This window comes from Stenotrophomonas sp. ZAC14A_NAIMI4_1, assembly GCF_003086915.1.
Classification (GTDB): domain Bacteria; phylum Pseudomonadota; class Gammaproteobacteria; order Xanthomonadales; family Xanthomonadaceae; genus Stenotrophomonas.
The window spans coordinates 2,443,332-2,501,002 of record NZ_CP026002.1 but is presented as its reverse complement, the minus strand read 5'-3'; the positions used below and the strand labels follow the sequence as shown (position 1 = coordinate 2,501,002).

At 67.8% G+C, this 57,671-nt stretch carries 46 protein-coding genes, 1 pseudogene and 1 riboswitch (1 of these 48 only partly in view); of the genes and pseudogenes, 31 read left to right on the top strand and 16 right to left on the bottom strand.

Annotation, left to right across the window (positions count from 1 at the left end):
• The 3 genes from glyS to C1926_RS11355 all read left to right on the top strand — a co-directional run.
• Positions 1-1,170, top strand: the 3' portion of a protein-coding gene (gene glyS / locus C1926_RS11365) for a glycine--tRNA ligase subunit beta (RefSeq protein ID WP_108759263.1). Its footprint begins 906 nt before the window's first position; only the last 1,170 of its 2,076 coding nucleotides appear in the window; the start codon falls outside the window, past its left edge; it ends in the stop codon at positions 1,168-1,170.
• 213 nt (positions 1,171-1,383) lie between these two features.
• Positions 1,384-3,180: an autotransporter assembly complex family protein gene (locus C1926_RS11360; protein ID WP_108759262.1), complete on the top strand. Its 1,797-nt coding sequence runs from the start codon at positions 1,384-1,386 to the stop codon at positions 3,178-3,180.
• Entirely contained in the window at positions 3,177-7,046 is a 3,870-nt protein-coding gene (locus C1926_RS11355; protein ID WP_108759261.1) for a translocation/assembly module TamB domain-containing protein, read from the top strand. The genes C1926_RS11360 and C1926_RS11355 overlap by 4 nt, the downstream gene beginning before the upstream one ends.
• A gap of 18 nt (positions 7,047-7,064) precedes the next feature.
• On the opposite strand, the gene C1926_RS21805 is transcribed toward C1926_RS11355, so the two are convergent.
• Genes C1926_RS21805 through C1926_RS11340 form a run of 3 tightly spaced genes read right to left on the bottom strand, consistent with a single transcriptional unit; the run spans position 7,065 to position 11,466 of the window.
• The gene (locus C1926_RS21805) at positions 7,065-8,384 is read right to left on the bottom strand and encodes a hypothetical protein (protein WP_254057254.1); all 1,320 of its coding nucleotides are present in this window, start codon (positions 8,382-8,384) and stop codon (positions 7,065-7,067) included.
• Positions 8,381-9,781, bottom strand: a complete 1,401-nt coding sequence (locus tag C1926_RS11345; protein ID WP_108759260.1) for a hypothetical protein — start codon at positions 9,779-9,781, stop codon at positions 8,381-8,383. The genes C1926_RS21805 and C1926_RS11345 overlap by 4 nt, the downstream gene beginning before the upstream one ends.
• Positions 9,778-11,466, bottom strand: a complete 1,689-nt coding sequence (locus C1926_RS11340; protein WP_108759259.1) for a molecular chaperone HscC — start codon at positions 11,464-11,466, stop codon at positions 9,778-9,780. The genes C1926_RS11345 and C1926_RS11340 overlap by 4 nt, the downstream gene beginning before the upstream one ends.
• A 145-nt stretch (positions 11,467-11,611) precedes the next feature.
• Between C1926_RS11340 and C1926_RS11335 the strand changes: the two genes are divergently transcribed.
• The 4 genes from C1926_RS11335 (at position 11,612) to C1926_RS11320 (ending at position 18,987) form a co-directional block, all read left to right on the top strand.
• Positions 11,612-13,759, top strand: coding sequence for a S46 family peptidase (locus tag C1926_RS11335; protein WP_108759258.1), 2,148 nt, complete (start codon positions 11,612-11,614; stop codon positions 13,757-13,759).
• A 135-nt stretch (positions 13,760-13,894) separates the two neighbouring features.
• A complete protein-coding gene (locus C1926_RS11330; protein WP_108759257.1) occupies positions 13,895-17,341 on the top strand; it encodes a PAS domain-containing hybrid sensor histidine kinase/response regulator in 3,447 nt (1,148 codons plus the stop codon).
• 165 nt (positions 17,342-17,506) lie between these two features.
• Positions 17,507-17,675: riboswitch (yybP-ykoY riboswitch) on the top strand.
• Positions 17,676-17,685: 10 nt separating this feature from the next.
• On the top strand, positions 17,686-18,261 hold the full coding sequence (locus C1926_RS11325) for a manganese efflux pump MntP family protein (RefSeq protein WP_079224342.1): 576 nt from the start codon (positions 17,686-17,688) through the stop codon (positions 18,259-18,261).
• A 270-nt stretch (positions 18,262-18,531) separates the two neighbouring features.
• A complete protein-coding gene (locus C1926_RS11320) occupies positions 18,532-18,987 on the top strand; it encodes a transposase (protein WP_108759256.1) in 456 nt (151 codons plus the stop codon).
• A gap of 259 nt (positions 18,988-19,246) precedes the next feature.
• On the opposite strand, the gene C1926_RS11315 is transcribed toward C1926_RS11320, so the two are convergent.
• Both C1926_RS11315 and acs read right to left on the bottom strand, forming a co-directional pair.
• Positions 19,247-19,912, bottom strand: coding sequence for a response regulator transcription factor (locus C1926_RS11315; protein WP_108759255.1), 666 nt, complete (start codon positions 19,910-19,912; stop codon positions 19,247-19,249).
• Between the two features lie 81 nt (positions 19,913-19,993).
• Positions 19,994-21,937, bottom strand: coding sequence for an acetate--CoA ligase (gene acs / locus C1926_RS11310; RefSeq protein WP_108759254.1), 1,944 nt, complete (start codon positions 21,935-21,937; stop codon positions 19,994-19,996).
• A gap of 244 nt (positions 21,938-22,181) precedes the next feature.
• Here acs and C1926_RS11305 point away from each other — a divergent pair, with 244 nt between their 5' ends.
• From C1926_RS11305 to xth, 4 genes are all read left to right on the top strand, one after another.
• The gene (locus C1926_RS11305) at positions 22,182-23,609 is read left to right on the top strand and encodes a DcaP family trimeric outer membrane transporter (protein WP_079224338.1); all 1,428 of its coding nucleotides are present in this window, start codon (positions 22,182-22,184) and stop codon (positions 23,607-23,609) included.
• A 111-nt stretch (positions 23,610-23,720) separates the two neighbouring features.
• A complete protein-coding gene (locus C1926_RS11300) occupies positions 23,721-25,376 on the top strand; it encodes an MFS transporter (protein WP_108759253.1) in 1,656 nt (551 codons plus the stop codon).
• A 237-nt stretch (positions 25,377-25,613) separates the two neighbouring features.
• On the top strand, positions 25,614-27,023 hold the full coding sequence (locus C1926_RS11295; protein ID WP_108759252.1) for a coniferyl aldehyde dehydrogenase: 1,410 nt from the start codon (positions 25,614-25,616) through the stop codon (positions 27,021-27,023).
• Positions 27,024-27,157: 134 nt separating this feature from the next.
• Positions 27,158-27,925 carry an exodeoxyribonuclease III gene (xth, locus tag C1926_RS11290; RefSeq protein ID WP_108759251.1) on the top strand — a complete coding sequence of 256 codons (768 nt, stop codon included), beginning with the start codon at positions 27,158-27,160 and terminating at the stop codon, positions 27,923-27,925.
• 79 nt (positions 27,926-28,004) lie between these two features.
• On the opposite strand, the gene C1926_RS11285 is transcribed toward xth, so the two are convergent.
• Positions 28,005-28,256: a GlsB/YeaQ/YmgE family stress response membrane protein gene (locus C1926_RS11285; protein ID WP_079224325.1), complete on the bottom strand. Its 252-nt coding sequence runs from the start codon at positions 28,254-28,256 to the stop codon at positions 28,005-28,007.
• A gap of 90 nt (positions 28,257-28,346) precedes the next feature.
• Here C1926_RS11285 and C1926_RS11280 point away from each other — a divergent pair, with 90 nt between their 5' ends.
• From C1926_RS11280 to C1926_RS11240, 9 genes are all read left to right on the top strand, one after another.
• Positions 28,347-28,946, top strand: coding sequence for a 4'-phosphopantetheinyl transferase superfamily protein (locus tag C1926_RS11280; RefSeq protein ID WP_108759250.1), 600 nt, complete (start codon positions 28,347-28,349; stop codon positions 28,944-28,946).
• 39 nt (positions 28,947-28,985) lie between these two features.
• Positions 28,986-29,624, top strand: a complete 639-nt coding sequence (gene rsmG, locus C1926_RS11275) for a 16S rRNA (guanine(527)-N(7))-methyltransferase RsmG (RefSeq protein WP_108759249.1) — start codon at positions 28,986-28,988, stop codon at positions 29,622-29,624.
• A 112-nt stretch (positions 29,625-29,736) separates the two neighbouring features.
• Complete coding sequence (locus C1926_RS11270) at positions 29,737-30,534, top strand: ParA family protein (protein WP_079224320.1); 798 nt, start codon at positions 29,737-29,739, stop codon at positions 30,532-30,534.
• Complete coding sequence (locus tag C1926_RS11265) at positions 30,534-31,454, top strand: ParB/RepB/Spo0J family partition protein (protein WP_079224318.1); 921 nt, start codon at positions 30,534-30,536, stop codon at positions 31,452-31,454. The genes C1926_RS11270 and C1926_RS11265 overlap by 1 nt, the downstream gene beginning before the upstream one ends.
• Positions 31,455-31,538: 84 nt before the next feature.
• On the top strand, positions 31,539-32,264 hold the full coding sequence (locus C1926_RS11260) for a suppressor of fused domain protein (RefSeq protein WP_108759248.1): 726 nt from the start codon (positions 31,539-31,541) through the stop codon (positions 32,262-32,264).
• A 45-nt stretch (positions 32,265-32,309) separates the two neighbouring features.
• The gene (locus C1926_RS11255) at positions 32,310-33,275 is read left to right on the top strand and encodes an NAD-dependent epimerase/dehydratase family protein (RefSeq protein ID WP_108759247.1); all 966 of its coding nucleotides are present in this window, start codon (positions 32,310-32,312) and stop codon (positions 33,273-33,275) included.
• Positions 33,276-33,365: 90 nt separating this feature from the next.
• Positions 33,366-34,088, top strand: coding sequence for a glycosyltransferase family 2 protein (locus C1926_RS11250; protein ID WP_108759246.1), 723 nt, complete (start codon positions 33,366-33,368; stop codon positions 34,086-34,088).
• Positions 34,088-34,435, top strand: a complete 348-nt coding sequence (locus C1926_RS11245; RefSeq protein WP_174214093.1) for a lipid-A-disaccharide synthase N-terminal domain-containing protein — start codon at positions 34,088-34,090, stop codon at positions 34,433-34,435. Before C1926_RS11250 ends, C1926_RS11245 begins: the two co-directional genes overlap by 1 nt.
• Before the next feature lie 357 nt (positions 34,436-34,792).
• The gene (locus C1926_RS11240) at positions 34,793-36,562 is read left to right on the top strand and encodes a DUF885 family protein (RefSeq protein ID WP_108759245.1); all 1,770 of its coding nucleotides are present in this window, start codon (positions 34,793-34,795) and stop codon (positions 36,560-36,562) included.
• 95 nt (positions 36,563-36,657) lie between these two features.
• Here the strand turns inward: C1926_RS11240 and C1926_RS11235 are convergent, their stop codons facing one another.
• From C1926_RS11235 to C1926_RS21490, 5 genes and pseudogenes are all read right to left on the bottom strand, one after another.
• Entirely contained in the window at positions 36,658-39,855 is a 3,198-nt protein-coding gene (locus C1926_RS11235; protein WP_108759244.1) for a CusA/CzcA family heavy metal efflux RND transporter, read from the bottom strand.
• A gap of 10 nt (positions 39,856-39,865) precedes the next feature.
• Positions 39,866-41,071, bottom strand: coding sequence for an efflux RND transporter periplasmic adaptor subunit (locus C1926_RS11230; protein ID WP_108759243.1), 1,206 nt, complete (start codon positions 41,069-41,071; stop codon positions 39,866-39,868).
• Positions 41,068-42,321, bottom strand: a complete 1,254-nt coding sequence (locus tag C1926_RS11225) for a TolC family protein (protein ID WP_108759242.1) — start codon at positions 42,319-42,321, stop codon at positions 41,068-41,070. The genes C1926_RS11230 and C1926_RS11225 overlap by 4 nt, the downstream gene beginning before the upstream one ends.
• A gap of 56 nt (positions 42,322-42,377) precedes the next feature.
• The gene (locus tag C1926_RS11220) at positions 42,378-42,713 is read right to left on the bottom strand and encodes a hypothetical protein (RefSeq protein WP_006402574.1); all 336 of its coding nucleotides are present in this window, start codon (positions 42,711-42,713) and stop codon (positions 42,378-42,380) included.
• 182 nt (positions 42,714-42,895) lie between these two features.
• A pseudogene (locus C1926_RS21490) lies at positions 42,896-42,973 on the bottom strand (RidA family protein); the annotation flags it as partial.
• Positions 42,974-43,114: 141 nt separating this feature from the next.
• On the opposite strand from C1926_RS21490, the gene C1926_RS11215 reads away from it, so the two are divergent.
• On the top strand, positions 43,115-43,735 hold the full coding sequence (locus C1926_RS11215; protein WP_159095089.1) for a hypothetical protein: 621 nt from the start codon (positions 43,115-43,117) through the stop codon (positions 43,733-43,735).
• A gap of 74 nt (positions 43,736-43,809) precedes the next feature.
• On the opposite strand, the gene C1926_RS11210 is transcribed toward C1926_RS11215, so the two are convergent.
• A complete protein-coding gene (locus C1926_RS11210) occupies positions 43,810-44,199 on the bottom strand; it encodes a RidA family protein (RefSeq protein ID WP_049396045.1) in 390 nt (129 codons plus the stop codon).
• Between the two features lie 108 nt (positions 44,200-44,307).
• On the opposite strand from C1926_RS11210, the gene C1926_RS11205 reads away from it, so the two are divergent.
• Both C1926_RS11205 and dnaQ read left to right on the top strand, forming a co-directional pair.
• Positions 44,308-45,201: a LysR family transcriptional regulator gene (locus C1926_RS11205; protein ID WP_108759240.1), complete on the top strand. Its 894-nt coding sequence runs from the start codon at positions 44,308-44,310 to the stop codon at positions 45,199-45,201.
• Between the two features lie 55 nt (positions 45,202-45,256).
• The gene (gene dnaQ / locus C1926_RS11200; RefSeq protein WP_079224295.1) at positions 45,257-45,766 is read left to right on the top strand and encodes a DNA polymerase III subunit epsilon; all 510 of its coding nucleotides are present in this window, start codon (positions 45,257-45,259) and stop codon (positions 45,764-45,766) included.
• A gap of 20 nt (positions 45,767-45,786) precedes the next feature.
• Here dnaQ and C1926_RS11195 read toward each other — a convergent pair whose 3' ends face one another.
• Positions 45,787-46,635, bottom strand: a complete 849-nt coding sequence (locus C1926_RS11195; protein ID WP_159095088.1) for a hypothetical protein — start codon at positions 46,633-46,635, stop codon at positions 45,787-45,789.
• 166 nt (positions 46,636-46,801) lie between these two features.
• Positions 46,802-48,040, bottom strand: coding sequence for a glycosyltransferase (locus tag C1926_RS11190; RefSeq protein WP_108759238.1), 1,239 nt, complete (start codon positions 48,038-48,040; stop codon positions 46,802-46,804).
• A gap of 283 nt (positions 48,041-48,323) precedes the next feature.
• Here C1926_RS11190 and rpmB point away from each other — a divergent pair, with 283 nt between their 5' ends.
• From rpmB to C1926_RS11150, 8 genes are all read left to right on the top strand, one after another.
• The gene (gene rpmB / locus C1926_RS11185; protein ID WP_005411638.1) at positions 48,324-48,560 is read left to right on the top strand and encodes a 50S ribosomal protein L28; all 237 of its coding nucleotides are present in this window, start codon (positions 48,324-48,326) and stop codon (positions 48,558-48,560) included.
• A 10-nt stretch (positions 48,561-48,570) separates the two neighbouring features.
• Positions 48,571-48,738, top strand: a complete 168-nt coding sequence (rpmG, locus tag C1926_RS11180; RefSeq protein WP_170272460.1) for a 50S ribosomal protein L33 — start codon at positions 48,571-48,573, stop codon at positions 48,736-48,738.
• A gap of 178 nt (positions 48,739-48,916) precedes the next feature.
• Positions 48,917-50,335: a cardiolipin synthase gene (gene cls / locus C1926_RS11175; protein WP_108759237.1), complete on the top strand. Its 1,419-nt coding sequence runs from the start codon at positions 48,917-48,919 to the stop codon at positions 50,333-50,335.
• Between the two features lie 45 nt (positions 50,336-50,380).
• Complete coding sequence (locus C1926_RS11170; RefSeq protein ID WP_108759236.1) at positions 50,381-51,802, top strand: FAD/NAD(P)-binding protein; 1,422 nt, start codon at positions 50,381-50,383, stop codon at positions 51,800-51,802.
• 9 nt (positions 51,803-51,811) lie between these two features.
• The gene (gene uvrD, locus C1926_RS11165) at positions 51,812-54,004 is read left to right on the top strand and encodes a DNA helicase II (RefSeq protein ID WP_079224270.1); all 2,193 of its coding nucleotides are present in this window, start codon (positions 51,812-51,814) and stop codon (positions 54,002-54,004) included.
• Positions 54,005-54,127: 123 nt separating this feature from the next.
• A complete protein-coding gene (locus tag C1926_RS11160) occupies positions 54,128-54,454 on the top strand; it encodes a low molecular weight protein tyrosine phosphatase family protein (RefSeq protein WP_053498324.1) in 327 nt (108 codons plus the stop codon).
• Positions 54,455-54,566: 112 nt separating this feature from the next.
• Positions 54,567-55,121, top strand: a complete 555-nt coding sequence (locus C1926_RS11155) for a hypothetical protein (RefSeq protein WP_108759235.1) — start codon at positions 54,567-54,569, stop codon at positions 55,119-55,121.
• Between the two features lie 12 nt (positions 55,122-55,133).
• The gene (locus C1926_RS11150; RefSeq protein WP_108759234.1) at positions 55,134-55,679 is read left to right on the top strand and encodes an SUKH-4 family immunity protein; all 546 of its coding nucleotides are present in this window, start codon (positions 55,134-55,136) and stop codon (positions 55,677-55,679) included.
• A gap of 67 nt (positions 55,680-55,746) precedes the next feature.
• Here the strand turns inward: C1926_RS11150 and C1926_RS21670 are convergent, their stop codons facing one another.
• Positions 55,747-55,893: a hypothetical protein gene (locus C1926_RS21670; RefSeq protein ID WP_174208708.1), complete on the bottom strand. Its 147-nt coding sequence runs from the start codon at positions 55,891-55,893 to the stop codon at positions 55,747-55,749.
• 75 nt (positions 55,894-55,968) lie between these two features.
• Complete coding sequence (gene rtcR / locus C1926_RS11145; RefSeq protein WP_108759233.1) at positions 55,969-57,564, bottom strand: RNA repair transcriptional activator RtcR; 1,596 nt, start codon at positions 57,562-57,564, stop codon at positions 55,969-55,971.
• Positions 57,565-57,671: the final 107 nt, after the last annotated feature.

Sequence of the window (57,671 nt, the reverse complement as noted above, 5' to 3'; positions counted from 1 at the left end):
TTCATCGGCATCGCCAACATCGAATCGAAGGACGTGGCCGAAGTGGCCAAGGGCTACGAGCGCGTGATCCGCCCGCGCTTCGCCGATGCCAAGTTCTTCTTCGACGAAGACCTGAAGCAGGGCCTGGAGTCGATGGGCGAGGGCCTGAAGACGGTGACCTACCAGGCCAAGCTGGGCAGCGTGGCCGACAAGGTGGCGCGCGTGTCGGCGCTGGCCGAAGTGATCGCGGCGCAGGTTGGTGCCGACCCGGTGCTGGCCAAGCGTGCCGCCCAGCTGGCCAAGAACGACCTGCAGTCGCGCATGGTCAACGAGTTCCCGGAACTGCAGGGCATCGCCGGCCGCCACTACGCCGTGGCCGGTGGCGAATCGCCGGAGGTGGCGCTGGCCATCGACGAGGCCTACCAGCCGCGCTTCGGTGGCGATGACATCGCCCTGTCGGTGCTGGGCAAGGTGCTGGCGATTGCTGAACGCGTCGATACGCTGGCCGGCGGTTTTGCCGCGGGCCTGAAGCCGACCGGCAACAAGGACCCGTTCGCCCTGCGCCGCAACGCGCTGGGCCTGGCCCGCACGATCATCGAAAGCGGCTTCGAGCTGGACCTGCGCGCGCTGCTGGCCAGCGCCAACGCCGGCCTGGCCGTGCGCAACGTGCAGGCCGACGTGGCTGAGCTGTACGACTTCATCCTCGACCGCCTGAAGGGCTACTACAGCGACAAGGGCGTGCCGGCCACGCACTTCAACGCGGTGGCCGAGCTGAAGCCGGCCTCGCTGTATGACTTCGACCGCCGCCTTGACGCAATCGGCACCTTCGCGGCGTTGCCGGAAGCCGAGGCGCTGGCCGCGGCCAACAAGCGCATCCGCAACATCCTGCGCAAGGCCGAGGGCGACATTCCGGGCCAGATCGACGCATCGCTGCTGCAGGAAGACGCCGAGCGCGCGCTGGCCGAAGCGGTCACCGCAGCCATCGACGACACCGGCGCCAGCCTGCACCAGAAGGACTACGTGGCCGTGCTGGCGCGCCTGGCCCGCCTGCGCCCGCAGGTCGATGCCTTCTTCGATGGCGTGATGGTCAATGCCGAAGACCCGGCCCTGCGTGGCAACCGCCTGGCGCTGCTGACGATGCTGGGCGAGCGCCTGGGCAAGGTGGCGGCGATCGAGCACCTGTCGAGCTGATCGGGATGACCCATCCATGCATGGCATGGATGGGTGGGTAGCGCCGGGCCATGCCCGGCGGCTTCTTGCGGGACCGCGCTGCGCGCTCGCCGGGCATGGCCCGGCGCTACCCATATCGTGCAGATGAGGCGCATAAAGACGCGCATTTTGACTGCCACTTAACAACCGATCCCCATTCGTGCGCTGCATTTCGCATCGTCACGCGCGGTCGGTATGCTGTGCCGCATGCAGCCAAAGAAATACGCCCTCCCGCTGATGGTCCTGACCCTGGCCACCACGTCCGTGGCCCATGCGCGCGGCACCATCGACAAGGTGGACATCAAGGGATTGGACAAGGGCGACGACGCGGCGATCATCGAGAACATCCAGGAATCGCTGACGCTGTACGACACCATCGGCAAGGAACAGGGCGAGTCGCGGCTGGAATACCTGCTGTCGCAGGCCGAGCGGCAGACCCGCGAGGCGCTGGAGCCGTTTGGCTACTACAACCCGGTGATCACCGTGGAAGCGCCCCGCCAGGACGAGCGCGTGCAGGTGCATATCCGGGTGGAGAAGGGCGAGCCGGTGCGCGTGCGCCGCGAGCACATCGACATCACCGGCCCTGCCATGTACGACCAGTACCTGCAGGATGACCTGGCCGCATTCAAGCCGCGCAAGGGCCAGCGCTTCGAACACACCCAGTACGAAGCCAGCAAGATCACCATCACCCGGCGCCTGGCCGAGCGCGGCTACTTCGATGCCGACTACACCCAGCGCCAGGTGCAGGTCACCCGCGCGGAAAACGCTGCCGACATCGACCTGACCTGGGACAGCGGCCGCCGCTACAACATGGGCCCGGTGACGTTCGAGCAGGACTACTTCGTCGACAAGCTGTTCGACCCGCTGGTGTACTGGGAACAGGGCAGCTACTTCCACGAAGGCAAGCTGGACCGCCTGCGCGAGTCGCTGACCAAGCTCGATTACTTCAGCGTGATCGACATCCAGCCGCGGCCCGACCAGGCCGATGAGAACGGCGAAGTGCCGGTGGACGTGAAGCTGACCCGGGCCAAGCGCACCATCTACACCTCGGGCCTGAGCTACGGCAGCGAGAGTGGCGCGGGTGTGCGTGGCGGCATCGAGCGGCGCTACGTGAACAGCCGCGGCCACAAAATGAACACCCAGCTGGACTATGCGCAGAAGCGCAAGAGCCTGACCAGCACCTACCGCGTGCCGGCGTTCAAGTGGCTCGATGGCTGGTACGGGTTCACCGCCAGTGCCTACGACGAGCAGACCGACTACATCGACCTGCGCAACTTCAAGCTGATCGCCAGCCGCAGCGGGCAGATCAACGAGAACTGGACCGCCATCGCCTCGATGAACGCCCTGCGCGAACGCTGGCGCTACGCCTCGGGCACCGAGTTCACCAATGCGGTCTACAACACTTCGACCCTGGTGTACCCGCAGCTGGTCGCCGACTACGTCAACGTCGACGATCCGCTGTTCCCGCGCAGCGGCATCAGCGGCACCGCCACCCTGCGCGGCGGCATCGAGGGCGCCGGTTCGGATACCAGCTTCGTGCAGGCCAACGCGGTGCTGCGCTGGTACATCCCGGTGGGCCAGAGCGATCGCCTGATCCTGCGCGGCGAAGGCGGTACGACATGGACCAGTGACCTGGTGGCGATGCCGCCGAGCCTGCGCTACTTCGCCGGTGGCGACCGCAGCATCCGCGGCTATGCCTTCCGTGAAGTGGGCCCGCGCACGCCGGCCCCGGACAAGTACGCGCTCGGCGCGAAGAACCTGGTGGTCGGCTCGGCCGAGTACGAGCATTACTTCAAGGGTGGCCCATGGGGTGCGGCGGTGTTCGTCGACACCGGCAGCGCGTTCGACAACACCATCGACCTGCATACCGGCGTGGGCTTCGGCGTGCGCTGGAAATCGCCGGTGGGGCCGGTGCGCGTGGACATCGCGCACGGCCTGAACAACCCTGATTCGCAGTTCCAGCTGTACCTGAACATCGGAGCGGACCTGTGAGCGCGCAGACCCCGGACACCCGCACTCCGCCGCCGCCGCGCGTGCGTTTCTACCGCCGCCGCCGTTTCTGGGCATGGTCGGGCGTGGGCGTGATCGGCCTGGTGCTGCTGGCGCTGCTGGCCGTGTACTGGCTGCTGCAGACCGTGGCCGGCCGCGATGTGCTGCTGGCCCAGGTGGTGGCGCGCCTGCCGGTGGGCGCCAGCTTCACCTGGGACAAAGCGGACGGCCCGGTGGCCGGGCCGCTGACCCTGTACAACGTCGATTTCCGCTACGACGACATCCACTTCCACACCGAACGCGCGCACCTGGAGCCGGACCTGCGCCCGCTGCTGGGCCGCAAGCTGCAGCTGGACAAGCTGGAACTGACCAACGCCACGCTCAACCTGGCCAAGAGCGATGAGCCGTTCAAGCTGCCGTCGTGGCCCGATTCGCTGCCGCAGATCGAGATGCCGCTGGCGATCCAGGCCGATGTCATCGCCATCGATGGGTTCCGCATCAGCCAGGCCAACGAACCGGTGATCGACATCAGCCGCGTGCGCGGCGGCATCGAGATCGCCAACGGTGAATTCCAGGCCCGGCAGCTGGTCGTGGCCAGCGACATGGGCGATTTCACCGCGCAGGGCCGCTACATCCCGGCCAAGGATTACGACACCGACGTGACCGTGACGGCCGTGCTGCCGGCACCGCGTGGACGCACCGCCGCGACCCTGGGCCTGGTCGCGCGTGGCGACCTGGCGCACATGGAAGTGGCCGTGGCCGGCCGTGCACCGCAGCCGCTGAAGGCGATGCTGGTGTTCGACGGCCGTACCGACCCGACCTGGAATGCCACGGTCCGCAGCGACGAGCTGGACCTGGCGCTGCTGTCGCCGGCGCTGGCGACCTCGGGCATCGCGCCGCTGGCACTGGATTTCACCGCCTCAGGCAAGGGTGGCAACGCCAACCTGCAGGGCCGGGTGAAGCAGGGCGAGCAGGAACTGGAGCTGGCACCGTCGGTGGTTTCGCTGCAGGACCAGGTGCTGAAGGTCTCGCCGTTGGTGGTGAAGGGCCTGGGCGGCGAAGCACGCCTGCAAGGCACCGCTGATTTCAGCCAGGAAGACCAGCAGAAACTCAACTTCTCGGTGATCGCGCAGAACCTGACCTGGGTGCCGGCGCCGGACCCGAACACCGCCGGCAGCGCACCGGTGCCGGTGACGCTGAAGGAAGCGCGCTTCGGCCTGGCCGGCACGCTGCAGGCCTGGGCTGCGATCGGCCGTGCCGACGTGCAGCGCGAGGAACAGAAGGCACAGCTGCGCTTCGACGTGCGTGGCAACGACAAGGCCGCACAGATCCACCAGCTGCAGGCGCAGACCCCGGGCGGGCAGCTGCAGGTGGAAGGCCAGGTGGCCTGGTCGCCGCAGCTGGACTGGGATGCCAAGGCGACGCTGAAGGACTTCGACCCGGGCTATTTCGTGCCGGGCTGGAATGGGCGGCTGTCTGGCAATCTTGCCTCCAAGGGCCAGCAGCTGCCGCCGCCGGCCAATGCACCGGCCGGTACCACCGGCACGCTGCAGGCGACGGTGGACCTGCCGTCGCTGAAGGGCACGCTGCGCCAGCGCAACGTCGATGCGCAGGGCAAGTTCGCCCTGCAGGGCGAACAGGGTCAGGGCGAGCTGAAGCTGACCGTAGGCAGCAGCCGGGTGACCGCGTCGGGCAAGGTGGGTGATCGCCTGGACATCGATGCACGCTTCGAGCCGCTGCAGCTGAGCGATCTGCTGCCCGGCGCCGATGGCGGCCTGCGCGGCCAGGTGCAGGTGAAGGGCCCGCGCGATGCGCCGGATATCACCGCCGACCTGGTCGGCAACAACCTCAACTGGGATGGCTACGGCGCCGAAAGCCTGAGCATCAAGGGCCACCTGCCGTGGCGTGGCGACAGCGGCACGCTGGCCGTGCAGGGCCAGCAGGTCAACGCAGGCATGCTGCTGGAGCGCTTGAACGTGGATGCGCAGGGCAGTGTTTCCAACCTGCGCCTGGCCGCACAGACGCGCAACGAGATGGGCGCGATCGACCTGCAGGGCAGCGTGCGCCAGCAGGGCACGCAGTGGCGCGGGGAACTGGCCGCGCTGCGCATCGCACCGATGAAGGGCGATGCGTGGTCGCTGCGGGCGCCGGCGACCTTCGCCATCAACGGCGGCACCTACACGCTGTCCGAAGCCTGCCTGGCCACCACCGGCGGTGGCGCGCTGTGCGCGCAGGCCAACTGGCCGCGCGAGGGCGTGGTGGTGCGCAGTGATGCGCTGCCGCTGTCGCTGGTGCAGCCGTGGCTGCCGCCGCAGTCCGGCCGCCGCATCTACCTGCGTGGCGATGTCAGCCTGGACGCGCAGATCCGCCCGCGCGCCAATGCGTGGGAAGGCCACGTGGAAGTGCGCTCGAAGGAAGGCGGCGTGCGCCTGGGCGAGCTGCGCAACGCCGGTACCGCTGGCACCGACAGCACCCGAGGCGAACTGGTGCGCTACGACCAGTTCTCGCTGAAGCTGGACATGACCCCGGCCAGCATCAAGGGCTATCTGGGCATGGGCTTCCAGGGCAACGGCTTCGTCGATGCGAGGATGCAGACCGGCTGGGAGGCCAGCGCGCCGTTGAACGGCGAGCTCTACCTCAACATGTCGCGGCTGTACTGGCTGGAGCTGTTCTCGCCGGACATCGTGCGCCCCACCGGCCTGATCGAAGGCCACGTGAGCCTGCGCGGCACGCGCGGCCAGCCTTCGCTGGGCGGCGATGCCACGCTGAGCAACTTCAAGGGCGAGTTCCCGGCGCTGGGCCTGACCTTCGACCAGGGCAAGGGCAGCTTCGTGGCCCAGCCCGATGGCTCGGCCAAGATCACCGCGCAGGCCAACTCGGGCCAGGGCACGCTGTACGTCGACGGTGGCCTGTCCTGGTTCGGCGATGCACAGCCACTGCAGCTGAAGATCCATGGCGAGAACGTGCTGGTGTCCAACACCAGCGAACTGCGCATCGTCGCCAACCCCGATCTCGACTTCACCCTGGCCAAGGCGGCGATGGAGCTGCGCGGCACCGTCAACGTGCCCGAGGCCGATATCGACCTGGAGCGCCTGGACCGTGGCACCTCGGTGTCCGAGGACGTGGTGGTGCTGGACCCGGCCGACCCGGAGGAGTCGCGTACCTCGCCGCTGGACATGGACCTGACGGTAAGCCTGGGCGACAAGGTGAAGATGACCGGCTTCGGCCTGAAGGGCGGGCTGACCGGCAAGATGCAGGTGTGGGCCAAGCCCGGCCGCGAGATGACCGCCAATGGCGGGCTTGAGGTGAGCGGCCGCTACAAGGCCTATGGCCAGGACCTGACCATCACCCGCGGCAACCTCAACTGGAACTACAACGCCGTCTCCGATCCGCGCATCAACATCCGCGCCGAACGCCGCATCGGTGATGTCACCGCCGGCATCGACGTGACCGGGCGCGCGCAGCAGCCGCGCGCGGACGTGTGGTCGGACCCGGCGATGTCGCAGTCCGAAGCGCTGGCCTACCTGGTGCTGGGCCGCAGCCTGACCAACGCCAGTACCGACCAGACCCAGCAGGTCACCGCGGCCTCGGCGGCGCTGTCGGCCGGCAGCGGCCTGCTGGCCTCGCAGCTGGGCGCCAAGCTGGGCCTGGACGATGCCGGCGTGAGCCAGTCGCGCGCGCTGGGCGGTTCGGTGATCGGCTTCGGCAAGTACATCTCGCCCAAGCTGTACGTCGGCTACGGCGTGTCGATGGTGGGCGCCGGTTCGGTGCTGACCCTGAAGTACCTGCTGCGCCGCGGCTTCGACGTGGAAGTGGAATCGAGCACGGTGGAAAACCGCGGCTCGCTGAACTGGCGCCGCGAGAAATGACCCCGTCGCCGGCTGCGATCAACGGTTGAACCAGCGCAGCTGGTCGCGGTGGGCGTGCAGGTCCTTGGCCCAGTAGACCAGGGCCACCACCAGCGCGGGCACGATCAGCAGGATGGCGATCATCATGCCTGCGCCGCCGGCCTCCTCCCCGGCCGGCACACAGCGCTTCACGAAGCGCTGGCGGGCCATGCGCAGCACCACGGCGCTGGCCACCAGCAGCACGAGCAGCGCGGTGAAGGGAACCTCGGTGGTGCTGCGCAGTGCGAGGTGGAACGCACCCATCACCGCGGCGACCGCCAGCGGAATGGCCAGAATGCGCAGCCCCGGCAGGACGGTTGCAGCGTGCTCCGGCAGGGACTGCCAGCGCACGATCGCACGCAGCACCATGGAGCTGAGCCACAGCACCGGGGCCAACAGCACCGCAACCGCGATGAGCAGCGCCGCGCGCTGGCCTCCGTCCAGCAGGCCATCGGACGAGGCGGGCAGCGGCCAGCTGGCGACCACGCCCCAGGTGCAGAGCAGCCCCAGGGCCAGTGCCACCAGCGACGTGCGCAGGCCGCCGGCCTGCCAATGGATGGCGTCGCCCTCGCGCCCGAAGCGTGACCAGAACGCCACCTGCCCGGCATCCAGGCCCGGTGGCAGGCGCAGGTCGTGCCAGTAGCCCAGCGCCGCCAGCAGGTTGATCGCCTGGTGCGCGCGCGACGGCTGCAGGGTGCTCAGCAGGTTGCGCCACGCCGGGCGCGGCTCGCGCAGGCTGGGCAGCACATCGCTGCCGGGCACCAGCAGGGTGTCGCTGATGCCTGAGTAGCGGACCGCCAGCGCACCCGCACCGGCCGGTGACAGCAGCCAGCGCTGTTCGCAGCGGCGTGCCACGGCATCCAGCCAGTGCATGTCCCAGCCCCGTACCGGGTCATCCCAGCCGAAGCATTCACCGAGCAGGTCGAAGCGCGTGCGTGGCAGGGCGGGTTCGTTGTTCACCAGGTGCTGCAGCACGGCCTGGCCAATGAGACGCTTGCCGTGCAGCGACCACAGCTCCGGTTGCTGCTGCAGGGTCTGCCGCAGGAGCGCGTCATCGCCCTGTGCGGCCACCTCGACCAGCTGCGCGGCAACGGCATCGTGGTCCACCTCGTGCGTCGACGCCTGCGACGCGCTTTCCCTGGGTGGTGCCACATCGCCGGCCAGCTGCGCCAACGCGGCCTGGTAGGCCTCGTGCAGCTGCTGGAACGCCACCGGATCATCTTCGGGCCGGGTGACCCGCAGCTGCCTGGCATAGGCGCGCTTGATGGCGCGCTCGTCAGCGTCGGCGCCCAGCCCCAGCCGTTGCATCCAATCACTCATGCCCACTGGCCCCGCACATTGCGCCAGCCATCCCACAGCCAGAGCACGAGCGTGGCGACCAGGGCCAGTTCGGCCACCACCACCATCATGAACGTCAGTTTCAGCAGCGGCAGCGCGGCCAGCAGCAGCCAGCCGTTGAAATGCACTTCCAGGCGGCTGCGCTTCCAGAAGCGCACCAGGGCCAGCACCAGCGCCGACCACGCCAGTGCCGTGCCGGCCATGCGCAGATCCATGACGTGGATCAGCACCACGGCCATCACCGCCAGCAGCGGAATCAGCAGCAGGCGCGGGTAGCGCCCACGCGAAGCGGCAGGTTCATCGCCGCTCTGCCAGCGCAGCAGCGTGTGCAGGGGCGGTGCCAGCCCGCCCAACACCGTCAGCGCGAGCAGCGCCCACAGTGCAAGCTCGGCGAAACGCTGCATGGGCCATGCGTCGGGCTCGCTGCTCTTCAGCACGCCATACCCCAGGATCAGCGCCGACAGGGCGAGGCCACTGGCGATGCCGCGCAGCAGGCCCTGCAGGCCGCGCACCACGCTCATGCGGTCGCGCTGGCCGATGCGCAGCCAGAAGTCGACCTGCTGCGCGCGCAACGGTGCGGGTGCATCGGTGGCATCGTCGATGCACAGCACGTCCAGCGTGCGATTGAGGTCGCGCCCCCGCATCGGCGGCAGCGACGTCAGCAGGGCCTGCCAGGGCTTCCAGGGGCGTGACAACCAGGCCAGGTGGTCGCGCGCGCCGGTGACGGTGGAGGGCAGCCCGTTCTGCCGCAGCAGCTCGGCCAGTCGCCCATGGTTGCGCGGCTGCACCACCCAGCTGCGATGCATCTGCAGGCGGTGCGCGTGCAGCGCATAGGGGTCGATGCCGCTGTGCAGATCATTCCAGCCGAAGGTCTCGACAAGCACTTCGCTGATGCCCATCGACAGCGGCGGGACGTGGTTGCACAGCTGGGCCAGCACCACCTCGCCGATCGCAGGCTTGCTGTACAGCGACCACAGTTCGGGCTGCTGCGCCAGCCAGTCGCGCAGCGGGCCAGGCTCCAGCTGCAAGGCCCGGGTCAGGATGCCGTGCGCGCTGGCGGCGACGTCCACGGTCTGCGGGGGCGGGGCCGGGGCATCGGCGAACGCCCTGTCCGCAGGCGCGGGTGCAGTCGCAGGCGCAGATTCGGGCGCGGGTTCGGGGCCGCTGGCTACGTGGGCGCTGGCGGCGCTTGCTGCTTCCAACGGCACCGGCCGCTGCTGCACCCATGCAAGCGCGGCCTGGTAGGCCTCATGCAGCTGCTGGAACGCGGCCGGGTCATCGTCGGGGCGGGTCACCCGCAGGCGCTGCGCGTAGGCGCGCTTGATCGTGCGCTCGTCGGCGTCCTCGTCCAGCGCCAGCACCTCCAGGCCCCAGCTCATGCATCGCGCTCCAGCATGTCCAGCGCCTGGGACAGCTCGCGGCGCTGCTGCTCGATGTGGTGCAGATCCTGGCCGTCCAGGGCATGGCGGAACTGCATCAGCCAGCCCTGCAGCGTGTCGCGGTGGTGGATGAATTCCTCGTACAGGCGCTCGGCGCGGGCCACCACGGCCAGGTTCTGCTGGGTGTCACGCGGGTGGATCTTCAGGCCCTGCAGGGCGGCCAGGCGCTGCTGGATCTCGGTGGTCGACATCAGGCCCGGGTTCTGCTCCAGGATCAGCTCATGGCGCAGGCCGCTGGCGTCCTCGGTGACTTCCACCTGCAGCAGGCCGTTGATGTCGTAGGTGAAGCGGGTGGTGACCCCGCGTTCCTCCAGCGGCCCGCGATGGGTGAGCGGCACGCGCAGCTCGCCCAGCTTGATGTTGCGGTCCACGGTCGGGCTTTCGCCCTGGTAGATGTCGATCACCACTTCGCGCTGCTGCTCCTGGATGGGGAAGAAGCGATCCTCGCGGCTGACCGGCACCACGCTGTTGCGCTGGATGATCGGGTGGAAATAGCCACCGCGCGACTGCCCATCGGCGGTGCGGCGCGACACCTGGGTACCCAGCGTGTAGGGGCAGACATCGGTCAGCACCACTTCGCGCAGGGCCTCGTCGCGACCCTTCAGGCCGGCGGCGAAGGTGGCACCCAGGGCGATGGCATGGTCGGGGTGGATATGGCGCAGCGGCAGCCGGCCGAACATGCGGGTGACCAGGCGGCTGACCATCGGCATGCGTACCGCGCCGCCCACCAGCACGATGTCGTCCAGTGCGTCCGGCTGCAGCCGCGCATCGCGGATGGCGCGCTCGATCGGGCCGCGCATGCGCTGCAGCAGGGGATCGCACAGCCGGGCAAATGCCGCCTCGTCCAGCGACCAGTGCAGCTGGCGCTCGCCCAGCGCCAGTTCCAGCGTGCTGCTGCCGCTGTGGCTCAGTTCGCGCTTGAACAGTTCCAGATGCCGCAGCAGCTGCGCCTTCTCGCTGGCGGCCAACGTGGCCAGGTCCAGCCGCTGGTCGGCCAGCAGGGCGTCCAGCAGCACGCGCGAGAAATCCTCGCCGCCCAGGAAATTGTCACCGGCACTGGCATGGACTTCGACCACCCCGTCGAACAGCTCCAGGATCGAGACATCGAAGGTGCCGCCGCCCAGGTCCAGCACCAGCACGCGGCCTTCGCCCTCGCGCTGCTGCAGGCCATAGGCCAGCGCTGCTGCCGTGGGCTCGTTGATCAGGCGCTCGACGCGGATGCCGGCCAGTTCGCCGGCGCTGCGCGTTGCCTTGCGCTGCGCATCGGAGAAGTACGCCGGCACGCTGATCACCGCCTCTTCCACCTTCTGCCCGAGCGCAGCCTCGGCGTCGGCCAGCAGCGAGCGCAGCACCAGGGCCGACAGTTCCTCGGGCCGGAAGCTGCGGTCGCCCAGGCGGGTCTGCCGGTCGGTCCCCATCCAGCGCTTGAAGTTCGCCACGCTGTGCGCCGGATGGCTGACCAGGCGGTCGCGCGCCGGTTGCCCGACCAGCACCGCGCCATCGGCCAGGCTGACCACCGAGGGCGTCAGCAGCTCGCCGTGTGCATTGGGGAACAGCCGCCCGCCACCTGCCTCGTAGATGCCCACCAGCGAATGGGTGGTGCCCAGGTCGATACCGACGATCATGCTGCTTCCCTGACTGCATGTGATGGAGCGCCGATTGTAGGCTGGTCGAGCGGCCGATGAACGCGCCGCCCCCAACCATCGGCCGTTGCCCCATCCGCCCCCAGCGGCTATGGTCCCGGGCTGTTCTGTACTGCCGGAAATGCCGATGCCTGCCCGTAAAACCCTTCCTGCCGCCCTGGCCCTGGGCCTGACCCTCGCTGCAGGCGCCCACGCCGATGAAGGCATGTGGATGCCGACCCAGCTGCCGGAGCTGGCCAAGCCGCTGCAGGCGGCCGGTTTCAAGGGCAACCCGGCCGAGCTGGCCAACGTCACCGCGCCGCCGCTGAGCGCGGTGGTGCGTGCCGGCGGTGGCACCGCCTCGTTCGTTTCCGCCGATGGCCTGCTGCTGACCAACCACCACGTGGCGATGGGCGTGATCCAGTACAACAGCTCGCCCGAGCACGACCTCATCAACGGCGGCTTCATCGCCCAGGGCCGCGCCGACGAGCGCCCGGCCAACCCGGACTTCCGCGTGCTGGTCACCGTCGGCTTCGACAAGGTGACCGACCAGGTGCTGGCCCAGGCCCGCGGCAAGACCGGCCGTGCCTACTTCGACGCCGTCGACGCGGCCAGCAAGCAGATCGTGGCCGAGTGCGAGAAGGACGGCAGCGTGCGCTGCTCGGTGGCCAACATGTACTACGGCACCGATTTCTACCGCATCGCCCAGCTGGAACTGAGCGACGTGCGCCTGGTGTACGCACCGCCGCGCGCCATCGGCAACTACGGCGATGAGATCGACAACTTCATGTGGCCGCGCCACACCGGCGATTTCACCCTGCTGCGCGCCTACGTCGGCAAGGACGGCAAGCCGGCCGCCTACAGCAAGGACAACGTGCCCTACCAGGCGCCGGCGCACCTGCAGATGTCGGTGGAAGGCCCGAAGGAAGGCGACTACGCGATGCTGGCCGGTTACCCGGGCATCACCTACCGCCACCGCACCGCGGCCGAATTCGCCGGCCAGATCGACACCGTGCTGCCGCGCCGCGTCTCGGTGTTCCAGCAGATGATCGACACCATCGAGGCGGCCAGCGCCAATGATGCGCAGGCACGCACCCGCTACGCCTCGCAGCTGCAGTCGCTGAAGAACAACCGCAAGCGCGCCGCCGGCGAGCTGGAAGGCCTGCTGCGCAGCGATGCCAAGGCCCAGCGCGCTGCCGACGAAACCGCCATGCTGGCCGCCACCGACCGCCGGTACCAGGCCGACATCAAGGCGCTGCTGGCCAACCTGTCGCAGGGCGCGGCGGTGGGCGAGCGTGACCTGCTGCTGGACCAGATGGCCGCGCAGACCCAGCTGCTGCGCTCGGCCCTGCTGCTGGAACGCCTGCGCATCGAATCGGCCAAGCCGGACGCGCAGCGCGAAACCGGCTACCAGCAGCGCGACCAGGCGATGATCGAGGGCGTGCTCAAGCAGGTGCAGCGCCGCTACGCACCGGAGGTCGAGAAGGCCCTGCTGACCCGCCTGCTGACCCGCTACCAGCAGTTGCCGGATGCGCAGCGCGTGGCCGAGTTCGACGCCGCCTTCGGCCGCACCCCGGCCGAGCTGGCCAAGGCCCTGGATGGCCTGTACGCCGGCACCCAGCTGGGTGACGAGGCCCAGCGCCTTTCGCGCTTCGCCGCCGCCCGCGAAGGCAAGGCCCTGGCCGCCGATCCGCTGGTGGCCGTGGCCGGCCCGCTGGTGGCCGCGCAGCTGCGCATCGAGAACGAGAGCAAGACCCGCGAAGGCGAGCAGCTGCGCCTGCGCCCGGCCTACATGCAGGCGCTGTTCGCCTGGCGTGCCAAGCAGGGCCGCGCGGTGTACCCGGATGCCAACCGCACCCTGCGCATCAGCTACGGCAAGGTGGAGGCGCTGCATCCGCGTGACGGCGTGACCTATTCGCCGGTGACCACTGTGGCCGGCATCGTCGAAAAGAACACCAACGCCTACCCGTTCGATGCACCGAAGCCGCTGCTGGCCGCCATCGCCAAGGGCGATTTCGGCAGCACCGCCGACCCGGCGCTGAAGACCCAGACGGTCAACTTCCTGACCAACCTGGACACCACCGGCGGCAACTCCGGCTCGCCGGTGCTCAACGCCAAGGGTGAGCTGATCGGCCTGAACTTCGACAGCAACTGGGAATCGGTCAGCGCCAGCTGGTGGTTCGACCCGCGCTTCAAGCGGGCCGTGCACGTGGACATGCGCTATCTGCGCTGGCTGCTGGCCAAGGTCTACCCGGCGCCCGAGCTGCTGAAGGAAATGGGCGTGCCGGCCCAGTAAGAAGCCGGCCACGACCAACGGTCGTGGCCCGCACCGCGTAAGCCCCCACCTTGGTGGGGGTGGTTGCCCCCAACGAGCCCGTACACCCGGCCATGCCTGGCCTACACTGCGGGTTCCTCTGACGGAAACGCGCGCGTGGTCTCCAGCTGGATCCTGCTGCTGGTCTCGGTTGCCTATGCCGCGCTGCTGTTCGGCGTGGCGTGGTGGGGCGACCGCCGGCCGATGTACCCCGACCGTCCGTGGCTGCGGCCGGTCGTCTACAGCCTGGCGCTGGCCGTGTACTGCTCGTCGTGGACCTTCTACGGCGCGGTCGGTACCGCGGTGCGCCACGGCGTGGGCTACCTGCCCATCTACATCGGCCCGCTGCTGATGCTGCTGTTCGGCTGGCGCATCATCGAGCGCCTGGCGCTGGTGGCGCGCAGCCAGAACGTGGTGTCCATCGCCGATTTCATCTCCTCGCGCTTCGGCCGCTCGCGGCGGCTGGCCGCGCTGGTGGCGATCATTGCCCTGATCGGCATCGTTCCGTACCTGGCCCTGCAGTACAAAGCAGTGGCGATGAGCCTGCAGGTGCTGACCGGCAACGCCGGCCCGACCGGCTACTTCACTGATCCGGCGCTGTACGTGGCCCTGCTGATGGCCCTGTTCGCGACCCTGTTCGGTACCCGCCAGGTCGATGCCACCGAGCACCACCACGGCATGATGCTGGCCATCGCCTTCGAATCGGTCATCAAGCTGCTGGCGATGCTCGCGGTGGGCGTGTTCGCCTACCTGTGGCTGAGCAACCGCACCGATGCGGTGGTGCAGTCGGTGCATACGCTGTTCACCGGCCTGCCGCCGGTGGGCTTCATCTCGCAGACGCTGCTCAGCTTCCTGGCCATCATCTGCCTGCCACGCCAGTTCCACGTGGCCGTGGTCGAGTGTGGCGATGTGCGCGACGTACGCCGCGCGCGCTGGATGTTCGGCAGCTACCTGGTGCTGATTTCGGCGATGGTGCTGCCGATCGCCACCGCCGGCGTCACCCTGTTCGGCACCGGCGGCACGGTCGCGGACGATTCGATGGTGCTGGCCCTGCCGCTGGCCGAAGGCCGCAACGCGCTGGCGCTGATCGCCTACGTCGGTGGTTTCTCGGCGGCGACCGGCATGGTCATCGTGGCCTCCATCGCGCTGGCCACCATGGTCAGCAACGACCTGGTGATGCCGGTGCTGCTGCGCCGCAGTGGCGACCACCAGGAGGCGGCAGACATGGCCTCGCGCGTGCTGTGGATCCGCCGACTGGCAATTCTTTTCCTGGCTTTGATGGCCTACAGCTACTACCGCGGCAGCAGCAATGACAGCAGCCTGGCCTCGTATGGGCTGATGGCTTTCGCCGCCGTGGCGCAGTTCGCGCCGGGCCTGATTGGTGGCCTGTACTGGCGCGGCGCCAGCCGTCGCGGCGTTGAGGCCGGCATGGTGCTGGGCTTTGCCACCTGGATGTACACCCTGCTGCTGCCCGCGATGACCATGGCCGGCTGGGTGGATGCGACCTGGGTGCAGCACGGTCCGTTCGGCGTGGAATGGCTGCGCCCGCAGCAGCTGTTCGGCATGACCGGCTGGGACCCGCTGACCCACGGCACGTTCTGGTCGCTGCTGGTCAACGCGGCCACGATGATGCTGGTGTCCGCGCGCTGGCGCCCGGGCGTGGACGAGCGCCTGCGCGCCGCGCCCTTCCTCGACCCCTACGCCGAACGCCCCTCGGTGGCGGGCGGCTGGCCCGGCCACGTGCACGTGGGCGACCTGCTGGCCCTGGCTTCGCGCGTGGTGGGTGAGCGCCACGCGCGGCGTTCGTTCTTCGAACAGGCACAGTCGCTGGGCCGCGAGCTGCAGTCCTCGGCACCGGCCGACCGGCCTTGGGTGCAGTTCACCGAGCGCCTGCTGGCCGCGTCGATCGGCGCCGCCTCCGCGCGCCTGCTGCTGACCAGCCTGCTGCGTGGCTCGGGCATGGACCTGGGCGAAGTGGTGGCGGTGCTGGACGAAGCGGGGCAGGAGCTGCGCTTCAACCGCGAAATCCTGTCCACCACACTGGAAAACATCAGCGCCGGCGTCAGCGTGGTCGACCCGGACATGCGCCTGACGGCGTGGAACCGGCGCTACCAGGACATGTTCGGCTACCCCGACGGCATGCTCTACGTGGGCCGGCCGGTGGCTGACCTGATCCGCTACAACGCCGAACGCGGCGAGCTCGGCGAAGGCGACATCGAAGTGCAGATCAACCGCCGCATCGGTTACATGCGCGCCGGTTCACCGCACGTTTTCGAACGCACGCGCAGCGATGGCAAGGTGATCGAGATGCGCGGCCAGGCGCTGCCCGGCGGCGGTTACGTGACCAGCTACAACGACATCACCGACTACAAGCACGCGGAAAAAGCACTGCTGGAAGCCAACGAAACGCTGGAACAGCGCGTGGCCGAGCGCTCGCACGAAGCCGAGGTCGCGCAGCAGTCGAAGACCCGCTTCCTCGCGGCGATCAGCCATGACGTGCTGCAGCCGCTGAATGCCGCGCGCCTGTTCGCGTCGGCATTGCGTGACAGCGACCACGTGAGCGACGAGCAGAAGCACCTGGCCGAACGCGTGGATGCTTCGCTGCGCGCGGCCGAAGAACTGCTGGATGGCCTGCTGGACGTGTCGCGGCTGGATGCCGGCGGCCTGCATCCGGTCATAGGCGAGTTCGATGTGAGTGCGCTGATGCGCGAACTGGCCGCGCAGTACACGCCGGTGGCGGCCGGTCGTGGCCTGCGCCTGGACCTGTTCGCCCGTACCACCTGGGTTCGCAGCGACCGCCGCCTGCTGCGCCGCGTGCTGCAGAACTTCCTTGCCAACGCACTGCGCTACACGCGCCAGGGCCGCATCGTGCTGGCCGTGCGCCAGCGTGGCGACGAAGTGGAACTGCAGGTGTGGGATACCGGCCCGGGCATCCCCGAGCACCACATGCGGCAGATCTTCGAGGAGTTCCACCGCTACCAGCAACCCTTCGATTGGGGCGAGCAGGGGCTGGGCCTGGGCCTGTCGATCTGCCAGCGCATCTCGCGCCTGCTCGATCACCGACTGAACGCGCGCAGCCGGGTCGGCAGTGGTTCGATGTTCTCGATCATCCTGCCGCGCGTGGCGCCGTTGCCGGGCTACAGCGAGCCGCTGCTGCCCGCCCAGGCCGCCGCACCGCCGGTGCGCAGCGACTCGCTGGCCGGGCTGCGCGTGCTGTGCGTGGACAACGACGAGGAGATCCTCGATGGCATGCGCGCGCTGCTGGGCCGCTGGCAGGTGCAGGTGATCACCGCATCAACCGTGGACCAGGCGCTGGAGAAGGTGGCCGGGCAACCGCAGGTGATGCTGGTGGACTACCACCTGCATGACCGCATGGATGGCCTGGACGCGCTGGTGGCGCTGCGCGAAGCGGCCGGCTACCCGTTGCCGGGCGCGCTGCTGACCGCCGATGGCCGCGATGAGCTGAAGCGGATGGCACGCGAGCGCGGCTACCGCGTGCTGACCAAGCCGATCAAGCCGGCCTCGCTGCGCGCCTTCCTGGGCGCGCTGCGCGACGCGAGGTAAACGCCGGGCTACCCAACCCCTTGTAGAGCCGAGCCCATGCTCGGCTGGATCGCGCCGTGCGCCCGCAATTTCCACGGCAATATAGCCTTCGCTATACAAACCAGCCCTGCCTGCGCGTTTACCCGCAAATGCGCCACGCGCGGATCGCGGTGCTAAGCTTCGCGTCCCCTTGGGGAGTAGCCGGATTCCTTCGCAGGAATCGTCCACGTCAACATACTCGGCCAGTGCGCCGTGGCGTGGACAACCATGATGGTTGGCGAGACCAGCGGCCCGCGCGCGCAACGACAGGTTGGGCGCGAGCGCGAGCCGTGCGTCCGTCTTTGCCCGACCTTCAGCAGCCGCCAATGTCTCCTGTTTCGATCCTCCTGATCGGTTTCGCCATGTCCACCGATGCCTTCGCTGCCGCGATCGGCAAGGGTGCTGCCATGCGCAAGCCGGTGTTCCGCGATGCACTCCGCGCCGGCATCATCTTCGGCGTCATCGAGGCGATCACGCCCATCATCGGCTGGCTGCTCGGCCGCGCCGCCCTGCAGTACGTCGAAGCGTTCGACCATTGGATCGCCTTCGGCCTGCTGGTCGCGCTGGGCGTGCACATGATCATCAACGGCGTGCGCCCGGACAGCGGCGAAGAGGACGAGGATCCCTCCCAGCACCACGGTTTCTGGAAGCTGGCGCTGACCGGTTTCGCCACCAGCATCGATGCCATGGCCGTGGGTATCGGCCTGGCGTTCATGGACGTGCATATCGGCGTGATGGCTGCGGTCATCGGCCTGTGCACGCTGACCATGGTCACCGCCGGCATCATGCTGGGCCGCGTGCTGGGCGGCATGGTCGGCAAGCGCGCCGAGATCATCGGCGGCGTGATCCTGGTGATCATCGGTTCGACGATCCTGTACGAACACCTGCACGGCGTGGCGTAACACGCAGAACTGTAGAGCCGAGCCTGCGCTCGGCTCACGCGCGCAGCGCGGTTCTCAGGCGAAACGCAGCCGAGCATGGGCTCGGCTCTACAAGTCCAGGTGCTGCGGGAGTCCTGTAGAGCCGAGCCTGCGCTCGGCTCATGCGCGCAGCGCGGTTCTCAGGCGAAAGGCAGCCGAGCATGGGCTCGGCTCTACAACGGGGAAATGGCCTACATGTCTCGCCGTGGTGCACTGATGGAGAGCCTGTCGGTCGCAATATAGTATTCGGGCATGTCCAGCCCAGCACTCCGTAATGGCCGCTGGTCGCAGACCGGCAATGTCTACGCGATCACCACGGTGACACACGCGCGTCGACGCTGGTTTGACGATGAAGCCAACGTCGACCTTCTGATCGAGGCGCTCCGTACGGTGGAGCGGACGGGACGGACGTGTTCCCTGGCCTGGGTGATCATGCCGGATCATCTTCACTGGCTGATCGAACTGCGACGCGGAACGCTCGCCGGCTGCTTGCAGATCCTCAAGTCCAGAAGCGGGCGGGCCATCGCCAGGCGCGTTGATGCCGATGCACCGATCTGGCAACCGGGGTACTACGATCACGGCCTGCGCAGCGATGAATGCCTGCGCACGCAGGCGATGTACATTGCGGCCAATCCGGTTCGTGCCGGGCTGGCTACGCATCTTGGCGAGTATCCCTACGCCTGGAGCAGATGGCCCTTGCAGGATTAGCGCGGTCTTCGGCGAACAGCAGCCGAGCATGGGCTCGGCTCCACAAATTCAGGTGCCGCGAAGACCTGTAGAGCCGAGCCTGCGCTCGGCTCACGCGCGTAGCGCGGTCCTTGGCGAACAGCAGCCGAGCATGGGCTCGGCTCTACAAAGGCAGGTACCGGGGAGTCCTGTAGAGCCGAGCCTACGCTCGGCTCACGCGCGTAGCGCGGCCTTCGGCGAACAGCAGCCGAGCATGGGCTCGGCTCTACAAACGGGAGTGTCAGTCTTCATCCGGCGGCAGCACGATGGCGTCGTCGTCGATCGCCAGCTTGCCGGCCATCAGCACGGCCTGGGTGCGGTTGGTCACGCCGAGCTTGCGCAGGATGGCGGTGACGTGGGCCTTGATCGTGGCTTCGGAGACGTTGAGGTCGTAGGCGATCTGTTTGTTCAAGCGGCCGGCGCCGAGCATCTGCAGCACGCGGAACTGCTGCGGGGTGAGCTCGCGCAGGCGCTGGCCGACTTCGCGCTCCTCGCTGCCGGTGGGCGGCACGTTGTGCGCTTCCGGCGGCGCCCAGGTTTCACCATCGAGGATGGTGCCCAGTGCATGCCCGATCGTGTCCGAGTCGGCCGACTTCGGAATGAAGCCCAGCGCGCCGTGGTCGAGCGCGCGGCGCATCACCGTGGCTTCTTCGCGCGCGGACACCACCACCACCGGCAGGTGCGGGTGCAGCGAGCGCATGTGCACCAGCGCGTTGAATCCCTGCGCGCCGGGCATGTTGAGGTCCATCAGGACCAGGTCGGCGTCGTTGTGCTGGTCGGCCAGGGCGTACAGCGCTTCCACGCTGTCGGCCTCGAACAGCTGCACGCCCGGGATGACCCGCTGCACGGCCCCTCGCAGGGCTTCACGGAACAACGGGTGGTCATCGGCAATCAGGAGGGTGGTCATGGTCGGGGGGGAACCGTGGGGAAAGCTGCATGGGGTCAGAACCCTTTCCTGGCGGAAAGGGTTCTGACCCCGGGTGATGCATCAGCGGACCTTGCGTTCGTCCACCAGCGACGCCACCACCGACGGATCGGCCAGGGTCGAGGTGTCGCCGAGCTGGTCCGGCGCGTTCTCGGCGATCTTGCGCAGGATGCGGCGCATGATCTTGCCCGAGCGGGTCTTGGGCAGGCCCGGCGCCCACTGCAGGTGGTCCGGCGTGGCGATGGGGCCGATCTCCTTGCGTACCCACGCCACCAGCTCCTTGTGCAGCTCGTCGCTGGGGGTTTCGTCGGCCACCAGGGTCACGTAGGCATAGATGCCCTGGCCCTTGACGTCGTGCGGGAAGCCCACGACGGCGGCTTCGGCCACCTTCGGGTGCGAAACCAGCGCGCTCTCCACTTCGGCGGTGCCGATGCGGTGGCCGGACACGTTGATCACATCGTCCACGCGGCCGGTGATCCAGTAGTAGCCATCTTCATCGCGGCGGCAACCGTCGCCCGTGAAGTAGCTGCCCGGGTAGGTGCGGAAATAGGTGTCGATGAAGCGCTGGTGGTCGCCGTAGACCGTACGCATCTGGCCCGGCCAGGAATCACGGATGATCAGGTTGCCCTCGGTCGGGCCGTCCTGGATCTCGCCATCGGCATTGACCAGCGCCGGCTGCACGCCGAAGAAGGGCAGGGTGGCCGAACCCGGCTTGAGGTCCATCGCGCCGGCCAGCGGCGAGATCAGGATGCCGCCGGTCTCGGTCTGCCACCAGGTATCGACGATCGGGCAGCGGCTGTCGCCGACCACCTCGTAGTACCAGCGCCAGGCTTCGGGATTGATCGGCTCGCCGACGCTGCCGAGCAGGCGCAGCGAGGCGCGCGACGTCTTCTTCACCGGCTCCTCGCCTTCGCGCATCAGTGCACGGATGGCGGTCGGCGCGGTGTAGAAGATGGTCACCTGGTGCTTGTCGATGACATTCCAGAAACGCGAGGTGTCCGGGTAGTTCGGCACGCCTTCGAACATCAGCGAGGTCGCGCCGTTGGCCAGCGGGCCGTACACGATGTAGCTGTGGCCGGTGACCCAGCCGACATCGGCGGTGCACCAGTAGATGTCGTCCTCGCGCAGGTCGAACACCGCTTCATGGGTGTAGGCCGCGTACAGCAGGTACCCACCGGTGGTGTGCAGCACGCCCTTCGGCTTGCCGGTGGAACCGGAGGTGTAGAGGATGAACAACGGGTCTTCCGCGTTCATGCGTTCCGGCTCGCAGGTGGACGGCTGGCTGTCCACCACGTCGTGGAACCAGCGGTCGCGCGGGGCCTGCATGTCCACCGCGCCGCCGGTGTGGCGCACCACCAGCACGGTTTCGACGGTATTGGTGCCTGGCAGCTTCAGCGCGGCATCGACGTTGGCCTTCAGCGGAATCCTGCGGCCTCCGCGCAGGCCCTCGTCGGCGGTGATGATCAGCTTGCTCTGGCAATCGCTGACACGGTCGGCGATCGAGTTCGGCGCGAAGCCACCGAACACCACCGAATGGATGGCACCAATGCGCGCGCAGGCGAGCATGGCCACGGCGGCGTCGACGATCATCGGCAGGTAGATGGTGACCCGGTCACCCTTCTTGACGCCCAGGTTGCGCAGCGCGTTGCCGAGGCGGCAGGTGCGCTCGTACAGCTCGCGATAGGTCACGTGCTGGGCCGGCGCGTCCGGGCCGTCCGGTTCGAACAGCAGGGCGGTCTTGTCGCCGCGCTTCTCGAGCTGGCGGTCCAGGCAGTTCACGCTGGCGTTGAGCTCGCCGTCCTCGAACCACTTGATGCGGAAGTCGGCCAGGTCGTAGCTGACGTTCCTGATCGTGGTCGGCTTGCGCATCCAGTCCAGCCGCTCGGCGGCCTTGCCCCAGAACGCATCCGGGTCGGTCACCGAAGCCTGGTACTGCTGCTGGTAAGACGTCTTGTCGATGCGTGCCTTGGCGGCGAACTGCGGATCGACGGGGTAGATATCAGCCATGGCACCCTCACTTGCACGTTGACTTTGTATGTGCGGTCGCAGCATCGCAGCGACCCTCCGCCACCAGTTTGCCCCATCCACCCCCGGTCGCGTCACCACGGCGCTTAGACCATGGTCGAAAGGCGGCGCTCTGCAGGCCCGGGTTCGACCAATGGCGAATACCGCTATACATAAACGCCCCGCAGTCTCGGCTCGACCGTGCCCCACGCGCGGCATCACCTTGCCACTTGGGAGAGAGGGCAACATGAGCCACCGTACGTTGAAAGCCGTGCGCAAACCTTTGGCGGCCTGCTTGCTGGTCGCCCTGGTCGCACCGGGCATGGCGTTTGCAGAGACCGCCAAAGAGAAAGCACTGGAAGCACGCGTCGCCGAACTGGAACGCCAGGTCCAGGCGCTGCTGTCCTCGCAGCAGCAACAGCAGACCCAGATCGTCCAGACCCAGCAGGCCGTGACCGATGTCCGCGCCGTGCAGGCCGAGCAGAAGCCGGTCGCACAGGTGCCGGCCGGCAAGCAGCCGATCCAGGTCACCACCATCACCCCGGGCGCCGCGCCGGGCACCACGGTCAAGATCGGCGGCTTCATCAAGGCCGATTTCCTGGCCACCCAGACCAGCGATGGCCAGCTGGCCGACGATGCCACCGGCCGCGCGCTGTACCTGCCGGGCCAGACCCCGGTGGCCGGCGCCGGCGGCTCGGGCAAGCGCTCGGACGTGGACTACAACGCCCACGCCAAGTTCTCGCGCTTCAACATCGGCATCGACAACGTCAGCGAGTCGGGCAACAAGTCCGGCGCGATGTTCGAGATGGACTTCTTCGGCAATTCGCTGGGCAACCAGACCGCCACCAACACCTACGGCGTGACCCTGCGCCACGCCTACATGTACTGGAACAACTGGCTGGCTGGCCAGACCTGGTCCAACTTCATGGATGCGGCGGCGCTGCCGGAAGCGGTCGACTTCGTCGGCCCGACCGATGGCGTGATCTTCGTCCGCCAGGCCCAGGTGCGTTACACGCAGGGCGGTTTCAGCGTCGCCCTGGAAAACCCGGAAACCACCACCCTCACCGGCACCCGCAACCCGGTCACCGGCGCGTGGACCAACGCCAGCGCCAACTCCGACCGTGGCAGCCTGCCCGACCTGACGATGCGTTACGGCTGGAAGGGCGACTGGGGCACCTTCGGCGTCGGCGGCATCGTCCGCCAGCTGAAGGTCGACAACCAGGCCACCAACGCCAAGGCCGACAAGGTGGCCGGCGGCCTGACCCTCGGCGGCAAGTGGGTGATGGGCGGCAATGATTCGCTGCATTACCAGCTGACCGGTGGCGAAGGAATCGCCCGTTACATCGGCCTGGGCGTTACCGCGGACACTGCCTACGACATCGCCCGCGACGAGCTCAACCCGACCGGCGTGCTGGCCGGCTACGTCGGCTGGCGCCATGCATTCACCCCGAAGCTGCGCACCAACCTGATCTACGCCCGCAGCGACTACGACAACGATGGCAGCCTGGGGCCGCTGGTCACCAAGAGCGTGCAGAGCATCCGCGGCAACATCTTCTACACGCCGATGCCCAAGGTCGATATCGGTGCCGAGTACATGTACGGCGTGCGTGAGATCGAGGACGGCCGCAAGGGCGACATCAACCGCGTGCAGTTCACTACGAAGTACAGCTTCTAAGAGCGTGCCGGCCAGCGGCCGGCACCTACCACATTGAGTGCCGACCACGGTCGGGACCTACCGGGATTGCATGCCGACCAACGGTCGGCATCTACAGAGGGAAAACGTCTCATGTCCAGCACACCTGCACCGGCGAAAGCCCAACTCACCCAGGGACACAAGAAGGTCATCTTCGCGTCCAGCCTGGGCACTGTTTTCGAGTGGTATGACTTCTTCCTGTATGGCTCGCTCGCGGCCATCATCGCTAAGCAGTTCTTCAGTGGCGTCAACGAAACCACGGGCATGATCTTCGCCCTGCTGGCCTTCGCCGCCGGCTTCTTCGTGCGTCCGTTCGGCGCGGCCTTCTTCGGCAGCCTCGGCGATCGCATCGGCCGCAAGTACACCTTCCTGGTCACCATCCTCATCATGGGCATCTCGACCTTCCTGGTCGGCGTGCTGCCCAACTACGCCTCGATCGGTTTCGCCGCACCGGTGATCCTGATCGTGCTGCGCCTGGCCCAGGGCCTGGCGATGGGCGGTGAGTACGGTGGCGCGGCGACCTACGTGGCCGAACATGCGCCGGCAGACAAGCGCGGCCTGTACACCAGCTTCATCCAGTGCACTGCCACGCTCGGCCTGTTCATGTCGCTGCTGATCATCCTGGCCTGCCGCTACTTCCTGGGCAACGAAGCCTTCGAAGCCTGGGGCTGGCGCATTCCGTTCCTGGTCTCGATCGTGCTGCTGGGTATTTCGGTGTGGATCCGCCTGCAGCTGAGCGAATCGCCGCTGTTCCAGCAGATGAAGGCCGAAGGCAAGGGTTCCAAGACCCCGTTCCGTGACAGCCTGAAGGGCGGCAACCTGAAGCTGATGCTGCTGGTCCTGCTGGGTGCTGCGGCCGGCCAGGCCGTGGTGTGGTACGGCGGCCAGTTCTACGCGCTGTTCTTCCTGAGCAGCATGCTGAAGGTCGATGCCACCACCTCCTACCTGCTGATCGCCGCCGCGCTGGCGCTGGGCGTGCCGTTCTTCATCTTCTTCGGCTGGCTGTCCGACCGTATCGGCCGCAAGAAGATCATCCTGGCCGGCTGCCTGCTGGCCGCCGTCACCTACATCCCGATCTTCAAGGGCCTGACCCACTTCGCCAACCCGGCCATCGAAGAAGCCCGCAGCAACTCGCCGGCGCTGGTTGTGGCTGATCCGAGCACCTGCTCGTTCCAGTTCGATCCGGTCGGCCTGCGCAAGTTCACCAGCTCCTGCGACGTGGCTACTGCCGCGCTGACCAAGGCGGGCGTGCCGTACGACGTGCAGCCGGCCGCTGCCGGTTCGCTGGCCATGGTGAACGTGGGCAGCGCCAGCGTCACCTCGTACGAGGCCGCCGGCCTGACCAAGGAAGAAGGCAAGGCCAAGGCCGATGCCTTTGGTGCGGAACTGAAGGGTGCACTGACCACGGCGGGCTATCCGGCCAAGGCCGATGGTTCGCGCATCAACATCGCCGGCACGATCTTCATGCTGTGGCTGCTGGTGCTGTACGTGACCATGGTCTACGGCCCGATCGCCGCCTACCTGGTCGAACTGTTCCCGACCCGCATCCGCTACACCTCGATGTCGCTGCCGTACCACATCGGCAACGGCTGGTTCGGTGGCTTCCTGCCGGCGATCTCCTTCGCGCTGGTGGCCGGTACCGGCAACCTGTACTACGGCCTGTGGTACCCCATCATCATCGCGCTGATGTCGGTGGTGATCGGGGGCCTGTTCCTGCGTGAAACGAAGAACGTGGACATCACCAAGTAAGCGGTGGGTTCAATGCAATGAAGGAAAGGCCGCGGTGCAGACCGCGGCCTTTCTGTTTTTTGGGGGGGGGCGCCGGACCGCCTGACGGCGGGTAGAGTCGACCGTTGGTCGACTATCGCGCGCAGCGCGGGGTTCATGCGTTCTGCGCCGACGGCAGTCGACTGACAGTCGACTCTACGCAGTCGATTCCACTCCCTGTCATGCGGTCATGACCGCCGTAGCTCGTATAGTCGGCCCATGACCACCACCGCCCCGGCCGACCTCCCCGCCATCCTGCACACCCTGCGCGGCACCTGGCAGGCCCAGCGCCCCTCGCTCGACCAGCGCGAAGCTGACCTGCGCCGCCTGCGCGAGGCGTTGAAGCCGCGCCTGGATGAAATGGCCCAGGCCATCGCCGAGGACTTCGGCCACCGTGCCCACGTTGAATCGAAGCTGGCCGATGGCATGAGCGTGCTGTCGGCCATCGACCACCTGCGCCGCCACCTGCGGCGCTGGTCGAAGCCGCAGCGCGTATCGGCTGGCTGGAAGCTGTGGCCGGCGCGCGCGCAGCTGCGGCCGACGCCGCTGGGCGTGGTCGGGGTGATTTCGCCCTGGAACTACCCAGTCACGCTGGCACTGGTACCGCTGGCCACGGCCATCGCCGCCGGCAACCATGTGCTGCTGAAGCCCTCCGAGCACACCCCGCGCACCAGCGCGTTCCTGGCAGATCTACTGGCCAGCGTGTTCCCGCGCGACCGCGTGGCGGTGGTGCAGGGCGGGGCGGACGTGGCTGCGGCGGTGTCCTCGCTGCCGCTGGACCATCTGTTGTTTACCGGCTCGACGGCGGTAGGGCGCAAGGTGATGGCCGCCGCGGCCGAGCATCTGGTGCCGGTCACGCTCGAGCTGGGCGGCAAGTCGCCGGCCATCGTCTGCCGCGATTTCCCGCTGGACACTGCCGCCGCGCGGCTGGCCACCGGCAAGTGGTTCAACGCGGGCCAGACCTGCATCGCGCCGGATTATGTGCTGATCGACACCGCACGCCAGCGCGAGTTCGTGCAGGCGCTGCAGCAGCAGGTGCGCGAGCGCTACGGCGATTTCAGCCATGCCGGCGATTACACCCGCATCATCAACGAAGGCCAGTACCAGCGCCTGCAGGGTTATCTGGCGCAGGCGCGCGAGCGTGGCGTGCCGGTGATTCCGCTGGCGCAGGTGGATGATGCGCGTGCCGACCGTGAGCGCCTGCTGGTGCCGACCGTGGTGCTGGACCCGCCGGACGACCTGGACCTGATGCGCGAGGAGATCTTCGGGCCGATCCTGCCGGTGCGCGCCTACCCGGATCTGCAGGCCGCGCTGGGCGACGTGCTGTCCCGCGACCGGCCGCTGGCGCTGTATCCCTTCAGCCATGACACGGCCACGGTGGAGCGCATCCTCGGCCAGGTAGTGGCCGGCGGGGTGACGGTCAACGACACGCTGCTGCACTTCGCCGCCGATGGCCTGCCGTTTGGCGGGGTGGGGGCCAGTGGCATGGGCGCGTACCACGGCCGGGCCGGGTTCGATGCGATGAGCAAGCGGTTGCCGGTGCTGTGGCAGTCGCGCTGGGCGGCCAGCGACCGGCTGCGGCCGCCGTATTCGAAGATTGCCGGGTTGTTGAGGCTGCTGCTGCGGTGAAGCCGGTGGTGGTCATCGGGTTGCCGGCCAGCGGCCGGCACTACCGGTAGGTGCCAACCTTGGTTGGCGCGCGGGAGATCCATGCGCCAACCAAGGTTGGCGTCTACCAAAGCGGGGCCGGGTAGAATGGCCCCATGAAAATCGCCTCGTGGAACGTCAATTCGCTCAATGTCCGCCTGCCGCACCTGGAGCAGTGGCTCAAGGATTTCGGCCCGGACATCGTCGGTATCCAGGAAACCAAGCTGGAGGACCACAAGTTCCCCGATTCGGCGCTGATCGCCGCCGGTTACCGCAGCGTGTTCGCCGGGCAGAAGACCTACAACGGCGTGGCCCTGCTGTCGCGTGAGCCGGCGCAGGACGTGCAGATCGGCATCCCCGGCTTCGAGGACGAGCAGAAGCGCGTCATCGCCGGCACCTTCGGTGACCTGCGGGTGATCAACCTGTACGTAGTCAACGGCCAGGACATCGGTACCGACAAGTACGACTACAAGCTGCGCTGGCTGGAAGCGGTGCACGCCTGGATCGCGCAGGAACTGCAGCGCCATCCGAAGCTGATCGTGATGGGCGACTTCAACATCGCCCCGGATGCGCGCGACGTGCACGACCCGGAGGTGTGGAACGAGAACCACATCCTGACCTCCACCGCCGAGCGCGGCGCGCTGGAAAAGCTGCTGCAGCTGGGCCTGCACGATGGTTTCCGCCTGCACAACGACGAGGCCGGGGTGTTCAGCTGGTGGGATTACCGCGCGGCCGGCTTCCGCCGCAACCTGGGCCTGCGCATCGACCTGACGCTGGTTTCCGACGCACTGAAGGCCAATGCCGTGGCGTCGGGCATCGACCGCGAGCCGCGCACCTGGGAGCGCCCGAGCGACCATGCGCCGGCATGGGTGGAGATCGGTTGATGCGGTAGCGCCGGGCCATGCCCGGCGAGCGCAGCGGCGGCAGGGAGACGCCGGGCATGGCCCGGCGCTACCGTTCAGATCAGCGGATGCTCTTGCGGGTGAACAGGTTGACGATGGCCAGCAGGATCACCGCACCGATCAGCGAGAACAGGAACGTGCGCAGGGTGATGGCCTCGTTGATGCCGCCGCCGAACAGCCAGCCGCTGATCAGCGCGCCGACGATGCCCACCACGACGTTGAGGATGATGCCCTGCTGGGCGTCGCGGCGCATGATGATGCTGGCCAGCCAGCCAACGATGCCGCCAACGATCAGCCAGATGATGATGCCCATGAACGTGACCTCGGGAAGGGGAAGGGACGAGCGCCAGTTGACGCGCAGCGCTGTGAACCCGTCGTGCAATCCCGTGACGGGCGCGTGCGGATGAGCCTGCCTGCCACCCTGGACGGCCCCTGGCGCTTTGGCCCGGTGACGGTCTGGCGCTGCCCGCATGTGCCCGGCCAGCGCGGTGAGCCGCAGGCCCGGCAGGTGCTGGCACAGGCCCTGGGCGGTGAACCGGGTGACCTGCCGCTGGTGCGCGACGACAAGGGCCGGCCAGAGCTGGCCGGCGCGCTGGCCCACTACGGCACCGGCTGGAGCCACAGCGGCGAGGTGCTGCTGGTGGCACTGGGCGAGGGCGTGCGGCTGGGCGTGGACCTGGAACTGCTGCGGCCGCGCCCGCGGCTGCTGGAAATCATCCAGCGCTTCTTCCACCCCGATGAGGTGGCATGGCTGCAGGGGCTGCCGGCCGACGCGCGCGAACACTGGTTCTTCCGCGTGTGGTGCGCCAAGGAAGCGCTGCTCAAGGCGCATGGCCAGGGCATCTCCTTCGGCCTGCACCGGCTGCTGCTGGCGCCCGGTGCCGATGGTGCCCTGCACCTGCGCTGGTGCGACGCCGAACTGGGCCAGGCCGAGCGCTGGCACCTGCACGAATGGCAGGCCAGCGGCCAGTTCCGCGCGGCATTGGCCTGGTATCCGCATTGAAGCGGCGAACCGGCGGGCAAAACCGGCGATAATGACGGCATGAGCGAACACGATCTTCCCGCCGGCGTGGTCTCCACGCTGGAACAGGGCCTGGCCAGCATGGGCCTGGCGGCCGCATTGGCGCCGCCGCTGCTGCGCTATCTGGCGCTGCTGCACCGCTGGAATGGCACCTACAACCTCACCGCCATCCGCGATCCGGAGGAGATGGTCACCCGCCACCTGCTCGATTCGCTGGCGATGCAGCCGTTCGTGGCCGATGGCAGCCTGGCCGATCTTGGTACCGGCCCCGGGCTGCCAGGCATCCCGCTGGCCATCGCCTGCCCGGGCCTGCAGGTCACCCTGGTGGAGAGCAACGGCAAGAAGGCGCGCTTCATGCGCGAAGCCGTGCGCCAGCTGGGCCTGGCCAATGCACGCGTGGCCGAATCGCGCGCCGAGGCGCTGGACGAAGCCGGCCGCTACGACCAGCTGACCGCGCGCGCGATGGACACCCTGGCCGGCATCGTCCGCGTCGGTGGCCACCTGCTGCGCCCCGGTGGCGTGCTGCTGGCCATGAAAGGCGTCTACCCGCATGACGAGATCGCGGCCCTGCCGGCAGGCTGGCAGGTGCGCGAGGTGACCCCGCTGAGCGTGCCCGGCCTGGCCGGCGAACGCCATCTGGTCACTGTTACAGGCCCCTGAACCCCGCCGCCGGCCCTTTGCGAAACAAGGGGTTGGCGATCCATGATTTCCGCACGGGGCCGGTTGTACGCATAATGACCGGTCCCAGCACACGTCGACGAGGCACACCCGCATGGCCCGCATCATCGCCATCGCCAACCAGAAGGGTGGCGTCGGCAAGACCACGACCGCCGTCAACCTGGCCGCTTCCCTGGCCAACGCACCCAAGCGCGTGCTGTTGGTCGACCTGGATTCGCAGGGCAACGCGACCATGGGCAGTGGCGTGGACAAGCGCGAGCTGGTCTCCTCCACCTATGATCTGCTGCTGGGCGAAGCCAAGGCAGCCGACGTGCGCGTGGCCACCGCTGAGGGCTACGACCTGCTGCCGGGCAACATCGACCTGACCGCGGCCGAGATCCAGCTGATGGCGCAGGAAGAGCGCGAGCAGCGCCTGAAGCGCGCGCTGGCGCCGATCCGCGAAGAGTACGACTACATCCTGATCGACTGCCCGCCGGCGCTGTCGCTGCTGACGCTCAACGCGCTGGCTGCCGCCGATTCGGTGCTGGTGCCCATGCAGTGCGAGTACTACGCGCTGGAAGGCCTGAGCGCGCTGGTGGAAACCATCGAAGCGCTGCGCACCAACCTCAACCCGGTGCTGGAGATCGAGGGCGTGCTGCGCACCATGTTCGACGTGCGCAACAACCTCGCCAATGCCGTGTCGGCTGAACTGACCGAGCACTTCGGTGACCGCGTGTTCCGCACCATCGTGCCGCGCAACGTACGCCTGGCCGAGGCCCCCAGCCACGGCCAGAGCATCGTCGGCTACGACCGCGCCTCGCGCGGTGGCGTGGCCTACCTGGGCCTGGCCGGCGAGATCATCCGCCGCAACAACGAACGCAACAAGGCCGGCAAGGCCGTGGAGACCGCCTGATGACCAGCAAGCCTGCCGCCAAGAAGCGAGGCCTCGGCCGCGGACTGGACGCCCTGCTGGGCCCCAAGGGCGCAGCCAGCCAGGTGCAGGCCACCACTGCGGTCATCGAACCCCTGCCGGGTGAAGTGCTGCGCAAGCTGGCCGTGGGCCAGCTGCAGCCGGGCAAGTACCAGCCGCGCCGCGAGATGGACGAAGGCAAGCTCTCCGAGCTGGCCGATTCGATCAAGTCGCAGGGCGTGATCCAGCCGATCCTGGTGCGCCAGCTGCCGGCGGGCAACTACGAAATCGTCGCCGGTGAGCGCCGCTGGCGCGCATCGCAGCTGGCCGGGCTGGACGAAGTGCCGGTGGTGGTGCGCGAGCTGGAAGACCGCACCGTCATCGCGATGGCGCTGATCGAGAACATCCAGCGCGAAGACCTCAACCCGCTGGAAGAAGCCGAAGCGCTGCAGCGCCTCATCAGCGAATTCACCCTGACCCACGCCGAGGCCGCCGAGGCCGTCGGCCGCTCGCGCGCGGCGGTGTCCAACCTGCTGCGCCTGCTGGAGCTGCCGGTGGCCATCCGCCTGCTGCTGGAAACCCGCCGCCTGGAAATGGGCCACGCCCGCGCGCTGCTGACCCTGGCCCCGGAACTGGCGGGCAAGCTGGCGCAGGAAGCGGCCGATGAAGGCTGGTCGGTGCGTGAGGTCGAGCGCCGTGCGCAGGCCTTCGCCGCCGGCAAGGTGCCGAGCAACCGCCCGGTGGCCACGCCGAAGGTGCAGCAGGCCGACATCGCCTCGCTGGAAACCGAGCTGTCCGAATCGCTGGGCACCAAGGTGGCCATCAACCACGGCCGCGGCGGCAAGGGCAAGCTGATCATCCACTACACCGATCTGGACACGCTGGACGGCGTGCTGGAAAAGCTGCGCACCCGCCAGGGCTGAGCGCGGCATCGCTGCAACCGCGCGCGGCAGGAAGCGCGCACGCCGCGGGACGGCCCTGTGCCGCGGCTCATCCAGGGAGCAGGAATGAGCACTGAGATCGACGACGTCAGCCCGGGTGGCAGCCCGATCCTGCGCCACCGCCGGGAGAAGGACTTCACCCCGGCCCGGGGCGACTCGCACATCGAGGCCATCAGCGCACACATCGAGTGCCATCTGGGCCCGATCTCGGGCGTATTCCACGAAATCATCTCCGACCTCGTGCACATCGACGTGCATGTGGTGCCGGCCAGCGAACGCTTCCCCTACCTGCGCCTGGTGACGTCGGGCATGAGCGACCTGCCCATGGCCACGCCCGATGAGGTGGAGGTGCCGCAGTACATGGAACTGATGGTGACCCTGCCGGCCGACTGGCCGATCACCCAGGATGCCTTCGGGGACGAGCGCCATTACTGGCCGGTGCGCCTGCTGAAGACGCTGGCGCGCCTGCCGCACGAGTACGACACCTGGCTCGGCTTTGGCCACACCATTCCCAACGGCCACCCGGCCGAGCCGTACGCCCCCGGCGTGGGCTTCGACGGCGCGATCGTGCTGCCGCCGGTGACCACCCCCGAGGGCTTCGACACGCTGCAGCTGGACGACGGCAGGACCATCGTGTTCATGTCCATCGTCCCGCTGTACCCGGAAGAGATGGACCTGAAGCTGCGGAAGGACACCGAGGCCCTGCTGGACCGCTTCGATGCGAAGAACATCCAGGATGTGATCGTGCCGGGCCGGGTCAACGTCGCCAGGAAGCGCTTCGGTTTCTTCTGAGACCGGTAACATCCACCGTCTGAACTTCGTTGCAGAGCCTTTGCCATGACCATCCTGCTTACCGGCGCTGCCGGCTTCATCGGTGCCTACACCGCCCGCGCGCTGCTGGAGGCCGGCCAGGCCGTGGTCGGCCTGGACAACTTCAACGACTACTACGACCCGCAGATCAAGCGCGACCGCGTGGCCGCGCTGTGCCCGGGCCTGGACCTGCGCACCCTGGACCTGACCGACCAGCAGGGCCTGGCGGCGCTGTTCGACGAAGTGAAGCCGACCGCGGTGATCCACCTGGCCGCGCAGGCCGGCGTGCGCTATTCGCTGGAAAACCCGCACGCCTACGTCGACAGCAACCTGGTCGGCTTCGTCAACATGCTCGAGCTGTGCCGCCATCGCGGCGTGCAGCACCTGGTCTACGCGTCCAGCAGTTCGGTGTATGGCGACTCGGCCACGCCCCCGTTCTCCGAGGACCAGCGCGTGGACCAGCCGCGCTCGCTGTATGCGGCCACCAAGGCCGCCAACGAGCTGATGGCCTACACCTACGCGCAGCTGTACGGCCTGCATTCCACCGGCCTGCGCTTCTTCACCGTGTATGGCCCGTGGGGCCGGCCGGACATGGCGCCGCTGCTGTTCTCGCGCGCGGTGCTGGCCGGGCGGCCGATCGATGTGTTCAACGAAGGGCGCATGCAGCGTGATTTCACACATGTTTCCGACATCGTGTCGGGCATCCTCGGCGCCCTCGCGAACCCCAGCACCGAAACCGTGCCGCACCGGGTGTTCAACCTCGGCAACCATACGCCGGTCGAGCTGGAGCGCTTCATCAGCGTGATCGAGCAGGCCGCCGGCCGCCCCGCGCAGAAGGTCTACAAGCCGATGCAGCCGGGCGACATGGTGCGCACGATGGCGGACACCCGTCGTGCCCGTGACGCCTTCGGCTTCGACGCGGTCACCCCGATCGAGCAGGGCCTGCCGCCGGTGGTGCAGTGGTGCCGCGAGTATTTTGGTGATCGTGCCTGAGGACGGACCCTCACACAGCCGGATTCATCTTCGGATAACCTCGGCTTCGGAGAATGCGCGGTCTTTGTATCCCTGCTGGCCGAGTGACCCATGAGCCAACCCGAGCTTTCCGTTGTCGTCCCGGTGTTCAACGAACGCGACAATGTCGCGCCCCTGGTCGGGGAGATCGTGGCCGCACTGCGCGGCCAGGTGCCGTTTGAGATCGTCTACGTGGACGACCATTCGCGCGACGACAGCCTGGCCGTGCTGGAGGGCCTGAAAGCCAGCACGCCCGAGCTGCGCGTGCTGCACCATGTCAGCCAGAGCGGGCAGAGCACCGCCGTACGCACCGGCGTGCGCAACGCCCGCGCCCCCTGGATCGCGACCCTTGATGGCGACGGCCAGAACGATCCGGCCGATATTCCCAAGCTGCTGGCCGCACGGCAGAGCGCCGATGCACAGGTGAAGCTGTTCGCCGGCTGGCGCGTCAACCGCCAGGACAGCGGCAGCAAGCGCTGGGCCAGCAAGTGGGCCAACGCGATCCGCGCGCGCATGCTGCGCGACGATACGCCCGACACCGGTTGCGGCATCAAGCTGTTCGAGCGCGAGGCCTTCCTCGACCTGCCGTACTTCGACCACATGCACCGCTACCTGCCGGCGCTGATGCAGCGTGCCGGCTGGAAGACCACCAGCGTGCCGGTCAACCACCGCCACCGCACTGCCGGCGTATCCAAGTACAACAACCTTGGCCGCGCCCTGGTCGGCATCCGCGACCTGCGCGGCGTGGCATGGCTGATCACCCGCAGCAAGCGCACGGCGGTGGAGGAGCGTTGATGGACCTGGAACTGCACTGGCTCGACCAGCCGCTGACCTGGTTGTACTGGACCGGCCTGCACGTGACGGGCTGGAAGCTGATCGGCTATACCGGCGCGTTGATGTTCGGCGGCCGCTGGCTGGTGCAGTTCGTGGCCTCCAAGCGCGCCGGCAAGCCGGTCATCCCGCGCCTGTTCTGGTACATGAGCGTGGTCGGCAGCCTGATGACGCTCAGCTATTTCCTGTTCTCGGCCAAGCAGGATTCGGTGGGCGTGCTGCAGAACCTGTTCCCGGCGTTCACGGCGTTGTACAGCCTGCACCTGGACATCCAGCACCGCGGCTGGAAGCGGGACAAGGCGAGCCACTGAGGCCAGGGGTCGGATCCCTTTCCGCAGGAAAGGGCTCTGACCCCGTCCGGATCCCCGGTGCATCCACGCATGGCGTGGATCTACTGCATGTTCGTTGGTAGCGCCGGGCCATGCCCGGCGGATGGATCCGTTGTCCGCGCTGCGCGTGCGCGCTGTGGGTAGAGTCGACTGTCAGTCGACTTCGCGCGGAGCGCGAGGTTTGCCGGACCTGGTGGGAGAGCAGCCGACTGACAGTCGGCTCTACCGCGCGCCTGCGGCGCTGGGGTCCTGCCTGCGTAGCAGGCAGGACCTTCGTCCCATGCCACAGGCGGTGCGCGGTGCGATCATCGGGATCTGCCTTCCCGGGAACCTGTGCTCGTGAAAACCCGCCTTGCCGTTGCTCTGCTGATTGCCCTGTCCGCCCCTGCGGTCGCCCTCGCTACCCCGCCTGCCGTCGCTCCGGCCAGCATGGCCAACGAATCGGCGGCCGATGCCGCCTTCCGTGCCCTGTACGAGAAGGAGTGGACGTGGCGCCAGGACGGCGGCGGCGAAGCCAGCGAGGACGAGGATGCACCGGCCAACGCCACCCGCATGCCCGATGTCGGCCCGGCCGCCCAGCAGGCCCGCCTGAAGGTCTGGGACGAAACCCTGGCCGCGCTGAAGAAGATCGACCCGAAGGCCCTGTCGGCCGACAACCAGGTCAACTACGCGATCTACCGCGACCAGGTCTTCAACCTGGCCGAAGCGACGCGCCTGCGCACCTACGAGATGCCGTTCAATTCGGATTCCTCGTTCTGGTCCAACCTGTCCTTCATGGCCCGGCGCGAGATGAAGACCGCGCAGGACTACCGCAACTACATCGCCCGCCTGAACGATGTGCCGCGCTACTTCGGCCAGCAGACCGACAACATGCGCGCCGGCCTCAAGCGCGGTTTCAGCGTGCCGCGCGCGGTGCTGGACGGCCGCGAGGTGTCCATCGCCACCGTCGCCGAACTGAAGGACCCGACCGCGTCGCCGCTGTACGCGCCGTTCAAGAAGCTGCCGGCCAGCATTCCCGCCGCCGAACAGGCCACCCTGCGCGAACAGGCCGCAGCGGCCATCAGTGGCAAGGTGGTGCCGGCCTTCCAGCAGCTGCGCACCTTCTTCGTCAGCGAATACGTGCCGCAGGCGCGCACCACGCTGGCGGCCGAGGCCATGCCCGGTGGCAAGGCCTTCTACAAGCAGCAGATCCACGAATACACCACGCTGGACCTGTCGCCCGACGAGATCCACCGCATCGGCCTGGGCGAAGTGGCGCGCATCCAGAAGGAGATGAACGACATCATCCAGCAGGTGCAGTTCAAGGGCAGCTTCGCCGAATTCCTGACCTTCCTGCGCACCGATCCGCAGTTCTACGCCAAGACCCCGGAAGAGCTGCTGTCGCGCGCCGCGTGGATCTCCAAGCGCGCCGATGGCCAGCTCGGCCGGTTCATGACCCTGCCGCGTGCCCGCTTCACCATCGTGCCGGTGCCGCCGGACATCGCCCCGTTCTGGACCGCCGGCCGCGGCGGCATGGGTACCTACTGGGTCAATACCTACGACCTGCCGTCGCGACCGCTGTACAACCTGCCGGCGCTGACCCTGCATGAGTCCGATCCGGGCCATGCCCTGCAGGGTGCGATCGCCTCCGAGCAGAAGGACCTGCCCGAGTTCCGCCGCAACGCCTACATCTCCGCCTATGGCGAAGGCTGGGCGCTGTACTGCGAGAAGCTGGGCGTGGAAATGGGCATCTACGAAACCCCGTACGAGGATTTCGGCCGCCTGACCTACGAAATGTGGCGCGCCGCGCGCCTGGTCATCGACACCGGCGTGCACAGCAAGGGCTGGACCCGCGCGCAGGCCATCGCCTACCTGCGCGACCACACCGCGCTGAGCGAGCACGAAGTGACCACCGAAGTGGACCGCTACATCTCCTGGCCGGGCCAGGCGCTGAGCTACAAGCTGGGCGAGATCGCCATCGTGCGCCTGCGCGCGCAGGCCGAGAAGGAACTGGGCGACAGGTTCGACATCAAGGGCTTCCACGATGTGATCCTGAAGCAGGGCTCGGTGCCGCTGCCGGTGCTGGAACAGCAGATCCAGACGTACATCGCCGAGCGGAAGAAGGCCTGATCGCTGCAGGGTAGTGCCGGCCGCTGGCCGGCAATCCGACCCTGATCCGGGGTCGGATCCCTTTCCACCGGAAAGGGCTCCGACCCCAACACACCTCAACGCTTCACCACCCGCGCAGCAAACGTCGGCAGCACCAGCAACGTCAGCACCGTGGCGGTGATCAGGCCGCCGATCACCACCGTCGCCAGCGGCTTCTGCACCTCCGCGCCGGCACCGCTGGCGATGGCCATCGGTATGAAGCCGACGATGGCCACCAGGGCCGTGGTCAGCACCGCGCGGATGCGGCTGGCGGCACCATTGATGGCCGCCTGCATCGGCAGGTCACCACCCTCCAGCCGCTCGCGGATCGCCTGCATCAGCACCAGGCCGTTCAAGGTGGCCACGCCGGAGACCGCGATGAAGCCCACCGCCGCAGACACCGAGAACGGCATGCCACGCAGCAGCAGGGCGAGGATGCCGCCGACCAGAGCCAGCGGCACGCAGCTGAACACCAGAAGGGCTTCCTTGCCGCTGCGCAGGGCCATGAACAGCAGGCTGCCGATCAGCAGGAACACCACCGGCACCACCGTCGCCAGCCGCTTCTCCGCGCGCTGCAGGTTCTCGAACTGGCCCCCCCAGCTCAGGTACGCACCCGGCGGCAGCGCAACGTCGGCCACCGCCGCCTGCGCTTCGCCGACGAAGCCACCCAGGTCGCGGCCGCGCACGTTGGCCTGCACCACCACACGGCGGCTGCCATTGTTGCGGCTGATCTGGTTGGGCCCCTCGCTGACGCTGATGCGTGCCAGCGAGGACAACGGCACCACCAGGCCTGCAGGCGTGGCGATCGGCAGCGAGGCCAGCTGGTCAGGATCATTGCGTGCGGCATCGTCCAGGCGCACCACCACATCGAAGCGGCGGTCGCCCTCGAAGATCCGGCCGGCTGCGGTGCCGCCGATGCCGGTGGACAGCGCGTCACTCACGTCCGCCGCAGTCAGCCCGTATTGCGCGGCCGCGACGTGGTCGATCTTGACGTTGAGCGTCGGCAGGCCGGAAATCTGCTCGACCCGCACATCGGCCGCACCTTGCACCGCACGCAGCTTGAGTGCGACCTGGTCGGCCACCTTCTGCAGTTCAGCGAAATCATCGCCGTAGATCATCACCGCCAGATCGGTGCGCACGCCGGAAATCAGTTCGTTGAAGCGCAGTTCGATCGGCTGGCTGAACTCGAAGCTGTTGCCCAGCTGCTGTCCGGCCAGTTTCTCGAAGCGCGCCACCAGTGCGTCTTTGCCCAGCGTCGGATCGGGCCAGTCCTTGCGCGGCTTCAGCACGATCACGCTGTCGGAGATGTTGGTCGGCATCGGGTCGATGGCCGCCTCGGCGGTACCGGTGCGCGAGAACACGGTTTCCACTTCCGGTTGCTGGGCAATCGCCTTTTCCAGCGCCAGCTGCATGGCCAGTGACTGCTCCAGCGAGGCGGACGGTACGCGCAGGGCCTGCATCGCCACGTTGCCTTCGTCCAGGGTCGGCATGAATTCGCGGCCCAGCAGCGAGAACGAACCGATACCCACCACCACCATCATCACCGCACCGGCCAGCACCGTACGCGGGCGGGCGACCGCGCTGCGTACCACCGGCTCGATGCGCGCACGCAGCACGCGGATCAACCTGGTTTCGTGCTCGCCGCCGTCGGCATGTGCATCGCCGTCCTTCGCCTTCGGCTCGCGCACCAGCAGCGCAGCCATCGCCGGCACGAAGGTGAAGGAGAAGATGAAGGCACCGACCAGGGCCAGCATGAAGGTCGCCGCCATCGGGTGGAACGTCTTGCCCTCCACACCTTCCAGCGTAAGGATCGGCGCGAACACCAGCAGGATGATCAGCTGTCCGAACGCCGCCGGCCGCGCCATCTTCATTGCCGAATCGGCGGCCACGCGCAGGCGCTCCATCGCGGTCAGCGCACGCCCCAGCTCAGCGCGGCGCTGGCCCAGCATCAGCAGCGTGGACTCGATCACGATCACCGCGCCGTCCACCAGGATGCCGAAATCCAGCGCGCCCAGGCTCATCAGGTTGCCGCTGATGCCGAAGCGGTTCATGCCGATCACCGCGAACAGGAACGACAGCGGAATCACCAGCGCCGTGATCGCCGCCGCGCGCAGGTTGCCCAGCAGCAGGAACAGCACCACCACCACCAGCAGCGCGCCCTCGGTGAGGTTCTTGGCCACGGTCCTGATGGTGGCATTGACCAGTTCGCTGCGGTCCAGCACCGGCACTGCGACGATGGACGGCGGCAATGAGGCATTCACCTGCTGCAGGCGCGCGGCGGCCGCCTGCGCCACGGTGCGGCTGTTGCCACCGGCGATCATCAGCGCGGTACCGAGCACGGCTTCGTGGCCGTTGCGGCTGGCCGCACCCAGGCGTGGCGCACGGCTCAGGGCCACCTCGGCCACATCCGCCACGCGCACGACCATGCCGTTGCGCGTGGCCACCGGTGCCTGCGCCAGATCGTCGGTGGTCAGCGCCAGGCCATCGGCACGCACCACCAGGCCCTCGCCGGCACGCTGCACGAAACCGGCACCGGCCTGTACGTTGGCGCGCTGCAGGGCAGTGACCAGGTCCGCCAGACCGAGGCCGTGCGCGGCCAGCCGGGCGCTGTCCGGGTGCACGCCGTACTCCTTGACGTAGCCACCGACCGTATCGACACCGGCCAGCCCCGGGCTGGAACGCATCTGCGGCGCGATGATCCAGTCCTGCACGGTGCGCAGGTAGGTGGCGCGTTCTTCCGGCGTGCGCAGCAGGGTGCCCTCCGGCGTGCGGTAGACCTCACCGGCCTGCCATCCGGCCTCACCGGGCCTGGCCAGCGTAGCCGGATCGAACGCGGTGAAATCCACCGTCCACATCAGCACCTCGCCGAGGCCGGTGGTGACCGGTGACAGCATCGGCGCAGCGCCGTCGGGCAGGTCACCGGAGGCTTCGCGCATGCGCTCGGCCACCTGTTGGCGGGCGAAGTAGATGTCGGTGGCATCGGTGAAGATCGCAGTGACCTGCGAGAAGCCATTGCGCGACAGCGAACGCGTGGTGGTCAGGCCGGGAATGCCGGCCAGCGCGGTTTCCAGCGGGTAGGTCACCTGCCGCTCGATCTGCTCCGGCGTCAGCGCCGGCGCCACCGTGTTGATCTGCACCTGGCGGTTGGTGATGTCCGGCACCGCGTCGATCGGCAGCTTGCCCAGCTGCAGCAGGCCCACGGCCGCCAGCAGCGCGGCGGCGAACACCACCAGCCAGCGGTGGCGCACCGCTGTTTCAATGATCAGCTTGAACATGGTCGCCTCCTCAGTGGCCGTGCTCGGCTTCGCCCTTGGCCAGTTCGGCCTTGAGCAGGAAGGCGTTGGCACCGGCGATGCGCTCGTTGCCGGTCAGGCCGCCGAGGATCTCGATGCGGTCACCGGCACGGCGGCCGGCCAGCACCGGCTGCGCCCTGAAGCCGCCGTCGACGGCGACGAACACCGCGCTGCGGCCATCGACGTTCTGCACCGCATCGGCGGGGACGCTGAGCGAGCCCTCCTGGCCTTCGGTGACCACTACGGCCGATACCGGCGAACCGGCCGGCGGCAGCGCAGCGTCCACCGGCCTGGCACGGATCACCGCGACGCCGCCCTGCTGGCGCACATCGGCGGCCGACCCGGTGACGGTGGCGGTGAAGCTGCCACCCGGCACGCTCACTTCCAGCGTCATGCCCGGCGTAACCTGCGCGGCCAGCGCCGGTGGTGCGGTGAACACCAGCTCGTTCATCGCCGGATCGGCGACATCGGCCACGACGCTGCCGGCAGCGACGACGCCACCCGGGGTGACCTGCACGTTGCCGACGATGCCGGCTACCGGGCTGGTGATGCGCACGCGACCGCTGCTGTCCGGCGAACCGTTGGCGGCGGCCTGGGCCTGCGCGGCGGCGGCCTGGGCCTGTGCCGCCAGCGAACGTGCGCGCGAGGTTTCCATTTCCTGGCGGGCGACCACGCCCTGGTCGACCAGCGCCTTGTCGCGGCCATAGGCCAGGCGCGCGGCTTCGGCTTCGGCCGATGCGGCCAGCGCATTGGCGCGGAACACCGCGGCCTCGCCACTGACCACGATGGCCAGTGCCTGGTTCTGCTTCACCGCCGTGCCCGGCGCGACCAGCACGCGCTCGACGCGGCCGGTCACCGTGGAGGCCACCGAAGCGCGGGCGCCCACGGTGGGCTCGACCCTGCCGGACAGCCGGGTCGAGCCACCACCACCGCGACCGATCGCAACCACTTCGATACCGGAGGCCTTGATCTGTTCCGTGGTCAGCGCAACCACGCCTTCGTCGGCGTCGGCAGGGGCCTTGGCGGCTTCCGCCTTGGCTTCCTTGCTGTCGGTCGCGTGGCCATGGCCATCGTCGGTGCCCGCCTTGGCCGCGGCGGGGTCTTCATTTGCAGGTGTCTGCGCGTTGCCAGCGCAGCCGGCCAGCAGGACGGTCAGCAGCACGCCGCCGATCAGCGGGAAAGTACGGGAGAGAGTCATGGGGCCTCCACAAAAGGTGCGCGCCCTTCAAGGCGGGCAAGATCGATTTCCGCGCCGACGCGCGACAGGCGCGCGTCCACGGCGGTGCCGCGGGCGGCGATGAGAGCGCTGCGGGTGCTGCGCAGTTCCAGCTGCGAGATGCGTCCGGCATCGAAGCCGACGCGGGCCAGGCGATACGCCTCTTCGGCGGCAACCACGCTTTCATCGGCGGCGCGGGTCCGGCTGCCGGCGGCTTTCAGTCCGGCTACGGCGGACAGGCGTGCGGCCTCGCTGTCGCGGCGCTGCTGGTCCAGGCGTGCTTCGGCCGCGCGCTGGTCGGCATTGGCGGCGCGGATGCCACCGCGGTTGCGGTCGAACAGCGGGATACTGAGGCTGACCCCGAGGTTGTAGGCACGCTCGCCGCCTTCGCGGAAGCGGGTCTGCGCGGCGGTGACGCTGAGGTCGGGCAGGGCGCGCTTGCGCTCCACGTCGACCAGCTTGCCCGCCGCATCGGCTTCGGCTTCGGCGATGCGCACTGCCAGTGCCACGTCGGTGGCGCCACGCGGCAGCGGCGGCGCACGGTCGAGCAGGCTGTCGTCGATCGACTGCACCGGCGCATCCAGCAGCGCGGCACCGGCCAGGCGGGCCAGCGCGGCATCGCGGAAGGCCTGCGCCTCATCCAGTGAAGCACTGGCGTTGGCCACTTCGCTCTGCGCCTGCACCGCGCGCAGTTGCGGTTCGCGGCCCTGCTTGACCATCGCGTTGACGGCGTTGGCGTCATCGCGGGTGAGGGTCAGCGCTTCTTCGGCCAGGGTGTAGCGGCGCAGTGCACTTTCCGCCTGTGCGTAGACCACCGCGAGCTGGCTGGCCACATCGCTGCGACTCTGCGCGCCACGCAGGTTGGCCGCCTGTGCTTCTGCGCGGGCGGCACGGACGCGCGCGCCGCGCTGGCCCCAGACCTCCAGCGGCTGGGACAGGGTGAGCACGGTATCGGCCTTGCCCATGCCGCCATAGGAGCCGGTGCCCCAGGCGTTTTCGGCGGAGTAGGAAAGGGAAGGGTTGGGCAACGCACGGGCCTGGTCGGCGCGCGCGTCGGCGGCCTCGGCCAGCGCCGTACCCACACGGGTGCCGGGCAGCTGGTCCAGGCGTTCAAGCAGGGTGTCGTAGGAAGGGGCGGCTTGTGCCGACGCCTGCATTGCCGGGGCCAGGCCCAGCAACACGGCGACGACCAGCCCGGCCGCGCGCGGCGACCGAGGTGTCAGGATCGACATAGGGGGATTCCGGTTGTGAGTGAAACGGGAGCCCGCGATTGCGGGACGCGCTCAACTCACGCCCGGGGGGGACGCGTCAATTCATCCTGGGCGACCGCATAGGTCGCCACGTCGCCGGCATTCATCCAGCGCGCCGGCAGCGGCGTACCGAAGGCGGCGAAATCGTTCGCTGGCAGGCTCAGCGTGGAGTGATGGCAGTGGTTATGCGTGCAGGCACCCGTGTGCTTGCTGTCGCTGTCACCGCCTGCATCGTCCGCAAGGGACTCGACATGGGCGCTGCTGGCATGCGGTTCCACCGCACACACCAGTGCGTCGGCCACCGGCACGACCACGAATGCCGCCATCAGCAGCATCATCAGGTACGTACGCAGTTGGCGGGTGATCCGGCGCATGGAAGGGAGGCTAGCAAGCGGTTTTCGCCGGATACAATATCAATGGCCACCTCGGGAATTCGTCGGAACCTCCCGTTCAGGTGGGCCGGGCGCGGGGGGGTCCTGCCCTGGTGGGTGTCGACCTTGGTCGACACGCTTTTCGACCCCACCACGTTGCCGGCCAGCGGCCGGCACTACCCGTGTCACGGCAGCTTCGCGATCACCTTGATCTCGAACTGGAACCCGTACAGCCAGGTCACGCCGATACCGGTCAGGGTCGGGAGGCGGGCGTTGCCTGGCAGATCGCACCGGGTCCAGGCCATGCGCACCAGCGCCTGCTTGTCGGAATTGGCTCTTGGTGGGAAAGGTCGGGGCCGGGAAAATTCCGGCAACACGCCGCAGAAGCCCAGAGAATCGACTCGATGAACTACTACGCGCTATCGCAGGCAAATCCGCCAGGATGCCCCTCGTACTATCTGGACGCTCAGCTTCACGACAGGTTCCATCCTTTCCATCCTGCTGTTTCCCATGGCCGATTCCCTTGGTACGCCAGGGCCAGAACTGACACGGCACGGGTCTTCACCGACACCATGGTGCTGGTTGGCCCTGAGGCGAGTCATTCCCACGACATCGTCCGCATTACCTCGCACATCTACATTGCAAGCCAGAAGTTCCTGGCAGCCTGCCTGAAATTTGATGCCAGGATGATCGACTTCAGGGGCATCCCTCATGTTTCAGAGAAGGGATGGACGACTTCGACGAGTGAGTACAGTGCCATCATTTTCCATGAGACCAGCCTCTCCTCCGTCGCCTCTGAGGAAAACCAGATGGCGTATAGCAAGTATGGAGAGTCTCGCAGGATCAAGAAGCTGCGCGTGAAAAGCTCCTTCAAAGAACACTTGTTCCGGATTGAGAACATGGAAGGCTCCAGCAATACCTTGATCTGCTCGGAGGACTTTCGTGCCTACGTCGGGGATAGTCTCAGCGGCGTCGAATTTGTCGATACCACTGATGCGGAGTGGCCGCGAATCAAGCCGATCTGACTAACCCGGCGACCTGAAAGCAGGCGAGCGAAGGCCATCGCCCGTCGTTGCCAGCCAGCGGCCGGCATCACCCTTCATGGCAGCTTCGCGATCACCTTGATCTCGAACTGGAACCCATACAGCCAGGTCACGCCGATACCGGTCAGGGTCGGGTGCGGCGCCTCGCCCCAATATTCCGGCACGATCGCCCAGGCCTTCTCGAAGTTGGTTTCCGGATCGACCAGGAACACGGTCACGTCGATCACGTCATCGAACGTGCAGCCTGCGGCGGCCAGCACCGCATTGAGATTCTCGAAGGCGCGGCGCACCTGCGTTTCGAAGTCCGGCTCGGGCGAGCCGTCCTCGCGGCTGCCGACTTGGCCGGAGACGAACAGGAAACCGTTGGATCGGATCGCCGGCGAGTAGCGGTTGCGCTCGTACAGGGCCTGGCGGCCGGCGGGGAAAACGACATCACGCTGTGACATGGGGAAGATCCCGTGGGAGAGAACGCCATCCTCCGCGCCAGCGCTGTCTGGATAAACCGCGATGATCGGCCTAGATTGATTGCCAATCCCAAATAATCCTGGCCCGCCATGGACCGTTTCGAGGCGATGCGGGCCTTTGCCCGGGTGGTGGAGACCGGCAGCTTCACCCGCGCCGCGCAGACCCTGCAGATCAGCCGCACCACGGCCACGCAGCTGGTGCAGCAGCTGGAGGCGCACCTGCGGCTGCGCCTGCTCAACCGCACCACGCGCCGGGTCAGCGTCACCGCCGACGGCGCGGCCTACTACCCGCGCATCGCCCGCCTGCTGGCCGAGCTGGAAGAGGTGGAGGGCGGGCTGGGCGACGCGGCCACCCAGCCGCGCGGACGCCTGCGCGTGGATGTGCCGGGGCCGTACGCGCAGTTGCGGCTGGTACCGGTGCTGCCGGATTTCCAGGCGCGTTACCCGGAGATCCAGCTGGATATCGGCGTGAGTGACCGCGAGGTCGACGTCATCGCCGACAACGTCGATTGCGTGATCCGTGGCGGCACCCCGGCCGATCCGGCGCTGGTGGCGCGGCCGCTGGCCAGCCTGTCGATCGGCTTCCACGCCAGCCCCGCGTACCTGCAGCGCTTCGGCGTGCCCGCGCACCCGCGCGCGCTGGAAGGGCCGGACCATCACATGGTCGGTTTCCTCAGCCCGCGCACCGGCCGTGCACGTGTGTTCATCGCCCAGCGCGGTGATGAGCGCATTGAAGTGCAGGGCCGTCATGCGGTGGGCTTCGACGATGGCAATGCCTACCTCGCCGCCGGCGTGGCGGGCCTGGGCGTGGTCGCGCTGCCCAGCTACATGGCCGAACCGCATGTGGCCCGCGGCGAACTGCTGCCGGTGCTGCAGGACTGGCAGCTGCCGCCGATGCCGATGCACGTGATGTTTCCGCCGAACCGGCACATGAGCCAGCGGCTGCGGGTGTTCATTGACTGGGCGGTGGAGGTGTTGGGGTGACATACGCGGGGCATGCGAAAATCATCACTGCACGCACCAGGAAACCGCCACACGCATGAGCCGCATCGTCGCACTGGATACCGAAACCACCGGCATCTCCCATCGCATGGGCCACCGGGTCATCGAAATCGGCGCGGTGGAACTGATCGATGGCCAGCTCACCGGCCGCCAGTTCCACACCTACCTGCAGCCGCAGCGCTCGGTGGACTGGGGCGCGCAGCGCGTGCATGGCATCAGCGATGCGATGCTGGTGGGCAAGCCGCTGTTCTCCAGCAAGGCCGCCGAGCTGCTGGAATTCCTGCGTGGCAGCGAGATGGTCGCGCACAACGCCACCTTCGATGTGGGCTTCCTCGACAACGAGCTGCGCCTGGCCGGCATGCCCGGCAGCCTGGCGCAGTACTGCCGCATCACCTGCAGCCTGAAGCTCGCGCGTGGGCGCTGGCCCGGGCAGGGCAACAAGCTGGACGACGTGCTGCAGCGCCTGCGCATTCCCGGCAACCGCGGCCTGCATGGCGCGCTGAAGGATGCGCATCTGCTGGCCCAGGTGATTCCGCACCTGCGGTGATGGCGCCTTGGCGGCCGGCTCTAGGCGTCTGCAGGGGAACGCAAAGACAGGTTGTCGTCATGGACATGATTGAACCTGCAGATCTGTTCAATGTGTTGCCGGGCCTCTGTTGAGAACCAGCCAAGAATTTCCACCAGATGTCGGTGTTTCTCCCGCAGATCCCGATGAAAGGTGATGGGTTCATGGTGGAACACGCGATTTCGCAGGGCGCGCGCGCTTTCGACGCGACTTTGAACCTTTGCCCTGGTTCTCCAGGACTTGGGGACGCCAGGCAGAACAGAACCGAGGAGAGCAGGCCAGGCTGCCCTTCTTCCATTTTCATAGGCGAAGTGAAACATCCCGCACCAGAAGCCGAAGCCGAGCTCTGCAACTACTCGATCCGGATCATGGGGTTTGTTGCGCTTCGAGAGCTTTGCTTTTGCATCCAGGACCATGGCTGCATGGTTCGCATTGAGCCAAGTCTGTTCATACCAATCGGGCGCCCCGAAGTGCTGGCTGAAAGCGTTGTGGATGCTGTTGCGCATCACCACCTCCAGCATATGAAGCACTGGATACATCGCCTCGCACAGCATCATGTTCCTGGCGTGCCTTGCAACGGCCTCGATGCCCGGATTTCCATATGAGTGGGCTTCGGGTGCCGCCCCTTGAGACTGGGCGGCGGTGGCAGATGCCTGCCGGGCGTTCAAGGCCTCGGCCAGCGCGGATCCCAGCGCCCCCGCGGGTGCTTGATTGACGGGATTGACCACAACGGCGACGGCGGATGCAGTTGGCAAGCCGTAAGATGCCAACCTGACCGATGACACTGCCGCCACCACCCCGTCAGCGGCCTTCACATCAATGAGCGATGCCCAATAGGGACTCTTGAACATGATGTGATCTTCCCCTAGCATCGCCAGCGCATACCCCGGCTAGCTCCTCTCCTCACATGCTTCTCGTGAGTGATGGGTCCGGGGTTTTTTATTGTTGGCCAAACGTCCGTGTGTTGTGCTCACCCTGGAATTTCATGGGCTGGGCAAGGGGTCTGGCAAAGCCTGTTCAACGTTCTACAGCAACGTCAGTCGGGCGGTAAGGTTGAATTCCGTCAATCGCGGCGACTGCGGTGCCCACGCCATCCTCGCTGGCCATCGCCGCGCCCAGTGCTGCCGCACGTGCACGCGTAGTGCTGTCCTCGGCGAATGCAATCGCCTCCGCCAGCGAGGCTGCATCCAACCGCTTCGGTGACAGCGGCGCCGGCGCAACACCCAGCGCCTGCAGGCGCCGCGCCCAGAAGAACTGGTCAGCGGCAAACGGCATCACCAGCGAAGGAATGCCGGCGCGGCATGCCGAATGGGTGGTGCCGCTGCCGCCGTGGTGGATCGCCAGCGCGCAGCGCGGGAACAGCGCTTCGTGTGGCATCGGGCCGAGCACGAACACGTTCGCTGGCAGCGCACCTGCCGGCAGCCCGGCCCAGCCCGGAAACAGCAGCACGCGGCGCGGCGCCAGCGCCTGCAGCAAGGCCGGCAGCACACGCTCGCGGTCGAAGCCGGTCATGCTGCCGAAGCCGAGATAGACCGGCGCGGGCCCGGCGTCGAGGAAGGCCTGCAGGTCGGCGGGTGGCGACCACGGTTGTTCCGGCATCCGCCATTGCCCGCACACCACATGGTCGGCCGGCCAGTCGGCCGGTGGCGGCAGCAGCTGCGGGGAGATGCCGTACAGCATCGGCAGCCCGGACCAGAGCGTGCGGCGCGGCGGTTGCCCCAGTGCGGCGCGCGCGGCGTTGATCGGCCTGCGGAAGGTGCGCCAGACCGCCTGGTTGACCAGCCCGTAGCTGGCCCGGCGCAGGATGGCTGGCAACGGCATCGGCGGCAGGAAGGGCGACGCGAAGGCGCGCGTCGGTGTCAGCGGAATCATGCCGGTGCCGATGGCCGGCAGACCGTGGCGCTCGGCCACGCTGAGGCCGACCAGCGCGGCCAGGCCGCCGGTCAGCACGGCATCGCAGCCAGCGGCGGCCGCATCGGCCTGCGCCATCCAGGCCGGCACGTGGCGGCCGGCCATCCGCGCCAGGCCGCGCGAGGCGGCGGCCAGGTTGTTGCCGCGTGCCACCAGGGCCACCACTTCGTCGTGGATGTCGCCTTCCAGCGCCGCGTGCGGCACGCCCAGCTCGCGCGCGCTGCCCAGCGTGCCCTGTTCGGCAAGCAGCAGTACCTCGTGGCCGGCCTGGCGCAGGCCATGGCACAGCATCACCAGCGGCCGGGTGTCGCCTTCGGTTCCATAGGTCAGGGCCAGCAGTCGCATCGGGGGCTTCGCGGGTGGGGCGGCCAGTATGGCCAGCCCCGCCATGAACGGGGCGTGCCACGTTCAGTCGCCTCGCCTGTGGGTAACTTGCGCAAGTGCTTGAACCCGTGCATAATGCGCGGCTCGCTGTGTCCGGTTTTCTACCGGGCGGCGCCCCCGGGAGCACGTCCCCGGCCGCCCAACGCCAGCGTAACCCTTTGATTCTCTTGACGTGTGGTGGGCAACCACCGAGGCCGCCGTCTCCCGGGCTACGGGCTGACACAACTTACTATCGAGGTGCGCAATGTCCCGCGTATGCCAGGTTTCCGGCAAGCGAGTGCAGACGGGTAACAACGTCTCGCACGCCAACAACAAGACCCGTCGTCGTTTCCTGCCGAATCTGCACGAGCGCCGCTTCTGGGTTGCCAGCGAGAACCGCTGGGTGAAGCTTCGTGTTTCCGCGCATGCACTGCGCACCATCGACAAGAACGGTATCGATTCCGTTCTGGCTGAGCTGCGTGCGCGCGGCGAAAAGGTCTGAGGAGTAGACGATCATGGCAGGCAAGCGCGATAAGGTCCGTATGATTTCGACCGCTGGTACCGGTCACTTCTACACGACCGACAAGAACAAGAAGAACACCCCGGGGAAGATGGAATTCTCCAAGTACGATCCGGTCGTGCGCAAGCACGTCCCGTACAAGGAAGGCAAGATCAAGTAATCCGCAAGGATTGCTGGTCGCTTCCGAAAGAACCCGCCCTCGTGGCGGGTTTTTTTGTGCCCTCGCCCCGGTAGATGCCAACCTTGGTTGGCACAGTGGTTCAAGGCAGTCGAGCATGGCTCGACTCTACAAGGGGGGCTGGGCAGAATGGCCCCCACACCTCCCGACGGGCGACGCGATGCTGTTCGAGTGGCTGCTGGGTTCGTACCTGCTGTTGATCGACTGGCTGATCCGGCTGGTCGCGCTGTGCTGGATTCCCACCCGCACCACGCCAGGGGCTGCGCGCAGCTGGCTGCTGCTGGTCGGCTTCGTGCCGCTGCTGGGCCTGCCGCTGTACCTGCTGTTCGGCCACCCGTGGCTGTCGCGCGAGCGCATCCGCCGGCAGGCCGAGGCGTCGCAGGTCATCCGCGAGGAACAGGCGCTGCAGCGCCGCCTGCGCTGGACGCCGAAGGCCGACACCGCCTGCGCCGAGATCGTGCCGCTGGTGCAGCGCCAGGGCGATTTCATGCCGGTGCACGGCAACGCGGTGGATCTGCTCACCGATTACGACGAATCGCTGCACACCCTCATCGCCGACATCGACCAGGCCGAGGACCGCGTCCACCTGCTGTACTACCTGATGTTCGACGACGCCGTGGGCGAGGCCATCGTCGAAGCGCTGCAGCGCGCCGCCGCGCGTGGCGTGCAGTGCCGCGTGCTGCTGGATGCGGTGGGCGCCAAGCGTGGCCTGCGTGCCTATCGCAAGCGCCTGCAGGCGCGTGACATCGAAGTGCGGGCGATGCTGCCCGGCGGCCTGCGCTGGCGCCGCAGCGGGCGCATGGACCTGCGCAACCATCGCAAGATCGCGGTCATCGACAACGAAGTGGCCTACATCGGCTCGCAGAACCTGGCCGGCCCCCGCTTCGTGCCCGGCCACCCCAACCGCGAACTGGTCGCGCGCGTGCGCGGCCCGGCGGTGGCCCACCTGGAGGCGGTGTTTGCCAGCGACTGGTACATGGAAACCGGGCAGCGCCTGGACGTCATCGCCGATGTGCCGGTGTGTGGCGATGACATCGCCACCCAGCTGCTGCCGAGCGGCCCGGCCTACCCGTACAGCAACGCGCGCGATGCGGTGGCGGCCCTCATCCACCTGGCGCGGCGGCGGCTGGTGATGGTCACCCCGTATTTCGTGCCCGACGAAGCGACGCTGAGTGCACTGCGCATCGCCGCGCTGTCCGGCGTGCAGGTGCAGCTGATCCTGTCGGCCAGCAACAACCAGCGGCTGACCTCGTGGGCGCAGGAGGCGTACTACGACGAGCTGCTGCGCTGTGGCGTGCAGATCGCCCTGTACGAGCCGCAGTTCCTGCACGCCAAGCACATGAGCGTGGACGAGGACATCGCCGTGCTCGGCTCGATCAACATGGATATCCGCTCCTTTGCGCTGAATGCCGAGATCGGCCTGATCTGCTACGACCGCGCGCTGGTGCAGCAGCTGTGCGCCATCGAGGACGACTACCTGCGCCAGTCGCGCCTGCTGGACCTGGAGCAGTGGCGCAGGCGCCCGGCCTGGCGCCGCAGCCGCGAAGGCATCGCGCGGCTGGCCGATGCGTTGATGTGACGCAGCGGTAACCGCCCGCTCCCGCAACCCGGGGCGTCACCTGCCATGGCCTACAATCGGTGCATGACTGATTCACCGCGAAATGGCGAACTGGACCTGGCGATCATCGGCGGTGGCGCGGCCGGTGTGCTGGTGGCGATCCAGGTGTTGCGACAGGCCCAGGCGCCGCTGGCACTGGCCCTCTTCGAACCCGCCTCGCAGCTGGCCCAGGGCATTGCCTACGCCACGCCGTGGCCGGAGCACCTGCTGAACGTGCCGGCGGCGAAGATGAGTGCCTTCCCCGACCAGCCCGGCGATTTCCTTGATTACCTGCAGGCCGTGGATGCCTACCCGGGCGAGGCGCGCGAGCTGCTGGGCGAACGCTACGCAAGCCGCCACCATTTCGCCGCCTACCTGCAGCAGCGCCTGCAGGACGCGGCCGCCGCCAGCCCTGCGCAGCTGCAGGTGATGGCGCAGCCGGTGCTGGGCCTGCAGCCGGACGACCACGGTTACCGCCTGCAGCTGGGCGATGGCAGCACGCTGCACGCGGCACAGGCGGTCATCGCCACCGGCAACAGCATGCGCCCGCTGCCGGTGGCCGGCGCCGATGCGCTGCCCGCCGCCGACGTGGTCGAGGCCTGGGACTATGACGGTGTGCGCACCCTGGCCGGCGCCCATGCGCTGGCCATCGTCGGTTCCGGCCTGAGCATGGCCGACACCGTGCTGGCGCTGGTGGCTGCCGGCCATACCGGTCCGCTGCACGTGATCTCGCGCCACGGCCTGCTGCCGCTGCCACATGCACACGGCGTGCTGCCTGATTTCGATCCGGGCGCGCTGCTGCCGATGACCCTGCGCCAGCGCGTGCACGCCCTGCGCGGCTTCGCCCGGCAGGCGCAGGCCGATGGCCAGCCGTGGCAGGGCGTGATGGATCGCATCCGCCCGCATGGCCAGGCACTGTGGTGCAGCCTGGACGAGGCCGACCAGCGGCGCTTCCTGCGCCATGTGGTGCGCTATTGGGATGTACACCGCCACCGCATCGCCGAAGAGGTGGATGCGCAGCTGCAGGCACTGCAGGCCAGTGGCCAGCTGCGCCTGCACCGTGCCCGCCTGCAGCGCGTCTGGCGCGATGGCGACGTGCTGCGCTTGTCCGGTCGTGATTCCGCCGGTGCCGAGCAACAGTGGATGATCGCCGCGGTGGTCAATGCCACCGGCGTGGAAACCCGGGCGCGTGCGCTGCGCAACCCGCTGCTGCAGCAGTTGCTGGCCGATGGCCTGGCCCGCCCCGGGCCGCATGGGCTGGGCCTGGACAGCAGCGTGCCGGGCGACCGCCTGTGCAGCGCCCGTGGTGCAGCGCAGGCGCGGCTGGGCGTGCTCGGCAGCCTGCGCATCGGCAATCTGTGGGAAAGCCTGGCCGTGCCTGAACTGCGTCAGCAGGCGCAGGCGCTGGCTGCCCAGGTGGTCGCAGGAGCCGCGACGGCGATGCCGTAAAATGGGGGCATGGATGTCTCCCACCTGCTCGATGGCCTGAACCCGGCCCAGCGCGAAGCCGTCTCCGCTCCCCCCGGCCACCACCTGGTGCTGGCCGGTGCCGGTTCCGGCAAGACCCGCGTACTCACCCACCGCATCGCCTGGCTGCATGAAGTCGAAGGCGTGCCGACCCACGGCATTTTTGCGGTGACCTTCACCAACAAGGCCGCTGGCGAGATGCGCCACCGCATCGACGCGCAGCTGCCCAATGGCAGCCGCGGCATGTGGATCGGCACCTTCCACGGCCTGGCCAACCGCCTGCTGCGCCTGCACTGGCAGGACGCCAAGCTGCCCGAAGGCTTCCAGGTCATGGATTCGGACGACCAGCTGCGGCTGGTCAAGCGCGTGGTGCAGGCGCTGGAAATCGACGACAGCAAGCATCCGCCCAAGCAGATTGCCTGGTGGATCAACGAACAGAAGGATGAAGGCCGCCGCCCGCAGCACATCCAGCCCGAGCCGCATGATGCGTGGCTGGAAACCATGCGCCAGGCCTACATCGAGTACCAGGCGCGCTGCGACCGTGCCGGCCTGGTCGACTTCGCCGAGCTGCTGCTGCGCGCGCATGAACTGCTGCGCGACAACCCGGCACTGCTGGCGCACTACCGTGCACGCTTCCGCGAAATCCTGGTGGACGAGTTCCAGGATACCAACGCCATCCAGTACGCCTTCGTGCGCGTGCTGGCCGGGCACGAGGGCCATGTGTTCGTGGTCGGCGACGATGACCAGGCCATCTATGGCTGGCGCGGCGCCAAGGTCGAGAACGTGCAGGGCTTCCTGCGTGACTTCCCCGGTGCACAGACCATCCGCCTGGAACAGAATTACCGTTCCACCGCCAACATCCTCGGCGCGGCCAACGCAGTCATCGCGCACAACCCGGACCGCATCGGCAAGGAACTGTGGACCGACAGCGGCGACGGCGAGCCGATCGACCTGTATGCGGCCTACAACGAGATGGACGAGGCGCGCTACATCGTCGAGCGCGCGCGCCAGTGGGTGCGCGACGGTGGCAGCTACACCGAAGTGGCCGTGCTCTACCGCAGCAACGCGCAGTCGCGCGCGCTGGAAGAAGCGCTGCTGAGCGAACAGGTGCCGTACCGCGTGTATGGCGGCATGCGCTTCTTCGAGCGTGCTGAAATCAAGGACGCGCTGGCCTACCTGCGCCTGCTGTCCAACCGCAACGATGACGCCGCCTTCGAGCGCGCGGTGAACACGCCCACCCGTGGCATCGGCGAGCGCACCCTGGACGAGGTGCGCCGCGAAGCGCGCGCGCAGGGCATCTCGCTGTGGGAGGCCACCATGCTGGTCACCCAGGGCACGGCGCTGGCCGCGCGTGCACGCAATGCGCTGGCCGGCTTCCTGGTGCTGGTGAATGAACTGCAGGCGCAGACCCTGCACATGACCCTCGCCGAGCGCGTGGACCATGTGCTGTCGCGCTCGCAGCTGCGCGAGCACTGGAGCAAGGAAAGCCGCAATTCGCTGGATTCGGAATCGCGTACCGACAACCTCGACGAACTGGTCTCGGTGGCCTCGCGCTTCCTGCGCCGCGCCGACGACATCGAGGAAGTGGGCGAGGACATGGACGAGCTGGTCGCGTTCCTGGCCTATGCCGCGCTGGAGGCCGGTGAAGGCCAGGCGCAGGCGGGCGAGGAGGGCGTGCAGCTGATGACCCTGCACTCGGCCAAGGGCCTGGAATTCCCACTGGTGTTCCTGGCCGGCATGGAAGACGGCCTGTTCCCGAGCGCACGTTCGCTGGAAGAAAGCGGCCGCCTGGAAGAAGAGCGCCGGCTGGCCTACGTGGGCATCACCCGCGCGCGGCAGAAGCTGGTGCTGTGCTACGCCGAATCGCGCCGCATCCATGGCCAGGACAACTACAGCCTGCCGTCGCGCTTCCTGCGCGAGATCCCGCGCGAACTGCTGCACGAAGTGCGCCCGAAGGTGCAGGTCTCGCGGCCGGCATCGCTGGGCAGCAGCCGGGTGATGGGCCATGCCTCGATCGAGGCACCGCCGCTGAAGCTGGGCGCGCTGGTCACCCATCCCAAGTTCGGCGAAGGCATGGTGACCGACTACGAAGGCAGCGGCGCCCACGCCCGCGTGCAGGTCGAGTTCGCCGATGCCGGCAGCAAGTGGCTGGTGATGGCGTATGCCAACCTGACGGTGATCTGATCACCGCCAAGGGGTCGGATCCCTCCCGTAGGGAGGGCTCTGACCCCATCGCATGATTCGCCTGGGCGGGGTCAGAGCCCTTTTCCGATGGAAAAGGGATCTGACCCCGATTACGCTTCGGTCATGACCCGCAACGTGCTCTTTCTCTGCAGCCAGAACCGCCTGCGCAGCCCGACAGCCGAGCAGGTGTTCGCCGATTGGCCGGGAATTGAAACCGCCTCGGCGGGGCTGCTGGCCGACGCCGAGGAAGTGCTCAGCCCGGAGCTGCTGCAGTGGGCGGACCTGGTGTTCGTGATGGAGAAGGCGCACCGCAACCGCCTGTCCAGCCGCTACAAGGCATGGCTGAACGGCAAGCGGGTGATCTGCCTGGATATTCCCGATGACTACGACTACATGGACCCGGTGCTGGTCGAGCTGCTGAAGCGCAAGGTGGCGCCGTTCCTGCGTTGATCACATCGAACCCCCGTAGAGTCGAGCTTGCTCGACTGCCTTGTGCCGCGCTGGAAGCAGTCGAGCAAGCTCGACTCTACAATGGGGCCTGACATCTTCCAGGAACGCCCCCATGACCGAACCCACCCTGCACGTCACCGTGAAGTTGAATGCGAAGCTGCAACCGGAGCATCGCCACGAGCTGTTCGAGGATCCGCTCGATGCGCTGCTGCAGGCGGCGAACCTGGGCGAACTGACCGGGGGTGGCACCGCAATCTCCGACCTGGGCGAAGTCGAGTACGGCGATATCGAAGTGGCGCTGGTCGATGCGGACGGCGTGCCGAAGCTGATCGACCTGCTGGAGCAGCTGGGCGCACCGAAGGGTTCGCAGGTGCAGCGTGTGGGCGAGGATGATCGCGCCTTCGGCGTCACCGAGGGCTTGGGCATCTACCTGGATGGCCTGAACCTGCCGGACGAAGTGTACGAACAGTGCGACTCCAATCACGTGTTCGAGCAGCTGTCCGACAACATCGATGGACTGGGCGAGATCTGCAGCTGGTGGCAGGGGCCGACCGAGACCGCGCTGTACATGTACGGCGAATCGTTCGAGAAGATGCGTGATGCGATCGCGGAGTTCGTGGCCAGCTACCCGCTGTGCCGGAACGCGCGCATCGTGCAGATCGCCTGAGGGCTGGGCCCCATGACCTCCAAGGACGCGCACCCGGCCGGTGATGGTGTACGCGCCGTCTTGACCCATTTCGAGGAGATGTTGACGGCACGGCTGCCGGCGGTGCCGGCCGAACTGCTGGAGGAAGCGCCGGATCTGGCCGATCTCTTTGCGTTCCAGCGCTACTCGCTGGAGACCTTGCCGGCGTGGCTGGGCCCGCATGCACGGCGGCTGCTCAGTGAGCAGGGCCTGCCGCGCCAGGCGGCACCGTATCTCTCGTTCTTCGATGCCGAGCGTGCGGTCGAGGTCTCCGCCCTGCTGCCGGAGCCGGGCAGGGCGCTCGGCCATGATGGCGGCGGCAACTTGCTGGCCATCGACGCGGCCAGTGGCGAAGTGGTGTTGTGGGACCACGACAACGGTGACGCGCGCATGTTCGTCAACCGGGATCTGCTCCGCTTTGCCGAATGCCTGTGTGAGTTTCCCTACGGTGCGCAAAGCCGGCAGGCATTTCTGCAGGCGGTTGCGCAGATCGATCCGGGCGCCGTGGCGGAGAGCGCTTTCTGGGCGTCCGAGCATTGAGTCTGCTCAGCGCCTCTGGCGGGTGCGGGTAGCATCGAGAACAGTCGAGCACGCTCGACGCTAGCGGCTAGCGGCTTGCGGCCTGCTCTGCGTTCTCGCGCAGGGCCAGCTGCTTGCCCACCTGGTAGCCGCCATAGAACATCACCAATGCGGCGGCGACGGCCAGCACGATGGCCCGTGGGGTGACCTTTGATGGCGGCTTGCGGTCCTGCATGCGCGTGCTCCCCAATGGCGGCGGCGTGCCGCGCGGCCATCATGCGCCGCAGCCGGCGGCCGGGCAAGCGCGGCGCTACGGCCCCGCCGGGGGCCGCACCTGCTCCCAGTCCAGGCCGAATTTCGCCAGGTACTTGCGCAGGCGGTCGGCGTCGTTGGTGCTGGCGCGCTGGGTGCGCGACACCGCAAACAGCTCGCGGCCGGCCGCTGACAGCGACTTCGCGTGCGCGCAGACCCGCACCACGTCTTCCAGCTGCACGCGGTCGAAGCGGTCCAGCTCATCCACGGCCGGGCCCAGCAGTGCCTCCAGCGCTGACGGCGCCTGGCCGCCGCGCCATTGCTGGCGCAGGCGCGCGATCTCATCATCGACGCCTTCGATCTGGATGCGCCCGGCGTTGGCCAGCGTCGCCAGCCGCATGATCGATGCCCCCAGATCGCGGAAATTGCCACGCCAAGCCGCCTCGGCACTGGTGGCGAACGCCAGGTAGCGCGTGCGTGCCTCCACGTTGAAGCGCACCTGCGCGTGCTGCTGCTGCGACCAGCGCTGCAGCTCGAACTCGATGTTGGGCTCGATGTCCTCCCTGCGCTGGGCCAGGCCGGGCAGGTGGTAGGTCCACAGGTTCAGGCGCGCCAGCAGGTCTTCGCGGAAGCTGCCCTCCAGCACCGAGTGCTGCAGATCGCGATTGGTGCCGGCCATCAGCTGGAACTCGCTTTCCACCTCGCGGTCGCTGCCCACGGGCAGGAAGCGCTTCTCCTCCAGCGCACGCAGCAGCATGGCCTGTTCGTCCAGGCCCAGCTCGCCGATCTCATCCAGGAACAGCAGGCCCTGGTGGGCAGAGCGCAGCAGGCCGGCGCGGTCGGACGAGGCGCCGGTGTACGCGCCCTTGGTATGTCCGAACAGCGTGCTCATCGCGCCGTCGCCGCGCAGGGTGGCGCAGTTCACCTCGACAAAACGGCCGGGCAGCTGGTGTTTGAGCTTCTTCAGCTCGAACACGCGCTTGGCCAGCTGGCTCTTGCCCGCGCCGGTGGGGCCCATCAGCAGCATCGGCGCGCGCGAGCGCGTGGCCACGGTTTCAATCTGCGCGATCATCGCGTTGAAGGCCGCATTGCGCGTGGCGATGCCACTCTTCAGCAGGTCGCGGTCCTGCAGTTGCTGCTGGGCGAATCGCTGCGCGATGTGGTCGTAGCGCGACAGGTCCAGGTCGATGACGGCGTAGCTGCCGGCCGCGCCATCCTGCTTGCGCGGCGGCGAGGTCTGCAGCAGGCGGCCGGGTAAATGCCGGCTCTCGGTGAGCAGGAACCAGCAGATCTGCGCCACGTGCGTGCCGGTGGTGATGTGGACGTAGTAGTCCTCCTCCTCCGGCTGGAACGGATAGCTGGCCAGGAAATCGTGCAGGGTCGAGTAGACCCCTTCGAACTCCCAGGGATCTGCCAGGTAGGTGTCGTGCCGCCGCACCTCCAGCCCGGGCGCCATCTGCTGCAGGTCCTCGCAGACCACGCGGGCCAGCTTGGCGTAGCGGCGCTCGTCCAGCAGCAGCTCGATGCGGTCGGGCAGGAAGTCCTCATGCATGCCCAGCGACACCGTGGGACGCCATTTCTGCCAACGGCCTGGACCCTCGCCCGCGTCGAGCTGGGTGCCGAGCATGCCGAAGACTACCTGCCGACGTGACATATCCATTCCTATAAAAGACGCGCGCTGAATATATACATTCAGCGCGGTCAATGGGTGGGCGTTGCGTCAGAAATCGGGCGAAATCCAGAAAAAACAATGAGTTGATG

Excerpts from the sequence above, each read along its gene's own strand:
- C1926_RS11360 (WP_108759262.1), top strand. The coding sequence starts at position 1,384 with ATGCTGTGCCGCATGCAGCCAAAGAAATACGCCCTCCCGCTGATGGTC.
- C1926_RS21805 (WP_254057254.1), bottom strand. The coding sequence starts at position 8,384 with ATGAGTGATTGGATGCAACGGCTGGGGCTGGGCGCCGACGCTGACGAG.
- C1926_RS11345 (WP_108759260.1), bottom strand. The coding sequence starts at position 9,781 with ATGAGCTGGGGCCTGGAGGTGCTGGCGCTGGACGAGGACGCCGACGAG.
- C1926_RS11340 (WP_108759259.1), bottom strand. The coding sequence starts at position 11,466 with ATGATCGTCGGTATCGACCTGGGCACCACCCATTCGCTGGTGGGCATC.
- C1926_RS11335 (WP_108759258.1), top strand. The coding sequence starts at position 11,612 with ATGCCTGCCCGTAAAACCCTTCCTGCCGCCCTGGCCCTGGGCCTGACC.
- C1926_RS11325 (WP_079224342.1), top strand. The coding sequence starts at position 17,686 with ATGTCTCCTGTTTCGATCCTCCTGATCGGTTTCGCCATGTCCACCGAT.
- C1926_RS11320 (WP_108759256.1), top strand. The coding sequence starts at position 18,532 with ATGTCCAGCCCAGCACTCCGTAATGGCCGCTGGTCGCAGACCGGCAAT.
- C1926_RS11315 (WP_108759255.1), bottom strand. The coding sequence starts at position 19,912 with ATGACCACCCTCCTGATTGCCGATGACCACCCGTTGTTCCGTGAAGCC.
- acs (WP_108759254.1), bottom strand. The coding sequence starts at position 21,937 with ATGGCTGATATCTACCCCGTCGATCCGCAGTTCGCCGCCAAGGCACGC.
- C1926_RS11305 (WP_079224338.1), top strand. The coding sequence starts at position 22,182 with ATGAGCCACCGTACGTTGAAAGCCGTGCGCAAACCTTTGGCGGCCTGC.
- C1926_RS11300 (WP_108759253.1), top strand. The coding sequence starts at position 23,721 with ATGTCCAGCACACCTGCACCGGCGAAAGCCCAACTCACCCAGGGACAC.
- C1926_RS11295 (WP_108759252.1), top strand. The coding sequence starts at position 25,614 with ATGACCACCACCGCCCCGGCCGACCTCCCCGCCATCCTGCACACCCTG.
- xth (WP_108759251.1), top strand. The coding sequence starts at position 27,158 with ATGAAAATCGCCTCGTGGAACGTCAATTCGCTCAATGTCCGCCTGCCG.
- C1926_RS11285 (WP_079224325.1), bottom strand. The coding sequence starts at position 28,256 with ATGGGCATCATCATCTGGCTGATCGTTGGCGGCATCGTTGGCTGGCTG.
- C1926_RS11280 (WP_108759250.1), top strand. The coding sequence starts at position 28,347 with ATGAGCCTGCCTGCCACCCTGGACGGCCCCTGGCGCTTTGGCCCGGTG.
- rsmG (WP_108759249.1), top strand. The coding sequence starts at position 28,986 with ATGAGCGAACACGATCTTCCCGCCGGCGTGGTCTCCACGCTGGAACAG.
- C1926_RS11270 (WP_079224320.1), top strand. The coding sequence starts at position 29,737 with ATGGCCCGCATCATCGCCATCGCCAACCAGAAGGGTGGCGTCGGCAAG.
- C1926_RS11265 (WP_079224318.1), top strand. The coding sequence starts at position 30,534 with ATGACCAGCAAGCCTGCCGCCAAGAAGCGAGGCCTCGGCCGCGGACTG.
- C1926_RS11260 (WP_108759248.1), top strand. The coding sequence starts at position 31,539 with ATGAGCACTGAGATCGACGACGTCAGCCCGGGTGGCAGCCCGATCCTG.
- C1926_RS11255 (WP_108759247.1), top strand. The coding sequence starts at position 32,310 with ATGACCATCCTGCTTACCGGCGCTGCCGGCTTCATCGGTGCCTACACC.
- C1926_RS11250 (WP_108759246.1), top strand. The coding sequence starts at position 33,366 with ATGAGCCAACCCGAGCTTTCCGTTGTCGTCCCGGTGTTCAACGAACGC.
- C1926_RS11245 (WP_174214093.1), top strand. The coding sequence starts at position 34,088 with ATGGACCTGGAACTGCACTGGCTCGACCAGCCGCTGACCTGGTTGTAC.
- C1926_RS11235 (WP_108759244.1), bottom strand. The coding sequence starts at position 39,855 with ATGTTCAAGCTGATCATTGAAACAGCGGTGCGCCACCGCTGGCTGGTG.
- C1926_RS11230 (WP_108759243.1), bottom strand. The coding sequence starts at position 41,071 with ATGACTCTCTCCCGTACTTTCCCGCTGATCGGCGGCGTGCTGCTGACC.
- C1926_RS11225 (WP_108759242.1), bottom strand. The coding sequence starts at position 42,321 with ATGTCGATCCTGACACCTCGGTCGCCGCGCGCGGCCGGGCTGGTCGTC.
- C1926_RS11220 (WP_006402574.1), bottom strand. The coding sequence starts at position 42,713 with ATGCGCCGGATCACCCGCCAACTGCGTACGTACCTGATGATGCTGCTG.
- C1926_RS11215 (WP_159095089.1), top strand. The coding sequence starts at position 43,115 with ATGAACTACTACGCGCTATCGCAGGCAAATCCGCCAGGATGCCCCTCG.
- C1926_RS11210 (WP_049396045.1), bottom strand. The coding sequence starts at position 44,199 with ATGTCACAGCGTGATGTCGTTTTCCCCGCCGGCCGCCAGGCCCTGTAC.
- C1926_RS11205 (WP_108759240.1), top strand. The coding sequence starts at position 44,308 with ATGGACCGTTTCGAGGCGATGCGGGCCTTTGCCCGGGTGGTGGAGACC.
- dnaQ (WP_079224295.1), top strand. The coding sequence starts at position 45,257 with ATGAGCCGCATCGTCGCACTGGATACCGAAACCACCGGCATCTCCCAT.
- C1926_RS11195 (WP_159095088.1), bottom strand. The coding sequence starts at position 46,635 with ATGTTCAAGAGTCCCTATTGGGCATCGCTCATTGATGTGAAGGCCGCT.
- C1926_RS11190 (WP_108759238.1), bottom strand. The coding sequence starts at position 48,040 with ATGCGACTGCTGGCCCTGACCTATGGAACCGAAGGCGACACCCGGCCG.
- rpmB (WP_005411638.1), top strand. The coding sequence starts at position 48,324 with ATGTCCCGCGTATGCCAGGTTTCCGGCAAGCGAGTGCAGACGGGTAAC.
- cls (WP_108759237.1), top strand. The coding sequence starts at position 48,917 with ATGCTGTTCGAGTGGCTGCTGGGTTCGTACCTGCTGTTGATCGACTGG.
- C1926_RS11170 (WP_108759236.1), top strand. The coding sequence starts at position 50,381 with ATGGCCTACAATCGGTGCATGACTGATTCACCGCGAAATGGCGAACTG.
- uvrD (WP_079224270.1), top strand. The coding sequence starts at position 51,812 with ATGGATGTCTCCCACCTGCTCGATGGCCTGAACCCGGCCCAGCGCGAA.
- C1926_RS11160 (WP_053498324.1), top strand. The coding sequence starts at position 54,128 with ATGACCCGCAACGTGCTCTTTCTCTGCAGCCAGAACCGCCTGCGCAGC.
- C1926_RS11155 (WP_108759235.1), top strand. The coding sequence starts at position 54,567 with ATGACCGAACCCACCCTGCACGTCACCGTGAAGTTGAATGCGAAGCTG.
- C1926_RS11150 (WP_108759234.1), top strand. The coding sequence starts at position 55,134 with ATGACCTCCAAGGACGCGCACCCGGCCGGTGATGGTGTACGCGCCGTC.
- C1926_RS21670 (WP_174208708.1), bottom strand. The coding sequence starts at position 55,893 with ATGCAGGACCGCAAGCCGCCATCAAAGGTCACCCCACGGGCCATCGTG.
- rtcR (WP_108759233.1), bottom strand. The coding sequence starts at position 57,564 with ATGTCACGTCGGCAGGTAGTCTTCGGCATGCTCGGCACCCAGCTCGAC.